The organism is Pseudarthrobacter sp. As-47, assembly GCF_058215595.1.
On the sequence record NZ_CM177088.1, the window covers coordinates 561,298 to 615,414 of the forward strand.

Annotated in this window: 58 protein-coding genes (2 of these 58 cut by a window edge); 36 read left to right on the forward strand and 22 right to left on the reverse strand. The window is 67.4% G+C overall.

The features are described from left to right. Positions 1 to 987, reverse strand: partial view of an integrase catalytic domain-containing protein gene (locus tag AC4BCK_RS02645; RefSeq protein ID WP_306971031.1) — the 5' portion only. 231 nt of this gene lie to the left of the window's left edge; the window shows 987 of its 1,218 coding nt (coding positions 1–987); its start codon is at positions 985 to 987; its stop codon lies beyond the left edge, outside the window. Positions 988 to 1,224: 237 nt separating this feature from the next. Here AC4BCK_RS02645 and AC4BCK_RS02650 point away from each other — a divergent pair, with 237 nt between their 5' ends. Next, positions 1,225 to 2,097: a class I SAM-dependent methyltransferase gene (locus AC4BCK_RS02650; RefSeq protein WP_174180547.1), complete on the forward strand. Its 873-nt coding sequence runs from the start codon at positions 1,225 to 1,227 to the stop codon at positions 2,095 to 2,097. A 54-nt stretch (positions 2,098 to 2,151) separates the two neighbouring features. On the opposite strand, the gene AC4BCK_RS02655 is transcribed toward AC4BCK_RS02650, so the two are convergent. The 6 genes from AC4BCK_RS02655 to AC4BCK_RS02680 form a co-directional block, all read right to left on the reverse strand. Further along, entirely contained in the window at positions 2,152 to 3,312 is a 1,161-nt protein-coding gene (locus tag AC4BCK_RS02655; protein WP_435875213.1) for an IS30 family transposase, read from the reverse strand. Positions 3,313 to 3,483: 171 nt separating this feature from the next. Continuing rightward, positions 3,484 to 3,762 (reverse strand): HPr family phosphocarrier protein, encoded by a 279-nt coding sequence (locus AC4BCK_RS02660; RefSeq protein ID WP_056333115.1) that lies wholly within the window; start codon positions 3,760 to 3,762, stop codon positions 3,484 to 3,486. Between the two features lie 61 nt (positions 3,763 to 3,823). Continuing rightward, the gene (locus AC4BCK_RS02665) at positions 3,824 to 5,884 is read right to left on the reverse strand and encodes a PTS fructose transporter subunit IIABC (RefSeq protein WP_490566555.1); all 2,061 of its coding nucleotides are present in this window, start codon (positions 5,882 to 5,884) and stop codon (positions 3,824 to 3,826) included. Positions 5,885 to 5,886: 2 nt separating this feature from the next. Next, positions 5,887 to 6,894 (reverse strand): 1-phosphofructokinase family hexose kinase, encoded by a 1,008-nt coding sequence (locus AC4BCK_RS02670; protein WP_366279136.1) that lies wholly within the window; start codon positions 6,892 to 6,894, stop codon positions 5,887 to 5,889. Further along, on the reverse strand, positions 6,891 to 7,697 hold the full coding sequence (locus AC4BCK_RS02675) for a DeoR/GlpR family DNA-binding transcription regulator (protein WP_174180541.1): 807 nt from the start codon (positions 7,695 to 7,697) through the stop codon (positions 6,891 to 6,893). The genes AC4BCK_RS02670 and AC4BCK_RS02675 overlap by 4 nt, the downstream gene beginning before the upstream one ends. Before the next feature lie 290 nt (positions 7,698 to 7,987). Further along, positions 7,988 to 8,245, reverse strand: a complete 258-nt coding sequence (locus tag AC4BCK_RS02680; protein ID WP_066273382.1) for a DUF6458 family protein — start codon at positions 8,243 to 8,245, stop codon at positions 7,988 to 7,990. 269 nt (positions 8,246 to 8,514) lie between these two features. On the opposite strand from AC4BCK_RS02680, the gene AC4BCK_RS02685 reads away from it, so the two are divergent. The 3 genes from AC4BCK_RS02685 (at position 8,515) to AC4BCK_RS02695 (ending at position 12,781) form a co-directional block, all read left to right on the forward strand. Beyond that, positions 8,515 to 9,159, forward strand: a complete 645-nt coding sequence (locus AC4BCK_RS02685; RefSeq protein WP_400641284.1) for an alpha/beta hydrolase — start codon at positions 8,515 to 8,517, stop codon at positions 9,157 to 9,159. 395 nt (positions 9,160 to 9,554) lie between these two features. Continuing rightward, positions 9,555 to 10,307 (forward strand): HAD family hydrolase, encoded by a 753-nt coding sequence (locus AC4BCK_RS02690; protein ID WP_251425787.1) that lies wholly within the window; start codon positions 9,555 to 9,557, stop codon positions 10,305 to 10,307. A 131-nt stretch (positions 10,308 to 10,438) separates the two neighbouring features. After that, on the forward strand, positions 10,439 to 12,781 hold the full coding sequence (locus AC4BCK_RS02695; protein WP_363939916.1) for a glycoside hydrolase family 65 protein: 2,343 nt from the start codon (positions 10,439 to 10,441) through the stop codon (positions 12,779 to 12,781). Between the two features lie 21 nt (positions 12,782 to 12,802). Here the strand turns inward: AC4BCK_RS02695 and AC4BCK_RS02700 are convergent, their stop codons facing one another. Beyond that, positions 12,803 to 14,137 carry an MFS transporter gene (locus AC4BCK_RS02700; RefSeq protein ID WP_490566556.1) on the reverse strand — a complete coding sequence of 445 codons (1,335 nt, stop codon included), beginning with the start codon at positions 14,135 to 14,137 and terminating at the stop codon, positions 12,803 to 12,805. A gap of 162 nt (positions 14,138 to 14,299) precedes the next feature. Here AC4BCK_RS02700 and AC4BCK_RS02705 point away from each other — a divergent pair, with 162 nt between their 5' ends. Beyond that, positions 14,300 to 15,112, forward strand: a complete 813-nt coding sequence (locus AC4BCK_RS02705; RefSeq protein WP_174180531.1) for a hypothetical protein — start codon at positions 14,300 to 14,302, stop codon at positions 15,110 to 15,112. After that, entirely contained in the window at positions 15,096 to 15,845 is a 750-nt protein-coding gene (locus tag AC4BCK_RS02710; RefSeq protein WP_174180529.1) for a LamB/YcsF family protein, read from the forward strand. The genes AC4BCK_RS02705 and AC4BCK_RS02710 overlap by 17 nt, the downstream gene beginning before the upstream one ends. Here AC4BCK_RS02710 and AC4BCK_RS02715 read toward each other — a convergent pair. Further along, a complete protein-coding gene (locus AC4BCK_RS02715; protein WP_490566557.1) occupies positions 15,842 to 17,200 on the reverse strand; it encodes a DUF445 domain-containing protein in 1,359 nt (452 codons plus the stop codon). The genes AC4BCK_RS02710 and AC4BCK_RS02715 overlap by 4 nt on opposite strands. Positions 17,201 to 17,249: 49 nt before the next feature. On the opposite strand from AC4BCK_RS02715, the gene AC4BCK_RS02720 reads away from it, so the two are divergent. The 7 genes from AC4BCK_RS02720 (at position 17,250) to AC4BCK_RS02750 (ending at position 21,867) form a co-directional block, all read left to right on the forward strand. Beyond that, entirely contained in the window at positions 17,250 to 18,149 is a 900-nt protein-coding gene (locus AC4BCK_RS02720) for a glycerophosphodiester phosphodiesterase family protein (protein WP_363960309.1), read from the forward strand. A 27-nt stretch (positions 18,150 to 18,176) separates the two neighbouring features. After that, complete coding sequence (locus AC4BCK_RS02725; protein WP_490566558.1) at positions 18,177 to 19,589, forward strand: CoA transferase; 1,413 nt, start codon at positions 18,177 to 18,179, stop codon at positions 19,587 to 19,589. A 40-nt stretch (positions 19,590 to 19,629) separates the two neighbouring features. Beyond that, positions 19,630 to 20,091 carry a DoxX family protein gene (locus AC4BCK_RS02730; protein ID WP_490566559.1) on the forward strand — a complete coding sequence of 154 codons (462 nt, stop codon included), beginning with the start codon at positions 19,630 to 19,632 and terminating at the stop codon, positions 20,089 to 20,091. Then, positions 20,088 to 20,846 (forward strand): AzlC family ABC transporter permease, encoded by a 759-nt coding sequence (locus AC4BCK_RS02735; protein WP_174180519.1) that lies wholly within the window; start codon positions 20,088 to 20,090, stop codon positions 20,844 to 20,846. The genes AC4BCK_RS02730 and AC4BCK_RS02735 overlap by 4 nt, the downstream gene beginning before the upstream one ends. Further along, the gene (locus AC4BCK_RS02740) at positions 20,843 to 21,154 is read left to right on the forward strand and encodes an AzlD domain-containing protein (protein ID WP_174180517.1); all 312 of its coding nucleotides are present in this window, start codon (positions 20,843 to 20,845) and stop codon (positions 21,152 to 21,154) included. The genes AC4BCK_RS02735 and AC4BCK_RS02740 overlap by 4 nt, the downstream gene beginning before the upstream one ends. A gap of 123 nt (positions 21,155 to 21,277) precedes the next feature. Beyond that, positions 21,278 to 21,535, forward strand: a complete 258-nt coding sequence (locus tag AC4BCK_RS02745) for a hypothetical protein (RefSeq protein WP_363939927.1) — start codon at positions 21,278 to 21,280, stop codon at positions 21,533 to 21,535. Between the two features lie 83 nt (positions 21,536 to 21,618). Next, positions 21,619 to 21,867 (forward strand): hypothetical protein, encoded by a 249-nt coding sequence (locus AC4BCK_RS02750; RefSeq protein ID WP_251425803.1) that lies wholly within the window; start codon positions 21,619 to 21,621, stop codon positions 21,865 to 21,867. Between the two features lie 92 nt (positions 21,868 to 21,959). On the opposite strand, the gene AC4BCK_RS02755 is transcribed toward AC4BCK_RS02750, so the two are convergent. Further along, complete coding sequence (locus tag AC4BCK_RS02755; protein WP_174180513.1) at positions 21,960 to 22,184, reverse strand: hypothetical protein; 225 nt, start codon at positions 22,182 to 22,184, stop codon at positions 21,960 to 21,962. A gap of 210 nt (positions 22,185 to 22,394) precedes the next feature. Then, on the reverse strand, positions 22,395 to 23,030 hold the full coding sequence (locus tag AC4BCK_RS02760) for a TetR/AcrR family transcriptional regulator (RefSeq protein ID WP_188729114.1): 636 nt from the start codon (positions 23,028 to 23,030) through the stop codon (positions 22,395 to 22,397). 120 nt (positions 23,031 to 23,150) lie between these two features. Here AC4BCK_RS02760 and AC4BCK_RS02765 point away from each other — a divergent pair, with 120 nt between their 5' ends. The 6 genes from AC4BCK_RS02765 (at position 23,151) to AC4BCK_RS02790 (ending at position 28,150) form a co-directional block, all read left to right on the forward strand. After that, positions 23,151 to 23,474, forward strand: a complete 324-nt coding sequence (locus AC4BCK_RS02765) for a thiamine-binding protein (protein WP_174182222.1) — start codon at positions 23,151 to 23,153, stop codon at positions 23,472 to 23,474. Between the two features lie 122 nt (positions 23,475 to 23,596). Continuing rightward, positions 23,597 to 24,274, forward strand: a complete 678-nt coding sequence (locus AC4BCK_RS02770) for an O-methyltransferase (RefSeq protein WP_310110380.1) — start codon at positions 23,597 to 23,599, stop codon at positions 24,272 to 24,274. 102 nt (positions 24,275 to 24,376) lie between these two features. Continuing rightward, the gene (locus AC4BCK_RS02775; RefSeq protein ID WP_174182219.1) at positions 24,377 to 24,856 is read left to right on the forward strand and encodes a Dps family protein; all 480 of its coding nucleotides are present in this window, start codon (positions 24,377 to 24,379) and stop codon (positions 24,854 to 24,856) included. 62 nt (positions 24,857 to 24,918) lie between these two features. After that, on the forward strand, positions 24,919 to 26,013 hold the full coding sequence (locus tag AC4BCK_RS02780) for an acyl-CoA dehydrogenase family protein (RefSeq protein ID WP_366279113.1): 1,095 nt from the start codon (positions 24,919 to 24,921) through the stop codon (positions 26,011 to 26,013). Then, positions 26,007 to 27,410, forward strand: a complete 1,404-nt coding sequence (locus AC4BCK_RS02785; RefSeq protein WP_490566560.1) for a bifunctional PIG-L family deacetylase/class I SAM-dependent methyltransferase — start codon at positions 26,007 to 26,009, stop codon at positions 27,408 to 27,410. The genes AC4BCK_RS02780 and AC4BCK_RS02785 overlap by 7 nt, the downstream gene beginning before the upstream one ends. Continuing rightward, positions 27,407 to 28,150, forward strand: coding sequence for a glycosyltransferase family 2 protein (locus AC4BCK_RS02790; protein WP_246256553.1), 744 nt, complete (start codon positions 27,407 to 27,409; stop codon positions 28,148 to 28,150). Before AC4BCK_RS02785 ends, AC4BCK_RS02790 begins: the two co-directional genes overlap by 4 nt. 102 nt (positions 28,151 to 28,252) lie before the next feature. Here the strand turns inward: AC4BCK_RS02790 and AC4BCK_RS02795 are convergent, their stop codons facing one another. From AC4BCK_RS02795 to AC4BCK_RS02820, 6 genes are all read right to left on the reverse strand, one after another. Then, positions 28,253 to 28,429 (reverse strand): CsbD family protein, encoded by a 177-nt coding sequence (locus AC4BCK_RS02795; protein WP_174182211.1) that lies wholly within the window; start codon positions 28,427 to 28,429, stop codon positions 28,253 to 28,255. A 133-nt stretch (positions 28,430 to 28,562) separates the two neighbouring features. Beyond that, complete coding sequence (locus AC4BCK_RS02800) at positions 28,563 to 28,820, reverse strand: hypothetical protein (protein ID WP_174182209.1); 258 nt, start codon at positions 28,818 to 28,820, stop codon at positions 28,563 to 28,565. A gap of 396 nt (positions 28,821 to 29,216) precedes the next feature. Continuing rightward, positions 29,217 to 30,434 (reverse strand): YihY/virulence factor BrkB family protein, encoded by a 1,218-nt coding sequence (locus AC4BCK_RS02805; RefSeq protein WP_490566561.1) that lies wholly within the window; start codon positions 30,432 to 30,434, stop codon positions 29,217 to 29,219. Between the two features lie 115 nt (positions 30,435 to 30,549). Next, positions 30,550 to 31,212 (reverse strand): DUF3618 domain-containing protein, encoded by a 663-nt coding sequence (locus AC4BCK_RS02810; RefSeq protein WP_490566562.1) that lies wholly within the window; start codon positions 31,210 to 31,212, stop codon positions 30,550 to 30,552. Continuing rightward, the gene (locus tag AC4BCK_RS02815; protein ID WP_251421267.1) at positions 31,209 to 31,640 is read right to left on the reverse strand and encodes a phage holin family protein; all 432 of its coding nucleotides are present in this window, start codon (positions 31,638 to 31,640) and stop codon (positions 31,209 to 31,211) included. The genes AC4BCK_RS02810 and AC4BCK_RS02815 overlap by 4 nt, the downstream gene beginning before the upstream one ends. Next, positions 31,640 to 32,605: a hypothetical protein gene (locus AC4BCK_RS02820; RefSeq protein WP_251424572.1), complete on the reverse strand. Its 966-nt coding sequence runs from the start codon at positions 32,603 to 32,605 to the stop codon at positions 31,640 to 31,642. Before AC4BCK_RS02820 ends, AC4BCK_RS02815 begins: the two co-directional genes overlap by 1 nt. Positions 32,606 to 32,818: 213 nt before the next feature. On the opposite strand from AC4BCK_RS02820, the gene AC4BCK_RS02825 reads away from it, so the two are divergent. Continuing rightward, positions 32,819 to 33,484, forward strand: a complete 666-nt coding sequence (locus AC4BCK_RS02825) for a hypothetical protein (protein WP_174179343.1) — start codon at positions 32,819 to 32,821, stop codon at positions 33,482 to 33,484. On the opposite strand, the gene AC4BCK_RS02830 is transcribed toward AC4BCK_RS02825, so the two are convergent. Next, complete coding sequence (locus tag AC4BCK_RS02830) at positions 33,481 to 34,536, reverse strand: NAD-dependent epimerase/dehydratase family protein (protein WP_251424574.1); 1,056 nt, start codon at positions 34,534 to 34,536, stop codon at positions 33,481 to 33,483. The genes AC4BCK_RS02825 and AC4BCK_RS02830 overlap by 4 nt on opposite strands. Positions 34,537 to 34,683: 147 nt before the next feature. On the opposite strand from AC4BCK_RS02830, the gene AC4BCK_RS02835 reads away from it, so the two are divergent. From AC4BCK_RS02835 to AC4BCK_RS02885, 11 genes are all read left to right on the forward strand, one after another. Then, positions 34,684 to 35,544, forward strand: a complete 861-nt coding sequence (locus AC4BCK_RS02835; protein ID WP_174179347.1) for a sigma-70 family RNA polymerase sigma factor — start codon at positions 34,684 to 34,686, stop codon at positions 35,542 to 35,544. A gap of 290 nt (positions 35,545 to 35,834) precedes the next feature. After that, complete coding sequence (locus AC4BCK_RS02840) at positions 35,835 to 36,371, forward strand: D-glycero-alpha-D-manno-heptose-1,7-bisphosphate 7-phosphatase (RefSeq protein WP_310110389.1); 537 nt, start codon at positions 35,835 to 35,837, stop codon at positions 36,369 to 36,371. A gap of 32 nt (positions 36,372 to 36,403) precedes the next feature. After that, positions 36,404 to 37,459 (forward strand): glycosyltransferase family 9 protein, encoded by a 1,056-nt coding sequence (locus AC4BCK_RS02845; protein WP_490566890.1) that lies wholly within the window; start codon positions 36,404 to 36,406, stop codon positions 37,457 to 37,459. Then, positions 37,456 to 38,490, forward strand: coding sequence for a glycosyltransferase (locus AC4BCK_RS02850; protein ID WP_310110390.1), 1,035 nt, complete (start codon positions 37,456 to 37,458; stop codon positions 38,488 to 38,490). The genes AC4BCK_RS02845 and AC4BCK_RS02850 overlap by 4 nt, the downstream gene beginning before the upstream one ends. Further along, positions 38,487 to 39,740, forward strand: coding sequence for a glycosyltransferase (locus tag AC4BCK_RS02855; protein ID WP_490566563.1), 1,254 nt, complete (start codon positions 38,487 to 38,489; stop codon positions 39,738 to 39,740). Before AC4BCK_RS02850 ends, AC4BCK_RS02855 begins: the two co-directional genes overlap by 4 nt. After that, the gene (locus AC4BCK_RS02860) at positions 39,737 to 40,444 is read left to right on the forward strand and encodes a D-sedoheptulose-7-phosphate isomerase (protein ID WP_174179355.1); all 708 of its coding nucleotides are present in this window, start codon (positions 39,737 to 39,739) and stop codon (positions 40,442 to 40,444) included. Before AC4BCK_RS02855 ends, AC4BCK_RS02860 begins: the two co-directional genes overlap by 4 nt. Beyond that, the gene (locus tag AC4BCK_RS02865) at positions 40,441 to 41,883 is read left to right on the forward strand and encodes a PfkB family carbohydrate kinase (protein ID WP_490566564.1); all 1,443 of its coding nucleotides are present in this window, start codon (positions 40,441 to 40,443) and stop codon (positions 41,881 to 41,883) included. The genes AC4BCK_RS02860 and AC4BCK_RS02865 overlap by 4 nt, the downstream gene beginning before the upstream one ends. Positions 41,884 to 41,931: 48 nt before the next feature. Next, a complete protein-coding gene (locus AC4BCK_RS02870) occupies positions 41,932 to 42,648 on the forward strand; it encodes an SDR family oxidoreductase (protein WP_174179359.1) in 717 nt (238 codons plus the stop codon). 41 nt (positions 42,649 to 42,689) lie between these two features. Then, the gene (locus AC4BCK_RS02875; RefSeq protein WP_251424585.1) at positions 42,690 to 44,117 is read left to right on the forward strand and encodes an aldehyde dehydrogenase family protein; all 1,428 of its coding nucleotides are present in this window, start codon (positions 42,690 to 42,692) and stop codon (positions 44,115 to 44,117) included. Beyond that, positions 44,114 to 45,652, forward strand: coding sequence for a D-glycero-beta-D-manno-heptose 1-phosphate adenylyltransferase (gene rfaE2, locus AC4BCK_RS02880; RefSeq protein ID WP_174179363.1), 1,539 nt, complete (start codon positions 44,114 to 44,116; stop codon positions 45,650 to 45,652). Before AC4BCK_RS02875 ends, rfaE2 begins: the two co-directional genes overlap by 4 nt. Positions 45,653 to 45,698: 46 nt before the next feature. Beyond that, a complete protein-coding gene (locus AC4BCK_RS02885; protein WP_174179365.1) occupies positions 45,699 to 46,616 on the forward strand; it encodes a spermidine synthase in 918 nt (305 codons plus the stop codon). 28 nt (positions 46,617 to 46,644) lie between these two features. Here AC4BCK_RS02885 and AC4BCK_RS02890 read toward each other — a convergent pair whose 3' ends face one another. Beyond that, the gene (locus tag AC4BCK_RS02890; protein WP_174179367.1) at positions 46,645 to 47,562 is read right to left on the reverse strand and encodes a LysR family transcriptional regulator; all 918 of its coding nucleotides are present in this window, start codon (positions 47,560 to 47,562) and stop codon (positions 46,645 to 46,647) included. 237 nt (positions 47,563 to 47,799) lie between these two features. Here AC4BCK_RS02890 and AC4BCK_RS02895 point away from each other — a divergent pair, with 237 nt between their 5' ends. Beyond that, on the forward strand, positions 47,800 to 48,549 hold the full coding sequence (locus tag AC4BCK_RS02895) for a 3-hydroxybutyrate dehydrogenase (protein ID WP_174179369.1): 750 nt from the start codon (positions 47,800 to 47,802) through the stop codon (positions 48,547 to 48,549). Positions 48,550 to 48,623: 74 nt separating this feature from the next. Here AC4BCK_RS02895 and AC4BCK_RS02900 read toward each other — a convergent pair whose 3' ends face one another. Continuing rightward, a complete protein-coding gene (locus tag AC4BCK_RS02900) occupies positions 48,624 to 48,887 on the reverse strand; it encodes a hypothetical protein (RefSeq protein WP_251424593.1) in 264 nt (87 codons plus the stop codon). Between the two features lie 193 nt (positions 48,888 to 49,080). Beyond that, positions 49,081 to 49,473 (reverse strand): winged helix-turn-helix transcriptional regulator, encoded by a 393-nt coding sequence (locus tag AC4BCK_RS02905; RefSeq protein ID WP_174179373.1) that lies wholly within the window; start codon positions 49,471 to 49,473, stop codon positions 49,081 to 49,083. 97 nt (positions 49,474 to 49,570) lie between these two features. Here AC4BCK_RS02905 and AC4BCK_RS02910 point away from each other — a divergent pair, with 97 nt between their 5' ends. The 3 genes from AC4BCK_RS02910 to AC4BCK_RS02920 all read left to right on the forward strand — a co-directional run bounded on the left by AC4BCK_RS02910 (position 49,571) and on the right by AC4BCK_RS02920 (position 53,402). Beyond that, on the forward strand, positions 49,571 to 50,434 hold the full coding sequence (locus AC4BCK_RS02910) for an SDR family oxidoreductase (protein ID WP_174179375.1): 864 nt from the start codon (positions 49,571 to 49,573) through the stop codon (positions 50,432 to 50,434). A gap of 235 nt (positions 50,435 to 50,669) precedes the next feature. Beyond that, positions 50,670 to 51,641 carry an NAD(P)-dependent alcohol dehydrogenase gene (locus AC4BCK_RS02915; RefSeq protein WP_490566565.1) on the forward strand — a complete coding sequence of 324 codons (972 nt, stop codon included), beginning with the start codon at positions 50,670 to 50,672 and terminating at the stop codon, positions 51,639 to 51,641. A 111-nt stretch (positions 51,642 to 51,752) separates the two neighbouring features. Further along, positions 51,753 to 53,402 carry an HNH endonuclease signature motif containing protein gene (locus tag AC4BCK_RS02920; RefSeq protein WP_490566566.1) on the forward strand — a complete coding sequence of 550 codons (1,650 nt, stop codon included), beginning with the start codon at positions 51,753 to 51,755 and terminating at the stop codon, positions 53,400 to 53,402. On the opposite strand, the gene AC4BCK_RS02925 is transcribed toward AC4BCK_RS02920, so the two are convergent. Further along, complete coding sequence (locus AC4BCK_RS02925; RefSeq protein ID WP_400593894.1) at positions 53,399 to 53,758, reverse strand: mycothiol transferase; 360 nt, start codon at positions 53,756 to 53,758, stop codon at positions 53,399 to 53,401. The genes AC4BCK_RS02920 and AC4BCK_RS02925 overlap by 4 nt on opposite strands. A 118-nt stretch (positions 53,759 to 53,876) precedes the next feature. Here AC4BCK_RS02925 and AC4BCK_RS02930 point away from each other — a divergent pair, with 118 nt between their 5' ends. Continuing rightward, positions 53,877 to 54,117: the 5' portion of an IclR family transcriptional regulator gene (locus AC4BCK_RS02930; RefSeq protein ID WP_400593855.1), read on the forward strand. 596 nt of this gene lie beyond the right edge of the window; the window shows 241 of its 837 coding nt (coding positions 1–241); it begins with the start codon at positions 53,877 to 53,879; its stop codon lies beyond the right edge, outside the window.

Consider the following 54,117-nt stretch of genomic DNA (forward strand, 5'->3'; position numbering starts at 1 on the left):
GGGCGCGTCGTAGGTCTTGGTGACCCGGGCGCCGGTCCGGACCTTTGCTACAAGTTTTTGCTGGGGTCCGAAGTGGTTGGTCAGCAGCCGCTGAAGCGCCCAGATCCGGTTCAGCAGCTCCAGCTCGCCGGGTGTGTCGTAGCGGTGGTAACCGACCGTCTGGCGGACGATGTGCCAGTTCTTCTGCTCGACATGGGCGCCGTCATTCTTGTTCCCGGAGCGGGACCTGGTGAACGTGAGTTTCTCCTGTTCGCACCAGCGAAAGAGCTCCCAGTTGATGAACTCCGAGCCGTTGTCCGAGTCGATGCCCAGAACCGGAAACGGGAACGCGGCGGTGGCGTCTTTGATGGCGGCGAACACCCACCTCTGGGCCTTGTTCCTCACTGAGCGGGTTTCCGTCCAGCCGGTCGCGATGTCAGTGATATCAAGGGTGAAACAGAATTCCCCTTGGTTGTTGCCGCCCTCGTGGCCGACCAGATCGATCTCGACGAAACCCGGCACCGCGTCGTTCCACTCGGCCCAGGTCCGGATCGGAATCGAGTCTTTCAGCAGTGTTCCGGGCTTGGTGTGGGACCGGCCGCGGGGCTCCAGTTTCGCCCGGTCGGCCTTGAGCCGGCGGTCAATGGTCGCCGGGGAGATCGTCAGCAGTTGCGCGGCCGTGCCGGCATCAATGTTCAGCTCCTTGAACCGCCGCAGGCGCGGCACCAGATCCGGCAACGCTGCCGCGAGGAGCCGCCCGCACGGCGTTCCCTGCACCGCCCAGCAGAACCGCAGCGCCTCGATCACCGGCTCCCCGTAAAGCGGCGGCCGGGGCGTCCTGGCACGCACGGGTTTCAGTACCAGCGCCTGCCGCAGGGCCTTGCGGGCGTGGTCGCGGTGCCATCCAGTCGTCGCGCACAGCTCATCCAGAATCTGCTTCTTCCCGGCCCGGTCCGCCCGGGCGTAGCGGGTGGCGATGACCTTCGTGACAGCCCTGCGTTCACTCATCGAAAGCTCCATGGCTCACAGTGCCGACGCGGCGGACACCACCCCGGCGGACACGCCGCTACGCGGGCATTCTCAAATGATTCTTCGAATACCGCCACGCGGGCATCTTTGATGAGTCAACGCGGGTCCTTTACAGCGGCGTCCGGTGCGTCCACAATGAGTCGCATCACAGCCTCCGCTGTGGCCTCACAGCGTGCTGTCACTCACTCTGACCTGCCACCTGAGAGGGGCGCGGAAATGAACGACCAGACGGACACAGCCAAGGCGAACGGCCAGACGGACGCAGCGAAGGCGGACCGGGAGCTCAAGCAGAAGCACCGGGCCATGTGGGCCTCCGGCGATTACCCGGCCCTCGCAGACGAGATGCTCCTGGAACTGGGCGCCATCCTGGTGGAAGCCTGCGGCATCACGTCCCGCCACAACGTGCTGGACGTCGCCGCGGGATCGGGCAACGCGGCCATTCCCGCGGCAATGATGGGTGCCAAGGTGGTGGCCAGCGACCTCACCCCTGAGCTTTTCGAGGCCGGCCGCCGCGAGGCTGCCAACCGCGGAGTCAGCCTGGACTGGCAGGAGGCCGACGCGGAGGCCCTGCCCTTCGCTGACGCCGAGTTCGACGTCGTCATGTCCTGCCTGGGCGTCATGTTTGCTCCCCACCACCAGCAGGCCGCTGACGAACTCCTGAGGGTGTGCAAACCGGGCGGCACCATTGGACTGCTGCACTGGACCCCGGAAGGATTCATCGGCAGGATGTTCGCCACCATGAAGCCCTTCGCCCCGCCGCCTCCGCCCGGCGCCCAGCCGGCGCCGCTGTGGGGCACCGAGGACCACGTCCGGGAACTGCTGGGGGACAGGATCACGGACACCGCGGCGCGCAAGCAGACCCTGGCCGTGCGGAGCTTCCACCAGCCCGGCGACTTTGTCCGCTACTTCAAGTCCCACTACGGCCCCACTATCTCCGTCTACAAATACATCGGGGAGGACGGGGACAAGGTCAAAGCCCTGGACCAGGCACTGACGGAGCTGGCTGATTCCTTCGGTGATGCCCACGGCGACTCTCCCTTCCAGATGGAATGGGAGTACCTGCTGTTCACGGCGAAGAAGGCCAAGTAGATCCCCCCAACTGGGTAGCAGCAAGTGTCGTTATGGACGGGCGGTTTCAGGCGGTTATCGCAACAGGAAGGTTCTGATCATCTCATTGGGGGTGCAGAAATCGAATCGCTGGCGGGGTCTGTTGTTGACTTCGTGGGCGACGTAGTCGAGGTCGGTTTGGCTGTAGACGCTCAGGTCGGTGGCCTTGGGGAAGTACTGGCGCAGCAGCCCGTTCATGTTCTCGTTCGAGCCGCGCTGCCAGGGTGAGTGCGGATCGCAGAAGTAGATATCAATATCGGCTGCGATCTTCACTTCCTTGTGGCGGCGCATTTCGGTGCCCTGGTCCCAGGTCAGCGACTGGCGCAGGTGGTCCGGGAGGGCACCCATTTTGTCGATCAGTCCGTCCCTCACGGCTTCAACCCGGTTCACACCCTGCTGGATGTGGATCAGCATCAGGAACCCTGTGGTCCGTTCAACTATGGTGGCGATGCTGCTCTTGCCGTCCTTGCCCAGGATGAGGTCCCCTTCCCAGTGGCCAGGAACGGCGCGGTCCTGGACCTCGGCGGGACGGTCGGCGATCATGACCATGTCCTGGATCCGGCCGCGGCGTTCGTTGGGCCTGCGCTGGGGCTTGCGCAGGGTCCGGCCGGTGCGCAGGTTCTTGGCCAGCTCGCGCTTGAGCGCGCCGCGGGACTCCACGTAGAGGGACTGGTAGATCGTTTCGTGCGACACCCACATCTCCGGGTTATTCGGATGATCCTTGCGGAGCCTACCTGCGATCTGCTGCGGGGATGACCGTGCCTTGAGCCCGTCCTGGACCTCGCCGCGCAGCTTCGCGTTAGTCACGAGCTTAGCTACCTTCGGTCGAGCGGCGCGTTCATGGGCCCGGGCATGGGCGGTGGTGGCCCGGTAGGAGGAGGGCCGGTCCGCGTTACGGCGCAGCTCCCGCGACACTGTCGAGGGCGCCCGGCCCAGCCGGCGGGCCATCTCCCGGACAGTCAGTCTCTGAGCGCGCATGACGGCTATCTCCTCACGCTCACGAAACGTCAGAGACCGTCCGGTCAGGGCACGGCCACGGCGTGGCCGGACCCCACCTGCGGAACGGAGCTCGTTCCGGACAGTGGTGACCGACCACCCGACCGCAGCACCGGCATCAACGTACCGACCGCCGTCGGCCACCTGCTGCCAAAACTTCTGAACAACCTCAGCCACTAATCGATTCGAAAACACCGCCATGGAAATCAACACCCCTCAATAGTCAGGTGTTGCGATCACCGCATGAAGCCAAGCGGCCATAACGACACTTGCTGCTACCTACATGGGCAAGGAGGGGCTTAAAAGCCGGCGGCCGCCGTCGGGCGTTTCCCGGGAAGGGAAGGCCCGACGGCGGCCGCTGGGGTTTGTGCGCTACTCGGCGTCGTGGTCCGTTTCCAGGATCTGGACCAGGTGGTTCAGCGCATCGTCCGCGCCGGCGCCCTCTGCGCGGAGGACTACAACGTCGCCGTGCGAGGCGCCCAGGCTCATGAGGGACAGGATGCTGGCAGCATCCATGGCCTCGTCCGCCGGCTCGCCTTCACGGGCGATGGTGATGTCCAGGTCGTATTCTCCCGCGGCCTCGGCAAAGATGGCGGCGGGGCGGGCGTGCAGGCCTACTCGGCTGGCGACGGTTGCGGTGCGTTCTGGCATTGTTGCTCCTTTGTCTTGCGGCGTGCTGTAGGTCCAGTGCCGGATAGCTTGGTGGTTAGGGTCAGACCGTTGCGGGAACGGATTCCACGGTATCAGCGGTCTTGGGGGCTGCCCAGCGCTTCAGTGCCACCACGGCCAGGGCAGTGACGATGGTACCGGCAATGATCGAGAGGACGAACATCAGCACGTTGCCAATGGCGAAGAATACGAAGATGCCGCCGTGGGGTGCCTGCGACGTTACGCCGAAGGCCATGGTCAGCGCGCCGGTGAGGGCGCCGCCCAGCATGCTGGCAGGAATAACGCGCAGCGGATCGGCGGCAGCGAACGGGATGGCACCTTCGGAGATGAAGGATGCCCCCAGCAGCCAGGCAGCCTTGCCGTTTTCGCGCTCAGCCAGGCTGAAGAGCTTCTTGTCCAGGACGGTGGCCAGGGCCATCGCCAGCGGCGGAACCATGCCCGCTGCCATGACCGTTGCCATGATCTGCCACGGAGCCTGGTTGTCGGCCGCGCCGGCGCTCAGGCCGGCGACGGCGAAAGCGTAGGCCACCTTGTTCACGGGACCGCCGAGGTCGAAGCACATCATGAGGCCCAGGATGATCCCCAGGACCACTGCGGAGGCGCCGGTCATGCCGGACAGCCAGCTGTTCAGTGCTGCGGTGAGGCCGGCGATGGGTCCGCCGAGGACCAGGAACATCAGGCCGGAGGCGAAGATGGATGCGAGCAGCGGGATGATGACAACCGGCATCAGGCCGCGCAGCCAGCGGGGGACGGACCAGGTTCCGATCAGGTGGGCCATGTAGCCGGCCAGCAGGCCGCCCACGATGCCGCCCAGGAAGCCTGCACCCATGAAGCCGGAGACAGCACCTGCAACGAAGCCTGGCGCAATACCTGGCCTGTCGGCAATGGCGTAGGCGATATAGCCGGCCAGCGCCGGGACCAGGAAGCCCATGGACAGGGCGCCGATCTTGAACAGCACGGCACCGAGGTAGATGGCGAGTCCGCCTTCGGGCAGGTTGCCGAAGTTGTTCTCCACCACCACGGTGTCCGCGACGTCCGTGATGTCGTAGCCACCGAGCAGGAAGCCCAGGGCGATCAGCAGGCCGCCGCCGGCGACGAACGGGATCATGTAGCTCACGCCGGTGAGCAGGGCCCTCTTGAGCTTCTGGCCGATGTGCTCGCCCTTTTCGGCGGCAGCCTGCTCTGCCTGTTCCTCAGCTCCGTAGTGCGGGACGCGGCGGGCGTTGGGGTCCGAGGCTGCGGCGAGCGCTTCCTGTACCATCTTGGCGGGTTCGTCGATGCCGCGCTTGACGGGCGCGTTGATGACGGGCTTGCCGGCGAAGCGTTCTTTGCCGCGCACGTCCACGTCCACCGCGAAGATCACGGCGTCGGCAGCGGCGATCACGGCGGGGTCCAGCGGCTTGGCGCCGGAGGAACCCTGGGTTTCCACCTGCAGGTCGACGCCGGCCTCCTGGGCCGCGGCGACGAGCGAGTCGGCGGCCATGTAGGTGTGGGCGATGCCCGTGGGGCAGGCCGTGACAGCCACCAGGCGCTTGGGGCCGGAGGAGGCTGCCGGAGCGCCGGCGCCTGCCACCGCGGAAGCCCCGGCAGCGCCACTGGCGGTACCGACGGCAGCAGCGTCTGCAGGAACTGCCGCTGCGTGTGCGGCCGCCTTGTCAGCCAGTGCGCCGTCCACCAGTTCCACGATCTCCTCGCGGGAGGAGGCGTTGCGCAGGGCTGCGGTGAAGTCCTTCTTGATCAGGGACCGGGCGAGCTTGGAGAGGAGCTTCAGGTGGGCCTGGTCTGCTCCGTCAGGGGCCGCGATGAAGAAAATCAGGTCCGCCGGGCCGTCCTTCGCACCGAAGTCCACCTTGGGGTTCAGGCGGGCCATGGCCAGGGTGGGTTCCGTGACGGCTGCCGAGCGGCAGTGCGGGATGGCGATGCCGCCGGGGATGCCGGTGGCGGTTTTCTGTTCGCGGGCGAAGGCGTCGGCGAAGAGGCCTTCAACTTCTGTTGCGCGTCCGGCGGCAGCGACCTTGCTTGCCAGGTGCCGGATCACCGCCTCGGGCGTGTTGCCCAGGTTCTGGTCGAGCTCGACCAGTTCCGTGGTGATGAGCTGGGTCACTGTCAATCCTTTCGAAGGGCCGTGATGGTTACGGCGTCCGGGGTGGTTTGGTGTACTGCCGGAACCGTGGAACCGGGCAGGGAGGCGGCTGCGGCACCGTGGGCCACAGCCTGGCGAAGGCAGTCGGCCGGGGCGGCGCCCCGGCCGTGGGCGAGCAGGTAGCCGGCAAGCGCGGAATCGCCCGCGCCTACCGTGCTGACCGCGGCGACCGGCGGATGCGTGGCCAGCCACGCGCCGTCGGCCGTTACCAGGACAGCTCCCTTGGAACCGAGAGTTGCCAGCACAGCACCCACACCGGAACGCACGACGGCGGCAGCGGCTGCCGCGGCAGCCACCGGATCCGCTTCCAGTTCGTCAGCGGTGGCCGAGGCGAAGCCGGCTGCAGCAGCCAGTTCCGCCAGTTCTTCGGCGTTGGGTTTGAGGAGGTCCGGTTTCCCGGAACCAGTGGCGGTACCGTCAGCGCCGGCACCGTCTCCGGACATTGCCGCGGCCAGCGGGGCGCCGGAGGAGTCCACGGCAATATACGGGGCGCTGCCGTTTCCGGCTGCGCGGATCCGGCGGGCCACCGTGGGGTAGAAGTCAGCCGGGAACCCCGGCGGGAGCGAACCGGCCAGGACCACCCAGCTGGCGCCGCGCGAGCTTTCCAGCAGCAGCTTGATGAGGGCTTCCTGCTGGTCCGCATCCAGGGCAGGCCCGGGTTCATTGATCTTGGTGGTCACGCCCCCGGGTTCGGTGAGGGCCACGTTGGTGCGCAGCGGCTCATCGATGGGAAGCGATACGAACGGCACGCCGGTTTCGCGGAGTCCGGCCAGGACAGGATCACTGTCCGCACCGGGAAGAACCGCCACGGATTCGAGGCCGGAGGCAACCAGTGCCCGGGAGACATTGACGCCCTTGCCTCCCGATTCCTGGCGGACGGAGACGGCACGCTGCACTTCGCCCCGTTCCAGGGGGCCGGGAAGCGCAACCGTGCGGTCCAGGCTTGGGTTGGCGGTGAAGGTGACAATCATGCGATCACCACGTCAACGCCGGCTTCTTCCAGGGCGGCTGCGAGTTCCGGGCCTGGTTCGCTGTCTGTAATCAAGGTATCCAGATCTTTCAGGGAGGCGAACTGGACCAGGGTTTCCGTGTCCAGCTTGGAGGAATCGGCCAGCACCACGATGCGGCGGGCCGAACGGACGAAGGCTGCCTTGACGGCGGCCTCTTCAGGATCGGGAGTGCTCAGGCCAAAGCTTGCGTGGATTCCGTTGGTGCCGATAAAGGCGATGTCCGGACGGAGCCTGCCGGCGGCTTCCACGGTTGACTGCCCCACGGCAACCTGGGTGATGCCGCGCACCCGGCCGCCCAGGACGTCCAGGGCGATCCCGGGGACGCTGGACAGTTTGCCGGCGATCGGAACGGCATGGGTGATGGCCACCAGTTCCGCCCGCGGTTCAGTTGCGTCGGAAGGTTCGACGGCGGCGCGGCGGGCGAGCATGTCCGCCAGGACTTCGGTGGTGGTTCCGCCGTCGATCAGGACGCTTCCCGCAGCGTTCCGCGGTATCAGGGCCAGGGCGGCCTCGGCGATGCGGATCTTCTGGTCCGGCCGCTGGATGGCGCGCTCGTTGACGCTTTCCTCGGTGGTGCTGAAGCGGTCTGCTGCCACGGCACCGCCGTGGACCCGGCGGACGGTGCCGGCGCTTTCGAGGGTGGCAAGGTCGCGGCGGACGGTTTCGGTGGTGATGCGGAAGCGCTCGGCCAGGAGGGTCACGCTGACCCGGCCGCTGCCGGCAACAAGCTCGGCAATCTTTTGCTGGCGCTCCTCGGCGAACACGTACCCTCCGTTGCGTAAGTTCAGTTGGTGCGGTGGATCCTGCTGTGCCCACATCCTGGGGTATGCACGTCTGCGTGACTGGCATCACATGATGTTGAGTTACTTGACTTTATCTTTGCTTATGTTGGTTTGTCAATGGAAACCCACACGAAACAAAATGCGCGCGCTGCTCCTCCCTGCAACTCCCTCGCCGGGGGACGCGAAAGCCGGGCCGGACCGCAATGGTCCGGCCCGGCTTGTCGGGTTCACTCGATGTCCAGCCAGGCAGCCAGCCGGGACTTTCCCTGGGGCTACAGCCCGCCGTCGCGGCTTTCGTTCCGGGTGATGCGTTCGCCGGTGTTGGGATCCACTACCGAGCGGGTCTCGCTGACGCGGCGGCTGCGGCCGGGCGAGGCGAGGATCAGGGAGGCAATGAGCCCAATAACGCCCACTGCGATGAGGATGTAGCCGATGAGGACCTGGTCCACGAAGGGAATAAGGCCTGGAGCGACTGCCCAGGCGAGGATGGCGCCGAGGGCGATAAGGAAAATGGAGGATCCGATTCTCATGACGTGCTCCTTAGGTGGGGGCCGGGCGTGGTCATCACCCGCTGACGGTTGCTAAGCATGCTGACCGTTAAGCGTCACGCTACAGCGCCGGGTAGTGGTGTTCAATGCTTCCGGGCGGTGTGTAACCCATTTGTTGTGCTGTGGCCCCTGTGAATGGTGGGACGGCAGCTGCCTCGGCTCCCCGCACGTGGCAAGGCCGGGGGACGGGGCCGCCGCTGGTCCGGCACGGCGTCGGGCTCCTTCGCCGCCTGCCTCGCTAGGCTGATCCGATGGAAACAGTTGTTTGGTCCAAACCGGAAGACCAGCGGGCGGATACCCCGCTGCTGGTCATGATGCATGGCTACGGTACGGACGAGTCCCGCATGGTGCGCCTGTTTGAATACCTGCCGGCGGAATTCACCTGCGCGGCGCTGCGGGCCCCCATGGATATCGGAGACCACTACGGCTGGTTCCTGCTGGACTACTTCCTGGCCAACGACTTCGCCGACGTCATCAAGGCTGCCGCCGCCGTCCAGGCCTGGATCAACAGCGTCAAGGGCCAGCACAGCAGCGTGAGCCTGCTCGGGTATTCCCAGGGCATGGCGATGGCCAGCACCCTGCTGCGCCTGCACCCCAAGGACTACGAGGCGGTGGTGGGGCTGTCCGGCTTCGTGCTGCAGAACGAGCTGCTGTCCCTCACTGAATCCTTCGATACCCGGCCGCCCTTTTTCTGGGGGCGGGACAAGGCGGACCTGGTCATCAATGAGGACGCCATCGCCTATACCGGGGAATGGCTCCAGGAGAACACGCTGCTCACCGCCAGGACGTACCCGGGGATGGGCCACGCCATGTCCAAGGCGGAAATGGTGGACGTCAGCTCCTTCCTGCGCCACTACGTGCTGCGGCCGGAGGGGTCCACCAGTAACCGGCGGTGACGCTGTGGGGACGCTGAGAAGTGCGTCACGTCGGCGGGGCAAGAAAAAACAGTTGCCAGCTAAATTTGTAAGCGCTTACACTCTTCTTTGGCCGTTATAGCGGCACTGAACTGGGCGAACAAGGAGATCAGCGCGGTGCGGACGATGTACTGCAGCCGGCCACCGCCTGATGTTCTTTACCTGGCCTGCACGGCAGGCCGATCCGCAGGCTTGTCTGGGGGCGCCGGCATGCCCATGATGGTAGAGCTGCATCGATCGGCAGGGTCAACGCCACCGCGTTACCCCGCGGGCGGGCACCTGCCGCACTTCCAGGTCATCCGGGCATCGTCGCCTCCAAACTTCACGGCACCCCTCGATAAGGCTGCCCGCCGTCCGGAAAGGACACCCCACCACCCATGAGTGACACCACGGCAACAGGCCATGCAGCCGGCGGCCTCTCCGCCTGGGCCGGCGCATCGGCAATCCTCTTCGACCTGGACGGGGTGCTGACCCCCACGGCAACCGTCCATGAGCGCGCCTGGCAGGAACTATTCGAGGGCTTCCTCGCGTCGCAGCCCCAGGTGGCCGGCTACAGCGAAAGTGACTACTTCGACCACATCGACGGCAAACCGCGGTTCGACGGCGTACGCGACTTCCTGGCCTCGCGTGGGATTGTGCTCCCCGAGGGGCCCACTGACGACGACCCCGCCAACACCACCGTGCAGGGCCTGGGTAACCGGAAGAACCGGATTTTCAACGACATCGTCAGCACCGGCGTCGAGCCCTTCGAAGGGTCCGTACGCTTCCTCGACGCCGTGCTGCAGCGCGGACTGAAGGTCGCCGTCGTCTCTTCCTCCCGCAACGCACCCGCAGTCCTGGCGGCGGCCGGGCTCGCGGACCGCTTCCCTGTGGTGGTGGACGGCGTGGTGGCTGCCAGCGAAGGCCTGCCCGGCAAGCCGAACCCCGCCACCTACGAGTACGCCGCACGCCTGCTGGATCTCCCCAGTGAGGAATGCGTGGTGGTGGAGGACGCCGTCTCCGGTGTCCAGGCCGGGGAGGCCGGATCCTTCCACTCCGTCATCGGCGTGGACCGGGGCGCCGGCCGGCAGACCCTGCTCGACGCCGGCGCCACCCTTGTGGTCAACGACCTCAAGGAACTGCTTCCCTAAGGAACCGCAGCCTTCCCCGAGGCAGCCACGCTGCCCCGGCAGCCTGTTTCAGTACCCGTCATCCCCCCAAAAATCATCCCCAGGCCGGCAGCAACCCAGCTGCCCGGCCACACTTCGAAGGACCCAACACCATGGCCCTGATCTCCGCGGACCGCGAAAGATTCCCCAACAACCCCTGGCAGCTCGTGGAAACCCGCCACGAACAGGGCAATGAGGGGACCCTGGAAACCCTCTTTGCCCTGGGAAACGGGCACCTGGGAATACGGGGCGCCCACTGGGCGGCAGCCGACTCCGACCTTCCCGGCAGCTTCATCAACGGGCTGCACGAGATTTGGGACATCAAGCACGCCGAAAACGCCTTCGGCTTCGCCCGCACCGGCCAGCGCATCCTCTACATTCCGGACGCCAACAACTTCAGCGTCGTCCTGGACGGGGAGTCCCTCAGCCTTGCCGAGTCCGAGGTGCTGGACTACCGGCGCTCCGTTGACTTTTCCACCGGCGTCTACGAATGCCGGGTCACCTGGCAGTGCCGTTCCGGCGCCGTCGTCACCACCACCGAACGGCGAGCCGTCGGATTCGCGTCCAGGGGAAGCCTTGGCATCTCGCTGGAGGTGGACACTGACCGCGAGGTTTCGGTGGACGTGACCTCCTCCCTGATCAACCGGCAGGACCAGCCTGTGGAGGACCACTCGGTCCACGATCCCCGCCGTGCGGGCCGGCACGCCGGACGGGTCCTGCTGCCCCTGCGCCTTGACGGCGGTGACGGGTCGCTCCGGCTGGCCTGGGAAGCTGCCGAATCGAAGCAGCGGGTGGGCGTGGCCGTGGACCACTGGACCTCCGCGGGCCATCAGCCGTTCGAGACCCTGGTGGACCAGGACGACAGCAGCGTCCGCTACGTCCTGGCGGTCAGCCCCGGCGAGCCGTTCCGCCTGGAAAAGAGCGTCAGCTACGCCGCTGGCCGGGCCATCCAGGACCCGTCGGTTGACCCTGCGGCCGTTGCCGAGGAGGGCCTGCGCCCGGTGGGGGACATCTTTGCCGAGAGCGAAGCGCACTACCGGGACTACTGGGCTACCTCGGACATCGTGGTGACCAGCGAGTCCGTGCTGCAGCAGGCCATCCGGTGGAACCTGTTCCAGCTCGCCCAGGCAACGGCCCGCGCCGACGTCGCCGGAATTCCTGCGAAGGGTGTGACGGGCTCGGGGTATGAGGGCCACTATTTCTGGGACCAGGAGGTCTACCTCCTGCCCTACCTCACCTACACCAACCCCGACGGCGCCCGGAAGGTCCTCGAGTTCCGCCACGGCATGCTTCCCGAAGCCAAGGTCCGGGCCAAGGAACTGAGCGTGGACGGCGCCCTGTTCCCGTGGCGCACCATCAACGGTCTTGAGGCCAGTGCCTACTACGCCGCCGGCACGGCCCAGTTCCACATTGCGGCCGCGATCGCGTTTGCCACCAACCGGTACGTGTGGGCCACGAAGGACGCCGGGTTCCGCGACGGGATGGGTGCCGAACTGCTGATTGAAACAGCGCGCATGTGGATCTCCCTGGGCTTCTTCGGCAAGGACGGGCTCTTCCACATCCACGGCGTCACCGGCCCCGACGAGTACACCGCCGTGGTCAATGACAACCTCTACACCAACGTGATGGCGCGGTTTAATCTGCGCGCCGCCGCGGCCCTGGAACATGCAGGCATCAGCGACGAGGAGCGGCAGCTGTGGGAGGCGGCTGCGAACCGCATGCAGCTGCCGTTCGATGAGCGGATGCAGGTGCATTCCCAGGACAACGACTTCATGCACCTCGAACCGTGGGACTGGACGACGCCCCGGTCCAAGTACCCCCTGCTGCTGCACTTCCACCCGCTGGTGATCTACCGCCACCAGGTCCTCAAGCAGGCGGATACCGTCCTGGCGATGTTCCTGCAGTGGCAGGATTTCACGGTGGAGGAGAAACAGCGCGCCTTCGACTTCTACGACCCCCTGACAACCGGCGACTCCACCCTGTCCGCCTGCGTCCAGGGCATCATGGCCGCAGAGGTGGGGTACTCCCGCGAGGCGCTGGAACACTTCACCAACGCCGTGTTCATCGACCTTGACGACACCCACGGCAACACCATCGACGGCGTGCACATTGCCTCCACCGGCGGGGTGTGGAGCTCGCTGGTCTGCGGGTTTGCCGGGCTTCGGGACCAGGGTCCGGTCCCGTACTTCGACCCGCGCCTGCCGGCGGAGTGGGACGGGCTGGCCTTCCACCTCAAGATCCAGGGCCGCCTGCTGCTGGTGGAACTCGAGACCGGCTCCATCACGCTGACCGTCACCGAAGGGGAGCCCCTGGTGGTGGACGTCCGCGGCCGGCAGCTCACGGTGGGCGCAGAACCCGCCACGGTGGCGTTGGAGCCCGTGCCGCAGCCGGAACCCACGGTGTTCCCCAGCGGGCATCCGACGGCGAGCATCCCGGTGGTGCGCGCCAACAGCTGAGTGCGGGGCGGCGGCGGGAGCCTAGTCTCCCGCCGCCGTCGTGCGTTCCAGCGCAGGTTCCTGGTCCAAGGGGTGGGCCAGTTCGTCGGCGGGCATCCCTGCAACAGCCATGGCGACGACCGCCATCACCGGGCAGACGCCGCCGGCCACCAGGAAGATCAGCCAGATGGGCAGCACCTCTGCGGCCGGCCCGGCCAGCGCCATGGACACCGGCATCAGGGCCAGCGAGACGAAGAAATCCGTGCTGGAAACCCGGCCCAGGAGGTGCGTGGGAACCCGCCGCTGGAGCAGGGTGCCCCAGATGACCATGCCCACGCTGCCGGTGGCACCGAAGATGAACAGCGCCGCGGCGATTGCCCAGAAGCTGTCCATGACGCCGACGGCGGCCAGCGGCAGGCTGCCCGCACCCCAGGACACCATCATCAGCGTGAGGTAGCGGCGCGGCAGCCGGAAGGATGCGGTCAACAGCGAGCCCAGCGCGGCGCCGACCCCCATCACGGCCAGCAGGAAGCCGAACATGCGGGAATCGCCCGCCAGCTGGTCGCGGACCACGAACGGCAGCAGGACCTCGATGGGGCCAATTAGGAACAGGACCGAGATGCAGGCCCACACCAGGGTCCACAACAGCCACGGGGTGCCCAACGTGTAGATGACCCCTTCGCGCAGGTCGTGGAAGAAGGACCGCCTGTCCACCTCAGCGTCCTCGGCACCGGCGCCGGCCGGCCCGCCTGCACCGTCCACGGCCCCGTTGGCGGGAGCAGCCAGTGCATGCTGGCCCAGGAAGTTAAGGACGATGAACGCCAGGAGGTGGCACACCGCCACCGCCGTGACCGCGTGCGACGGCGAGAGGGCAGCCACCACGATGCCAGCCACGGCCGGACCTGCCGCCTGCTGGAGGACGGGACGCATGGACCCTTCCATTCCGTTCGCCGCCAGCAGGTCCTGGGCGGGAAGGATGCGCGGCAGGATTGCGGAGTAGGCAGGAAAGAAGAACGCCGCGCCGACACCGAGGACAAAGGAACCCGCTGCGACGTGCCACAGCTGGAGCAGGCCCGTCATGGCGAGTCCGCTGACGGCCGCTATCACCGCCAGGTTGGCCCCCTCCACGGCAATGATCAGCCGGCGCTGCGGGACCCGGTCCGCGGCGATGCCGCCGGCCAGGACGAACGCCACCAGGCCCACGCTGCCGGCGGCGGCAACCAGGGACAGTTCGAGGGGGCCGCCGCCCAGATGGATCACCTGGTAGACCATGGCCACGGCCCACATGCCGGAACCAAAGATTGAGATGGCCAGCGCTGCGATCAGCACCCTGTACTCGCGGTGGGCAAAGGGCCGCAGGGCTTTGGGGGTGGGCATAGGCTAAGTCTAGGCTTTGGGAGCGCTCCGGAGGAGCCCCGCCGGAGTGCGCCGAACGGGACGGGGCAGGTGGGTGGCCGCTCCTGCGGTGGCCTAATGTTAAGCAACCTTAGTATGAGGAATTCCGGCACAGGCGTGCCGGCGAGACAAGCAGAGGTGACCATGGCCAAGCGCAGCAATCCCGCAGTACGGATAGCACAGGAAACCGCCCACAACGCGGTGTTCGACGCAGACGGGAAGCCCAAACCGGGCGTCCACAACATGCTCCTGAAGGCGGTGGAAATCCAGCGCCCGCTGGTGGTGGCCTACATCCGCCGGCTGCAGAGGAAGCACCCCCGGGCCACGGCAGCCCAGCTCGCCGACATCCTGGAACGCGACTACCTCCGCGCGGTCACCGGCGGCGGTGCGCTGGTGGGCGCGACCGCCGTCGTGCCCGGCGTCGGCACCGTGGCGTCCCTGGGACTGTCCGCCGCCGCAACCGTCGGGTTCCTGGAAGCAACAGCCCTCTACTCCACCTCGCTGGCCGAACTGCACGGGATCCGGCTGACCAACCCCGAGAAGGCCAGCACCATGGTCATGGCCATCATGCTGGGCGAGGAAGGGACGGCGCTCCTGGGGACACTCAGCGGGCAGGCTGCCGGCAGGGAGATGAGCGCCAACAAGGCCTGGGGCAATGCCCTGTCCAAGTCGATGGCCGTGCCGGGCTTCGGCAGCATCCGGAACAGGATCCAGAAGGCCTTCCTCAAGAACCTCCTCAAACGGCAGGGCTCCGCGTTGTTCGGCCGGGCGCTGCCGTTCGGCATCGGCGCGGTGGTGGGCGGAGCCGGTAACCTCATGATGGGCCGTGCGGTGGTGTCCAACGCCAAGGAGGCGTTTGGACCCATGCCGGACACCATCCCCGGAGAGCTCACCGCCGCCGCGGCGGCCCAGGACACCCCGACGCTGGAAGGCAAAACTCTTGGATCTCAACGCTGACCTTGGCGAATCATTCGGCTCCTGGCGGATGGGGGACGACGCCGCCATGTTCCAGCTGGTCACCAGTGCCAACGTGGCATGCGGCTTCCACGCCGGGGACCCCGTCACCATGCTGGACAGCTGCCGGGCCGCCTACGAACTCGATGTGACTGTCGGCGCCCACGTGGGGTACCGGGACCTTGCCGGTTTCGGCCGCCGCTCGCTGGACATGAGCTTCGACGAGCTTTTCGGCGACGTGCTGTACCAGCTGGGAGCACTCGACGGCGTTGCCCACGCCGTGGGTGCCTCCGTGGACTATGTGAAGCCGCACGGAGCCCTGTACAACCGGCTGGTCCACGATGCCGAACAGGCGTCGGCCGTGGTGGCCGCGGTGAACGCGTACGATCCCGGCCTGCCCATCCTGGGGCTCCCTGGCTCCGAGCTCCTGAAGCAGGCCAAGGACGCCGGGCACCCGGTGTTCATCGAGGCCTTCGTGGACCGCGCCTACCGGGCGGACGGCACGCTGGTTCCGCGCTCGGAGGAGGGTGCCGTGCTGCACGACGTCGACGCGATCGTTGAGCGGGCCGTGCGGCTGGCTGCCAAGGGCGAAGTGGTGGCCGTGGACGGAACAGTGGTCCAGGTCAGGCCCGATTCCCTGTGCATCCACGGCGATACGCCGGGCGCGGTGGGGATGGCTGCCGCCGTCCGGGCCGGACTGGAAGCGGCCGGCCTTGAACTGGAGTCCTTCGCCTAGCCGAAAACCAGGTGTGCCACCGTAAAGATGGCAAGCCCGGCCAGCGCGCCCACCACGGTGCCGTTGATCCGGATGAACTGCAGGTCCTTGCCCACCTGGAGTTCGATCTTTTGCGATGTTTCCTCGGCATCCCAGCGGGCCACGGTGTCCGTAATGACCCCCGCAATGTCCGAACGGTAGGTCCGCACCAGGTACGCGGCTGCGTCTCCGATCCACGCGTTGACCTTGCCGCCCAGCTCGGGCTCGCTGACCAGCCGGGAGCCGAAGTCCCGCACGGCCGCCTTGAACTTCACGGTCAGTTCGCTGTCGGGATCGTCCACGGCGCCCAGCAGCGCATTCTTGACGGTGCCCCACGTGCGGGAGGCCAGTTCGCGCACCTCCGGGTCGCCCAGCACCTGGGCCTTGATGTCCTCGGCGCGGGCGATCATCGCAGGATCATGCTGGAGGTCCTGGGCAAGGTCGTTCAGGTACTTGTCGATGGACTGCCGGACCTGGTGGTTCGGGTCGGCCTGCACCGCGCGGACGAACTTGAGGATCTCCACGTAGACCTTGTCGCCCACCAGCCCGTCCACGAACTGCGGCACCCAGGTGGGGGAGCGGTCGGACACCAGGTGGGTGACCGTATCGTGGTTGTCATCCACCCAGTCGGCGGCGCGGTCCACCAGCAGGTCCACCAGGTTGTGGTGGTGCCCGTCGCGGAAAATCCGTTCGGCCATCTTGCCCACCGGTGGGCCCCACGGCGGAGTCAGCAGGTGCTTACGCACCATTCCCTCGATGACCGCCTGGACGTCGTCGTCATTCAACACCTTGAAAAGGCCGCGGATGACGGCGGCGCCTTCCTTGGCCACCCGTTCGGAACCGGCGGGCGTGGCAAGCCATTCGCCCGCCCGGCGGGCGATATTCACGCTGGCGAGCTTGTCCTGGACCACCTGCTCCGAGAGGAAGTTGGTCTCCACGAACTCGCCCAGCGAGGCGCCGATCTGGTCTTTCCGGCGCGGAATGATGGCAGTGTGCGGGATCTTGATGCCCATGGGGTATTTGAACAGCGCCGTGACGGCGAACCAGTCAGCCAACGCGCCCACCATGCCGCCCTCGGCCGCCGCGCGCACGTACTGGAGCCACGGATATTCCTTCTGCAGCGCGAACGCGAAGACGAAGATCACGGCCATCACCAGCAGCAGTCCCAGGGCCACCAGCTTCATTTTCCGCAGCGCTGCCGCCTTGTCGGCGTCGCCCGCACTCAGCTGGTGGCCGACGGCGGCCCGCGCCTCCGCATGGCCCCTCGAGGCCGGTGGTGTGGAAGGGGTGGGCCCGCCGGGTGATTCCCGGGTAGTTGGCTCAGAGTTCACCTGCATGTGCCAAGCCTAGTCCCGCAGCACGGGGCCGGTCGGCTACCGTGTCTGCATGACTACTGATGAGTCAGCGCCGCAACGGCCGTTGGTCTTTGCCCACCGCGGCTCCAGCGCCGCGTTCGCCGAACACACCCGGGCCGCCTACCTGCAGGCCCTGGCCGACGGCGCCGACGGCGTGGAGTGCGACGTCCACCTCACGCGTGACCAGCACGTTGTCCTCCTGCATGACGCCAACCTGGACCGGACCTCGGACGGAACGGGACCCGTTGCCGAGCGCACCCTCCGGGAACTGCGGCACCTGGATGTCTCGTCATGGAAGGGCGCCCGCATCCCGGAGGCCTACGGCGCCCGGTCAGAGCAGCTCCTGACGCTGCCCGAACTCCTGGACATCCTGCGCGGTGCAGGCCGGCCGGTGAAACTGGCCATCGAGCTCAAGCACCCCAGCCCTTACCAGCTCAAGCTGGAGGACCGGGTCCTTGAGGTGCTCCGCAACGAGGGGTGGGACCCCAAAAGCTCTTCCGTGGACAACGTGGCGGTGACTTTCATGAGTTTCAGCCCGGACTCGGTCCGGCACCTGCTCAGCTCCGTTCCGCCCGAGTACATCTGCCAGTTGGTGGACGACGTGGACATCCGGGCGATCCGCGGCGGGCTGGGATTCGGGATGATCACCGGCGGCGCCATTGCCAACCTGATGAGGGCCACCCAGGCCGAGGGCGAGAGGATCCTGGACAACGGTGAGGTAGGCCTGGCCGGGCCCGGCATCGAGTATGTCCGCCGGCACCCGGCTGCTGTCCAGCGCTGGCTCGCCTCCGGCCGGCGCTTCCGGGTGTGGACGGTGGATTCGGAGCAGGATGTTGCGCTGTGTGCGGGACTGGGAATCCAGGAGATCACCACCAATGTGCCGGCCCGGGTCCTGAGCCAGCTGCAGGTTGCCTCGCCGCAAGGAAGGTAGAGGCTGGTGGAGGAGGACTAGGCCGGCGTGCCGCCGCTGTTCCGCTGCCTTGGGCCGGTTTTCCACCAGCAGGATGCTCCCGCAGGGCTCCTGGCTGCGCCCTGGTCCGGTCCCCGCCGCTGGTGGGCCGGGCCCCTGGACGTCGAAGGCCTCGGCCTGGGTTCGGTTGGTGCTGCTGCGGCGGCCCTCAACCTCCTGGCGGGCGTGCCGGGCCGGTTCGCCACCACCTCAGCCCTGACCGCCGGCGCCTTCGACTCTTCAGGGCACCTGCGCGTCTCCGGGCACCCCATCCAGGGGTTCGCCCCGCTGTCCGGCTTCCGGCGCACCCTGGACGGGTGGATCCGGCTCCACGCCAACTATCCGCATCACGAACAGCGGCTGATGGAAGCGCTGGGTGCCACCACCGCTGACGGTGTGGCTGCTGCACTCCGCAGCATGGAGTCGCTGGAAGCCGAAGCCGCCATCCAGTCCCGCGGCGGGGTGGCTGCGGCTGTCAGGACCCGCGCCGACTGGCTTGCTTCCGCCATGGGCCGGTCCGCCGGCACGGGACCCTGGATTGACGTGACGCTTCCCGGCGGGAAGGCAAAACGAACCGAGCGGCCCGTGCTCCGGCCCATTGAAGATCCGCGTCGGCCACTTCAGGGCGTGCGCGTGCTGGACCTGACCCGCGTCATCGCCGGTCCCGTGTCCACCCGCCTGCTGGGGGCGCTCGGTGCGGACGTGCTGCGGATCGACCCGCCGCAGCTTCCGGAACTCACCGGCCAGTTCGTTGACACCGGGTTCTGCAAGAGAAGCGCCGAGGCGGACCTGGCCATCCCCGGGAACCTGGACCGCCTGCGCCACCTCCTGCGGACCGCCGACGTTGTGGTCACGGGCTACCGCGCGGGCTCCCTCAACCGCTTCGGCCTGGATCCGCAGGCCCTCCTGGAAGCCCGGCCGGAGCTGGTGCTGGCCACCCTGGACAGCTGGGGCAGCGACGGCCCGTGGAGCGGGAGGCGCGGGTTCGACAGCATCGTCCAGGCGGCCTCCGGGATCGCGGACCTTTACGGGGCGGAGAACAACGACGGCGGCTGGCAGCCGGGGGCGCTTCCCGTCCAGGCGCTGGACCACGCCACCGGGTACGGCCTGGCTGCCGGTGCCATCGCGTTGCTCGCGCACCGTCAGCACGGCGGCCTGGGCGGGTGGGCGCGCCTGTCCCTTGCCCGCACCGCCGAGGAACTCCTGAACCTCCCCGCCTTGCCTGCCCTCCCCGAGCTTCCCGGCCTACCCGGCGAAACGGGACGCCCGGCAGGGCCGCCTCCCGCACCTGTACTCCGGACACAGGCCAGCACATACGGCGGACTTCGCTACGCCGCGCCGCCACTGCTGGCGGACGGCCAACCCCTCGACTATGACCGCCCTCCCGTCCCCTACGGAAGCTCGGAGCTGGCCTGGGCCTGAGGGTTACAGGAGCCCGCCGCGCCTGTGGTTGAGTGGAGCCATGCCTTTTCCCCGCTCCGGCCGGGCCGCCCAGACCCTCTCCGCTGCAGCCATGAGCGCGCTGCTGCTGGCCAGCGCCATGAAACACTTCCGCGACCCCGCCTTCTACCGCCAGGTGGTCCCGGGCTACCTCTGCCGTGACGATGACCCCGGCCGGGATGCCGCTCCCGCACGTCCGCTTGCCCTCCTCTCCCAGGAGGAATGGATCGCCCTGAGCGGGCTGCTGGAACTGTCAGCCGCCGTCGGAATCCTTGTCCCCGGAACGCGGAAGGTGGCCGCCACGGGCACCGCCGTGATGTTCACCGCGTTCCTGGCCGGACACGCCGATGCGCTCCAGCGGGCGTACGGACCACGGGGAACGCGGGCCCAGCGGAAGGTGCACACCGTCCGCCTTCCGCTGCAGGCGCCGCTCATCGCGTGGGCGTGGAGCCTGCGCCGGCCTGCAGCAGGAGCACGTCCGTGACCCTGCTGGCCTCCCCGGCGGTGCGGATGGGGATCTCCATCAGCATTGCCACCGGACTGTACGGCGTATCCTTCGGGGCGCTCTCCGTGACGTCCGGACTCAACGTCTGGCAGACGATGGCACTGAGCCTGCTCCTGTTCAGCGGCGGCTCTCAGTTCGCGTTCATTGGCGTGGTGGCCGGCGGCGGGTCCGGCATCGCTGCCATGAGCGCCGCCACCCTGCTGGGCATGCGCAACGGGATCTACGGCATGCAGCTCAACGCCCTGCTGCACCCCACCGGATGGCGCAAGTACGTGGCAGCACAGCTCACCATCGACGAGTCCACGGCAACCAGTTCCGGCCAGACGGACCCTGCAGAGCAGCGCCGAGGGTTCTGGGCGGCCGGCATCGGCATCTACGTGCTGTGGAACCTGTTCACCGCCATCGGCGCACTCGCCGGGAGCGGCCTGGGCGACCCCAAGCAGTGGGGGCTGGACGGCGCAGCCGTGGCCGCGTTCCTTGGGCTGCTCTGGCCGCGGCTCAAGGGACGCGAGCCGGTGGCCATTGCCGCTGTATGTGCCGTGGCCACCGTCATCGCCGTGCCGTTCGTTCCCGCCGGCGTGCCAATCCTGGTGGCGGCCGTGGTGGCAGCGGTGATCGGCTGGTTCAGCCACGGCCGGAGCGACGAAGGCCTGGAGCCTGACGTGGACCCCTTCCGGGAGCGCCACCATGGCACGCACCGCGCCGGGGACGCCGGTCCGGGGGCCACCGGATGAGTCTCTGGATCTGGCTGCTGATTGCTTGTGCACTCGCCTACGCGTGGAAGCTGGTGGGCTACTTCGTTCCGGCCCGGCTGCTTGAAGACCCGCGCATGTCGCGGGTGGCGGGCACCATGACCATCGGGCTGCTCGCCTCCCTGACTGTGGTGAACACCTTTGCCACAGGACAGTCGCTCGCTGTCGACGCCAGGCTGGGCGCGCTGGTGGCTGCCGCCGTGGCCCTGGCGCTGCGCGCGCCGTTCCTGGTGGTGGTCCTCGCCGGTGCTGGAACGGCTGCGCTGTTGAGGATGCTGGGCTGGAACTGAGCGCCCAGCAGGGACGGGAATACAGCTACCTCATGTGATGCAGATCACATTAATTGCGCTTTTCCGGTTGTACTATAAAGGCGGCTATGCAGTCGGCCGTGGAATTTCGCATGAATGGTGACCATGGAAAATCAACTGCATGCAGCCGGGGAAAGATCCGGACGTCTGCGCCGCAAGAATCCGGGACGGCGGGCGGGACTCCCAGCCAAGCGCTTCTTCACCCGGTTTGCCCGCCTTGCTGACGTTCCGGAGGAGGACCTCGAACTGCTCTCCCGGAGCCTGCGGACGTCGCTGGACCTGGATCCGGCATCCCACATTCCCGCACTGCATGCCCTGGTGCGCCAGGAACTTCGCAGCAGGGGAGAGGCCGGCGGCAGGTAGCAAAGGGCATCCCGGAACCGATCTGTGGTGGACTGGCACCAGGGCCGCAAATCCACTGCGGCGGCCACGAAGGAGGAACCGAGATGAACGATCAGTCACGTCCGGAGCAGCAGGGGAAGCCGCGGCAAGGCTATCTTGACCCCAGGGGGTCGGAATCCACCCGGGAGATGCGGGATACAGCCCGCCGCCGCCGGGATGCCGAGGAAAAACTGCAGCAGCACCTCAACGAGGCCAAAGACCACGTGCCCAATGAACGCGACGACCAGCCAGGGCAGCCCGGGCACAAGGAGTCCGACGGCGGCGGCGACGGCGGGCAGGTCCCGTCCCGCTAGGTTGGGACGACAGGGCGCCGGGCACATCCGCTGGGGCGGGTGGCAAGAGTTGGAGCCTGCTGGAACGGGTGGCGGGAGTTGGAGCCTGTTGGCTAGGCCACGCCGTGGGCTGCGCCACCGGGAGAACCGGCCCGCCGGCAGCTCTCTTCGACGGCCATCTCGTACCATGCCTCTGCCCCGAATTCGGGTTCAGGCGTGTCCAGGTTCTGGTACAGGGCGTCCAGCAGGTTTGCGAGTTCTTCCGCGGTCAGCGAGGGAAGGACTTCCTCGGGGCCGCGGGGATCGTTGAGGTAACGGTTCAGTTGTGAACTCTTCATTGTGCCGCTGCCAGAATGCGCCGGAACTGCCGGGATTGCTTCATGGGTCACTCCATCCCAAAGTCGGGAGGCTGGCTGCGTAACCCCTCCTGAAGTGTATTGCACCCGCAGGACGCCCACAATGGTGCCGTCCGCGCGCCAGGCAAAACGCGCGCGCCCGCATTCCGGAGCCCTGGCTGCGCCCCGTGCGGCGCGGTTCTACTGCATGCCTTAGCCCAGGTGGGGGCCGGTTCCGGGTGTGGACGGGACGGGCACGTGGGCCGGCAGGGGGCGGGTGGGTCGCGTGGTCCGGATGGCGTCCTCAACCAGGGCCAGCGGACGGCGCCAGGCGTCGGAACCGGGCTCCATGGTGTCCACCACGCCGATGAGCATGGCGAGCAACCGGAACATGTCCGTCATGGAAATGTCCGCCCGCAGGCTTCCCTGCCCCTGCCCGCGCACCAGCAGCACGCTGATGGATTCCATGAGTGAGCCGGTAATGCCGGTCAGGAGTTCGCGCCGCCCCGCGACGGCTCCCAGCAGGTTGGCGTCAGCGCTGGCCGCGTCCATGAGTGCTTCCAGGACCCGCAACAAGCCGGCGGCCCCGTCGATGTCCGCCAGGGCGCCGTCCACCACGGGATCCACGGTGAGGCGGAGCTGCCGGTTAAGGGCGGCCAGTACCAGCTCTTCCTTGTCCGCGAAATTGCGGAAGAGGGTGGCCGGGCCAACCCCTGCGGTAGCCGCGATGGTCTGCAGCGGTACCTCAGGCCCAAATTCGCGGAAGCATTGCCGGGCCGCCGTGATGATCTTGTCCACATTCCGCGCTGCGTCGGCACGGAGGGGCTTACGGGCGACTGCGAGGCTCATGCGAAAAGGTTAGCAACGGAGCTTTCAGCGAACACCGTTACTGCGCGGTAGGGGGTTATGTGACGCTCGCGGGCGCCATCCTGCCCTGTCACCGCTCGCAAGGCGTGGCACACTGGCCTCATGTTGCTTGCGTTTTCTGTCGCCCCGTCCGGCGCTCCCAGCGAAGGTTCCCGGCCCACTGACGCGTCAGTGCACGACGCCGTTGCCGCCGCCGTCAAAATCGTCCGGGAGTCGGGCTTGCCCAACACAACGGACTCGATGTTCACCACCATCGAAGGTGAATGGGACGAGGTCTTCGACGTCGTCAAGCGGGCAACGGAGGCAGTGGGGCGGTACGGCAGCCGCGTCTCCCTGGTGATCAAGGCTGATATCCGGCCGGGTTACACAGGGGAACTGACTGCAAAGGTGGACCGCCTGGAAGAAGCGCTCGCAGACGGTTCCTGACCCGCGGAGCCCCCGGGCCCGCCGTCGGCCTTTCGCCGGCACCAGGTTATTCTCCGGGCCCCTGCCGTCGCCGGCACCCAACTTCTCTGGATTCCAACGCCACCCCGTGCCAAACTGTGGCAATGTTTGAGCACCATCCCCGTCCGGAGTGGATTGCGGCGGAAGAGTTCCTGTCAGAAGTCGTGGTCCATCCGGATCCTGCGCTGCAGCAGGCCATCAGTTCCGCCGCCGAGGCAGGGATGCCGGCCATCGAAGTGGCGCCCAATGCAGGCAAGCTCCTCAAGCTTCTGGTCCAGCTGTCCAGGGCCAGGCGCGTGCTCGAAATCGGCACGCTCGCCGGCTTCAGCACCATCTGGATGGGCCGGGGCCTCCCTTCTGACGGAACCCTGGTCACCTGCGAATTCCTGCCCAAGCACGCGGAGGTCGCGTGGGCCAACATCGATGCCGCCGGCCTGGGGGAAAAGGTGGAGATCCGGCTGGGTCCTGCGCTGGAGACCCTGGCGGCGCTGGAGGAGGAGGGCCGGGAGCCCTTCGATTTCATCTTCATTGACGCGGACAAGGAGAACAACAGCCGCTACCTGGACTGGGCCGTCCGGCTGGGAAGGCCGGGAGCCACGGTGGTCCTGGACAACGCCGTCTGGGAGGGGGCAATCCTGGACCCCGGAATGGACCCGGTCAACGCGCCGGGAATCATTGAGGCACTCAGGCTCCTTGGCGGGCACCCGCGGCTCGACGCCACCGTCATCCAGACCGTTGGATCCAAAGGCTGGGACGGTTTCGCGCTTGCACGCATCCGGTAGCACCCGCGCCGGGACCTTCCTGCCCAAAAAACGGCTAAGTATGCTTAGAATCAAAATCCGGCTGGCGACCAGCCGGACCAACAGCAGCAGTGGAGGAAACTGATGAAAGCGTCACCCACCCTTGCCGGCAATCTTCAGACGGTGCTTACGGACCTCATTGAGCTGCACCTGCAGGGAAAGCAGGCGCACTGGAACCTCGTGGGCACAAACTTCCGCGACCTGCACCTGCAGCTCGACGAGATCATCGCAGCCGCCCGGCTCTTCGCGGACCAGGCCGCGGAGAGGATGCGCGCGCTGCATGCCCTGCCGGACGGCCGCAGCGGCACCGTCGCCGCCGGAACCCGGCTGGACGGGTTCCCCGAAGGCCTGACCTCCACCAAGCAGACCGTCAAACTCATCACCGCCCGGCTGGAGCGGACGGTCCAGACCATGCGGGATGTCCACGACGAGGTGGATGAGGAAGACCCCACCAGCGCCGACCTGCTCCACGCTGCCATCGAGCGGCTGGAACAGCTGGCCTGGATGGTCAACGCCGAAACCATGGCACCCACAGCCTCCGTCACCGAGCCGGCCGGCACCTAGGCGCCGCCGCCACGATGCAGGAACTCTCCAAAAAACACAGCGCACCATCCGCCGGGGACGCCATGCCCGGCACCAACGCAGCGGTCCGGCTCTCCGCCGGAAGGGAAGGCCCGGACGGCCTGGATCCTTTGTTCCAGGCAGTCTCCGCCGGCGCCGGCAACGTGCCTGTTTTGCTTGGCCTGGCGCAGGAAGCCGGAAAGGAGTGGCCGCGGCCCGGTGAAGGCAGCACGGGTCTTCTCTGGGAGCTGCTGGCCACAGTTGCCGCCATCGACGTTGCAGCTGCCCGGGTCTTCGAGCCGCACCTGGATGCCCTGGCAATCCTGGCCCAGGCAGGGCATGATCCTGCCCGTGCCGGCGGCGCGTGGGGTGTTTTTGCGGCGGAAGGTCCAGGCATGCGGCTCACCGCGGAGAGCAACGGTTCCGGGGTGCTTTTGAGCGGCGCCAAGCCGTGGTGTTCCCTCGCCCAGGTGCTTGACCACGCGGTTGTCACTGCCCACACGGACGACGGCGGCCGTGCGGCTTTCGCCGTGGACCTGCGCCACGCCGGCGTGACCTGCGAGGAACCGGAGTGGGTGGCCAGGGGGCTGCAGGAAATTCCCAGCGGGACCGTTTGGTTCGACCGGGTCCCCGCTGAGCCGTTGCAGGGAACCAACTGGTACTACAGCCGTCCTGGTTTTGCGTGGGGCGGCATGGGGGTGGCCGCGTGCTGGCTCGGGGGAGCCGTGGGCATCGCCCGCGACTACCGTGACTCGCTCCGTGCCGGACGCCTTTCCGGCCGGGAGCCGGACCAGGTTGCGCTGGCCTCGCTGGGCGAGCTGGACCGCACCCTGGCCTCCGCGCTGCAGTACCTGGCAGGTACAGCGGAAGGCATCGACCGGCGGGGACAGATGCCCGCCGACCAGGGGTCTTCCCATCAGCGGGACGCCGCGCGGGTTTCGCCTTGGAGCGATGCGCTGCGCGTGCGCGGAACCTGTGCCGCCGCCGTCGAACGCGTCCTGACTGTAGTGGGCAGCAACCGCGGGCCGGGACCGCTGGCCTTCGACCGAACGTATGCCAAGCGGATGGCTGACCTGGCGCTGTACGTCCGCCAGCACCACGGCATGCGTGACGACGCCCAACTGGGCTCCCTGACCCTGAAAGGTGACGCTTCGTGGTGACCTTCCTGCACACGGATGAGGGGACTGACGAGTCGGCCTGGTCCGCTCGGGGCCTTCCGGTCATTCCTGAGCTTCCACTCGGTCCGGAGGAGCTTGCTGCCATGCGGTTCCTGGTCCTTGCCGCCCACCCGGACGATGAGACGCTCGGAGCGGGCGGCCTGCTGGCGCGGCTGCACGCCCTCGGCGCAGAGGTGGAGGTGCTGTTATGCACGGCAGGGGAGGCCTCGCATCCCGGGTCGGCAACAGTCTCCCGGGAAGAACTGACTGCCAGGCGCCTGGCGGAGTTCGCCGCGGCCCTGGCCCACCTGGGGCTGAACGGCCGCTGGCGGTACCTCGGCCTGCCGGACAGCGGCCTGGCGGAGCGCACTGCCGGCATCACCCGTTCGGTCAGCGAAGCCGCCGCAGCATTGGCCGGTCCCGCCGGCCGGCTCGCCATTGTTGCGCCGTACCGTGCCGACGGGCATGCCGACCACGATGCCCTCGGCGCTGCGGCCGCTGCTGTTGCCGCCGACAATGGATACGCACTCCTGGAATACCCCATCTGGTACTGGCACTGGGCCACCCCCGGGCACCCCGAATGGCAATCCTGGGTGAGGATGCCGTTGGAGCCCGGAGAGCAGTCCGTCAAGGAGCGGGCCATGCAGGAGCATGCCAGCCAGACCCGGCCGCTGTCTCCGCACCCCGGTGACGAGGTCCTCCTGAGCGGGTCCTTCCTGCGGCACTTCTCCCGCCCGTTTGAAACCTTCGCCTGGACTGCCCCGCAGGAGTTCATGCCCGGAAAACCAGGAAGCCCCGGTACCGTGCCGCGCACCAGCAAGGAAGCACAGGGCATCTTCGACGGCATCCACAGCCGGGAGCCGGACCCCTGGAAGTACACCACCAGCTGGTACGAGCGGCGGAAGCGCGCCCTGACGCTCGCAGCGCTGCCCTCTGAACACTATTCCGCGGCCCTGGAGATCGGTTGCTCCATCGGCACGCTGACGGAAGATCTTGCCCCGCGGTGCACCAGCCTGCTGGCCGTGGACGCCAGCGGTGCAGCGTTGGCGCACGCAGCGCAACGCCTGGCCCCATTCCCGGGCGTCACCGCCAGGCAGCTGACCCTGCCTGCCGAGTGGCCTGCCGGGAACTACGACCTGGTGGTGGTGTCCGAGGTGGGGTACTACCTCGCCGCCGGTGAACTCGATGCCCTCACCGAAAAAATTAGGGACTCGATCCTCCCGGGCGGCACCCTGCTGCTGTGCCACTGGCGCCACCCCATTTCCGGCTGGGAGCTGGACGGTGAAGCAGTCCACACCCGGGTGCGCGACCAGTTGGCATGGCCCACCGCCGGACTCTACCGGGAGCGGGACTTCCTGCTGGAGACCCTGATTGCGCCCCCGGCGGCGGTGCCTGCTTGACGCCCATTGACAGGGTGGCCGTGGTGATTCCGGTCCACAACGAGGAGGAACACCTGGGCCGAGCCTTGGCCGGCGTGGAGGCCGCCGCATCAACACTCCGGCAGGTCCAGCCGGGAACCGATGTCAGGGTTCTCGCGGTCCTTGACTCGTGCACGGACGGTTCTGCTGCCATAGCGTCCTCATACGCCGCCCGGAACAGTTGCTTCTCTGTCCTTCCGGTCGCCTTTCGAAGCGTGGGAAGGAGCAGGCGCGCGGGAATCTGGCAGGCCCTGGGTGCCGGGGCAGATGCAAGCCCTGGCGACGAGGCCGGGTTGTGGCTGGCGAACACCGACGCCGACTCGGTGGTTCCGGACAACTGGCTCGTGGGGCAGCTCGAGTTGGCTGCGGCGGGAGCCGATGCGGTGCTCGGGTCCGTGGAAGTGGACCCCGCCGGGATGGCACCTGAACTGCTCAGCCGCTGGCAGTCGATGCACTCCTTCGGGGAGGACCACCCGCACGTCTTCGGGGCAAACCTCGGCGTCCGCGGTTCGGCGTACCTTGTGGCGGGCGGGTTCCCGCGGCACCTCTCGCATGAGGACAGGGTGCTCGCAGGGCGGCTGCGGGAACACGGGTTTGATGTCAGGGCCACGGACACTATCCGCGTGCGGACATCCGGCCGCACACAGGCCCGCGCCCCGAAGGGCTTCGGGGCCTATCTGCGGACGCTCGGCATGGAGATCGCCTTGGCGCCGGAAGCATAAAGGCAGCCCCGGGGCGGCAGGATGTGCGGGAACGTGGTTTAGCGGGAACGTAATCAACGGGACGGGGCTGCTGCGGTTGCGCAGCAGCCCCTTTGAGAAGGACTAGTCCTTCCGGAAAGCGTCCTTTACCTTCTCGCCGGCCTGCTTTAAGTCAGCCTTGGCCTGGTCCATCTGGCCTTCGGCCCGGAGGCTTTCGTCGTCAGTCGCCTTGCCGGCCGCTTCCTTGGCCCTGCCGGCCATCTTCTCGGCGGCGTTGTCGATCTTGTCGTCCAAACCCATGGCATTTCTCCCTTCGGCTGGTGACCTGCGGCGATACGCAGGTCATGCTCCCATGCTAGCTAGCCAGGGGTTGCTTCAACAGATGGCTGGCTGCACCGGGGAGCCGCTGCCTGAGGCGAACGGCGGGAACGTGTCAGACCAGGTCGGGGGCGCTGGCGACGATGTAATCCGCGGCTGCAGGACCGGTCATGGAAAGGTTGTTGCTATCCGGGTTGATTCCGTGGGTTCCCAACGCCACCCACAGTGCTTCCGGCGGCTGAAGCTGGGCTTTGTGGAGGAGGCACCAGCTGGTGTAGAGGCCATATAGCTCATCGCGTCCGAGGCCCAGCCCCGGCTCCCTGTCCGCGACAACTGCTTCGGCAAGAAAATCTTCAAAATGTGTAGCAGGCATGTTCGCTCATTCGGGCTCGACCTTGATGCCGCCGTATCTGCTTCAGCGGCCCTGCCGGCCCCGGAGGGGCTCAACAGAGTAATCATGAAGGTATGGCAGGGCGGCTCGCTTTGTCCAGTTAGGCAGCCCAGTCTGGACAGGCTCGGCAGGCAGGCGGAAAAGCCCGGCTGGTGGAGGCATCACGGCATGTGGAGTGGACCGGTGGGGTTGGCTGGACCGCGTGGATCGAGGGGGCCGACGGCGACTGGGGGGACTGGCCTCGGTCTCAGAAGAGGCCATCTCACCGCCGGCCCCGCCTGCTCCCGGATCCCTTGTTAAAACCCGGGAAACCCAAACAGGACCTCCAAGACAATTTTCTCCCATCTTGAAGGTCCTGCCTAGTCCCCGCGGAATGCCCTACCGGGCGTCGTTTCCGCCCCGGTCTTGGTTTCCGCCCAGGGCGCGGTCGCGTACCTTGTCCCGGACCCGGTCCCGGTGCGGTTCCCGGGGCTCCCCGGAGCCGCGGCCCCCGTCCTGGTCCCGGCCCTCGTCCGAGGACTCGTCCCCGCCGTTCCCGGCGCTGTACTTCTCACGGATTTCCCGTCCGTGCCGGATGTCCTCTTCCTCCTGCTTCTGCAGCTTCTCGCTCTTCTTGGTGTCCCTTGGCGGCAACTGGATGGTTTCCTCTGCCTTGATGCCCGCCTGGAGCTGGCGGCCGCGCTCCATTTCGGCGTCGAATTCCGCACCGAAGAGCAGCGACATGTTGAGGATCCAGAGCCACAGCAGCATCACGATCACGCCGCCCAGGGCGCCGTAGGTCTTGTTGTAGTTGCCGAAGTTGCCGACGTAGAAACCGAACCCCAGCGACGCCAGCAGGAAGATGAAGAGGGCGATGCCGGACCCCAGGCTCATCCACTTGAATTTGGGCTGCTTGACGTTGGGCGTGGCGTAGTAGAGGACGGCGATGATCACGATGATCAGTCCCACCATGACAGGCCATTTGGCGATGTCCCAGACAGCGAGGAAGACGCCGCTGAGGCCGATCAGGCCGCCCACCGCTTCTGCTACCGGGCCGCTCAGGACCAGCATGCCGGCCAGGATGGCCACGATGACGACGGCGAGGAGGGTGACCACCAGCATGGTTCCGCGCAGCTTGACGAAGGGCCTGCCCTCGTCCACCTCGTAGACCCGGTTCATGGCACGGCCGAACGCGCCGACATACCCTGAGGCGGACCACAGGGCGGTGGCCAGGCCAAGGACAAGGGTCAGCCCTGCGGCTGGTGCGCTGGCCAATTCTTCGACAGTTCCGCTGACGGTGTTGACCGTCTCGGCAGGGGCAAAACCACTCACGATCTGCAGCAGGGCACTGGTGGTTTGCTGGGGATCGCCGAAGAGCCCGATCACTGAGATGAGGGCCAGGATGGCCGGGAACAGTGACAGGACCGCGAAGTAGGTCAGGGCTGCGGCCTGGTCGGGGCACTGGTCTTTGCTGAATTCCCGAAGGGTCTTCTTGGCAATGTATTTCCAGTTCGGCTTGACGAGGTCTTTCGGACTCTCCGGCTTCCGGGAATCATCGGGTGCCGGGGCCTGGCCTGCTTTGGCGGTGCTGCTCTCGGATGCGTCATGAGTGGCCATGGGGTGTCCTCTCGATAAGGGGCGAAAAACGGACAGGCCAGCTCCGCGGTTGGCGGGGCCGGCCTGTCAGGTAGTGCTGGGTGCCTTGCGTGTGCCGCGGTGTACTGGATGCCGCTTAGGTGTTTTTGACGTTTGAGGTGGCGTCGGTGGCGCGGTCTTTGACGTCGGTGGCGGCGTGTTGGCCTTCTGCTTTGACGTTTTGGGCGGCGTCGGTGGCGGTGGCCTTGACGTTTTCCATGGCTTCCTGGGCGGGTTCCTTGAGGTCCTGGACCATGTCCTTGGCGGCGTCGGTGACCTGGGTGGCCAGGGGCTGGGCGGCGGTTTTGAGCTGGTCCGCGGCTTCGCGTTCTTTTTGGCTGGCCGGGATCAGGGAGGAGATCAGCATGCCGGCGCCGAAGGCGATCAGGCCTGCGGCCAGGGGGTTGCCCTGGGTTTTGGCTTTGACCTGGTCCGGTGCGTTGGAGATCGCTGTTCCTGCGTCGCCGAGTTTGGCCGCGGCGGTGTCCTTGGCTCCGTGCAGGGTGTCCCCGGTGGAGTGCAGTGCGTTGCCGGTGTGTCCGGCGCCGGTGTGGACGGTGTTGTGGACGGTGTTGCTGGCTGAGTCTGCTGCGCCCATGATTTTCTCCTTGACCCCGCTGACAGTGTCTTTGAGCTTGTCGGTCTGGCGGTGGACGATGTTGGATGGGGTGACTTTGTCTGCCACGGCGTCGACGTTGGTGCCCAGGCGTGCGCGGGTGGCTTCTATGTCTGAACGGATTGCGTCCGGGTTATCGCTCATCGGTTTACCTCACCTGGTTTTAGGGTTGGGGGTATTTCGGACAGGGTTTCCCCGGTCTGGGGCAGGCCTTTGACCTGTTTGAGTTCCTTGCGGCCGATCGAGGCCAGGACCGCGGCGATGATGCCCCAGACCACGGCGACGATCAGGGCGGCCCAGCCCAGCGGCATCAGGGCGCCCAGGGCGAACATCAGGCCCAGGGACAGGAAGAGAAGGACGAAGTGTCCTGCCACGCCTGCCCCGGCGAGCATGCCCGAGCCCTTGCCGGCCTTCGTGGCCGACTGCTTCAGCTCGGCCTTGGCCAGCTCGACTTCCTGGCGCATCAGCGTGGACAGGTCACGGGTCACGTCCCCGAGCAGCTCACCCAGCGAGGCGTTGTCCGCCTTCTGGTGCGCCGCACTCGGAGCGGGTTCCGGAATGGAGCTACTCATCACAGCCCGCCAGACTGGCCATCCCTGGAACGGTCCCGGGTGAGGGGATCGCCTGCCATGGGATCGTCGGCAAGGTCGCGGTCGCCCAGCGGATCATTGGCAATCCGGTTTCCGGACCACGGTTCTTCGACCAGCTGCGGACTATCCAGGGGGCTGGCGGGACGCGTGGGGTCGGAGTAGCTGCTGCCTGGTGCGCCGCCGTCGTATCCTGCCGTTGTGGTGGCCGGGCCGGGGAGCTGGACCGGAGGGGGCGGTACGGTGCCGCCCGCCGGCACGTAGGACTCGGTGTACCGGTCGCCGTAGGGCGTGCCGGAGTAGAGCCCTGCCGTGCCAGTGGCGCCGCTGGTGGATGAAGACTCCGGTGCCCCGGCTGTCAGCCCGCGGGTGAGGCGGCCGGCCAGGACGCCCGCTCCGGCTGCAAGCAGGAGGAAAGTTCCGGGGTTGTTGCGGGCAAACCGCTGGACCTCGCCGAGAATGTCCCCCGGCTGCTTGTTCTCCAGCCAGGACGCCATGGAAGAGGTGCGCTCCGCAGCCTGCCGGACCAGGTCGCTGGCCATTCCCTGCTGGTCTGGAGCGGTGGCCATGCTGTGCAGTTGGCTGGAGATGTTGCGCATGCCTTCGGCGGCCTTCTGCTGCTGGGTGCCGGCCTGGCTTGTCAGCCCGGACTTCGCCTGGTGCAACAGGTCCTGCGCGCTGTGCTTCGCCTCGGACGCCACGTGTGCGGCTTCTTCTTTGGCGGTCTGGGCAACGTTCTGGGCTGAGCCCTTCGCCGTGCGGGCGACATCAGCCGCTTCCTCCTTGGCCGCATCCTTGCGGGAGGTCCCCGTGCTGTCGTCGGCCTGGCCTGCACCGTACTGGGGAGTTGCGGCTGACGGGAAAGTGGCGGCGGACCGCTCACCCGGAATTCCTGTGGAGGCCGGGGGAGCCGTGGTTGCGGGATCCTCGGGCCATTGGTTCTCTGTCATCTTCGCTCTCTCTTTCCAAGAAGGCCGGTTGTTGATCAAGAACCAGCAGTACTGGCCGTAAAATAATAAGCATGATTACTAATAAAAGGTAAGTACCCTTGCTAAAGCAGTTCAAAACAGTTCCAGTGCAAAACGAGTTCAAAACAGCTCCAGCAGAGTCAGCCGGAAGGGCGCAGTCCGTCCGGTCACGTCAAGTGGAAAGTGGTGGGTAAGTTGGAAACAGCTCCATGGGTTTGGGTGGTAGTTGCCGTTGTTGTGGTGGTGCTGATTGTGCTGCTGTTGCTGGCAAGCGGACGGCGCCGGAAGGCGATCCAGCAGAAGCGGGACGACGAACACCGGGAGAAGGCGGCGGAAATCCGCCGCGAGGCCGAGGCGAAAGAACTGGACGCCCGGGAGCGTGAAGCGAAAGCCGCGCGGGCCAGGGCGGATGCAGAACAGGCTGCGGTGGACGCAGCCAGGTTGCGCCAGCAGGCCGATCAGGAGGCAACGGAAGCCAAGGCGCTCCGCGACGATGTGAATGAACGCGCGCGGAAGGCGGACGAGCTCGACCCTGACGTTCACAGCGACCGCCGAGGCGATGTGAATCCGGACCGCCGGGACCGCAGCAACCGCGAGCGCGTCAGCCACGAGGGCGTGCGGGATGGCGCCGCTGACGCAGGCCGCGGCACTGATGGCCGGGGTGTCCCCGGGGCCCAGCCGAGCCATGATGACCGCGGCGTTGCCGGCCATGATGGCGTCCGGCGCGGGGAGGCTGCCCGTGAAGGCGTTGCCCATGACGGCGTCCGGGACGACGGGGTGCAGGATGACCGCCCCGACCGGGGTTCCACCCATGACCGCAGCAGCAGCCGTGACCGGGAGGAACCGGGTTCGGGAATCTAGTCCGCGGGCAGTGCCGGTTTCCTTGGCTTAAGCACGGGGGAGGGAGTTACTCCTTCCCCCGTTCCCATGCCCCGGAGTACTGCCCGGACGGCATCCGTGGCAGGTATCGTCGGCTCCCAGCCGAGGATGCGGCGGGCCCTGTCGGTGTCCATGATGGGAGCGCCGGCAGCCATCTCCACCCATCCGGAGTCGGTGGGTTGGAGCCTCAGCCGCCAGGTCAGTCCGACGACCCTATGAAGCAGTCCCATGGGGATGGGGAGGATCCTGCGGGCGCCCAGGATGCGGGCAAGTTCCTGGGGCGTCAGTACCGGCTCTGCCGCAATGTTGAAGGCTCCGGAAGCGCGCTGGTCGATCACGCGCCAGTATGCATCCGCCACGTCATCAGCGTGCACGGCCTGGAAAACCAGGTCGTCCGGGGCGGGCAGGAGCGGAATCCTCAGTTTCCCCGGCAAGAGACGTGGTAGGAGCCGGCCGAGGAAATACCTGCCGATTTCACTTCCGGCATCGGACTGGAAAATCAGCCCTGGCCGGAGCCTTGCCACCGAGATGCCCGGTTCTGCTGCCATGACCGCGTCCAGGGCTGCTTCCTGCTCCGCCTTGTGCCGGCTGTAGTGCGAGCCCGCCATGCCGTTGACCGGCCAGGATTCGTCGCGTCGCTGATCTTTGGGCGCCTTGCTGTAGGCACCGACGGAAGAAGCGCACACCACCTGTTTCACCCCGGCCCTGGACGCTGCCGCGAGCACGTTCCTGGTGCCCGCCACATTGGTGCGGTACAGCTCTTCCAAATCCCGGTTGGGCTGGATCTGCCAGGCCAGGTGGACAACGGAATCCACACCTTCCAGGGCGGCATCAAGCTGGGCGCGGTCACTATCCAGGCCGATATCCAGGGTGTGCCATTCAACGCCGGAGTAGGGTTCCCGGCCGGTGTCCGGGCGGCGCCTGCTGATGCCCGTCAGTTTCAGGCTTCCCGGCTTTTCAGACAGCTGGGCCTGCAGCTTGCGGAGGAGTGCTGTTCCGGCATTTCCGCTGGCACCCGTGATGGCGATGTGCATGGCAAGGACTCCTTGGCGTGGCCTCTCGGTACGGCTGACACACAGAGCCTATATCCGGGAACCATTGTTTTATAAGCAACCTTATGATTTCCTACTTCTGAGTCTTGCCGCAGGCTTTCGGACCCCTACCAGAGGGAACCAACGACAATGCCCGAGTACTTTCCCGCACTTGCCGTGGATACGATGCCCGTCCACCAGCACCAGCCAAAACCCCTGCAAACAAGCCCTTCCGGCCCCAGATCGGGACGGTTGCGCCAGACCTTCGAAAACGATCTGGTCCTGGGCTACCTGGACCTGGCTGAGGCCTTGGCTGGCCGGTTTGAGGCGCGCGGACGAGAACGCGCGGACCTGAACCAGGTGGCCTACCTTGGGCTCGTGAAGGCTGCCCGCGGTTTTGACCAGTCCAAGGGCGACAGCTTTCCCGCCTATGCAGCCCCCACCATCACGGGTGAGCTGAAGCGGTACCTGCGTGACCGCACGTGGGTGGTCCGCCCGCCACGGCACATCCAGGACCTGCGCACCCGGATGTTCCGGGCTGAGCCGGAGCTCACCCAGTCGCTGGGAAGGAATCCCAGCGTGGCCGAACTGGCAGGGGCGCTGGACGAAGATCCCGCCGCCGTGCAGGAAGCCATCTCGGCCTCGAGCAGCATGCACCCGGACTCGCTGGACGCCGTTAACCCGCACTCCGACGCACCGTCCATCGGTGAGGTGCTGGCCTGCCCCGAGACGCCGCTGGAGCGCCTCGAGGAGCTCGCCTGCCTGCGTGATGCCATCCAGGACCTGGATCCCGCGGACAGGGAACTCCTGTACCGCCGCTACTTCTGCGAGGAGACCCAGGTGCAGCTTGGCAGGCGGCTGGGCATGTCCCAGATGCAGGTATCGCGCCGGCTTGCCCGGGTACTGGTGGCTCTCCAGCGCAGGCTGGAGGGCAGCGCGCTCCCGGTACAGGGGGACGCAGCGCACGGAAACACTTCGCACGGAAGGACTTCCCGGACGCGGACGGGCTAGCCGCCCGGCTCCCCTGGCCGAACGAATCGGCGGGGCCCGGTATCCGCAGCGCCCGGATCCGCAGCACGGGAACCCGGAGCCCAACGCTCCGGAGCGCGAATTTCGGAGCACCCGCTCCGGCACCCAGCACCCCGCGGCCCAAGCCGCAGGAACACCCCGAATGACGCGCAACAGGCAGGCAATAACAGCCTTATCTTGCCTGTTCAGCGCCCGGGGACGAATAACAAACGACAGTTGAGAAAACTGTCCGGCCCTGTTTAGGGGTATCGGCAGAGGGGAACAGGGAGGACATGGTAAGCACCGAAACATCCAGGCTCAGGGCTGTCCTGTTCGACCGGGACGGAACCCTGGTGGTCGATGTGCCGTACAACGGGAATCCGGACCTTGTCCGGCCAATGCCCGGCGCCAAAGCGGTACTTGACGCCCTGCGATCCGAAGGCATAGCCACCGGGGTGGTCAGCAACCAGTCCGGCATCGCCCGGGGCATGATCACTGCCGACGACGTCGCCCGGGTGAATGCCAGGGTGGAGGAACTGCTTGGCCCCTTTGACGTTTGGGAAGTGTGTCCGCACGCCGAACAGGACGGGTGCCTGTGCCGCAAACCGGCCCCGGGCATGGTCCACAGCGCCTGCCGGAAGCTCGGCATAACGGAGTCCGGCGCGGCACTGATCGGCGACATCGGCGCCGATGTCAAGGCCGCGGAGGCGGCCGGTGCCGCGGGCGTCCTGGTCCCTACCCCCGTGACCCTCGCCGCGGAAGTGGCTGAAGCGCCGCTAGTGGCGCAGGACCTGGCCGGCGCCGTGCGCCTGCTGCAGGAGGGGCGGTGACGGGCCGCGTCCTGGTGGCGCGTTTGGACAGTATGGGCGATGTCCTCCTGTCCGGTCCTGCCGTCAGGGCCGTGGCCAATGGGCGGATCCCGGACGGCAGCAGGCCCAACCACGTGGTGATGCTCTGCGGCAGGCAGGGAGAAGCTGCCGCAGCCATGCTGCCGGGGGCCGCAGAGGTGTACAGCTGGGACAGCCCCTGGATCATGAACCCGGCACCGGCGATGACCGGCCGGCACGCGGACAGACTTATCGACTATGTCCGGAACTCCAGGATCACCGAAGCCGTCATCCTCACGTCCTTCCACCAGTCACCCCTCCCGCTGGCGCTGCTGCTGCGGCTGGCGGGCGTCGAGCGCATTACCGGGGCGTCCACCGATTACGCCGGGTCCCTCCTTGACGTCCGGCTGAAACCGGGGGAGGACTTTCCGGAGGACCAGCCTGAGGCCGAACGCGCCCTGGGCATCGCGGAAGCGGCAGGGTTCAGGCTCCCGGCGGGCGACGACGGCAAGCTCCGCCTCGCCTCCGTTCCCGATGTCGCGGACCTGGTAGGGCACGATCCATACATTGTGGTCCATCCCGGCGCGGCCGTTCCCGCCAGGGCCTGGCCGCCGCTGCACCACGCGGCCGCCGTCGAACTCCTCCAGGGTGCAGGGCACCGCGTGGTGGTCACCGGAGGCCCAGGCGAAACGTCCCTGACCGCCACAGTGGCAGGTCCCTCGGCGCTGGACCTTGGCGGCAGGACTGACCTCACCTCGCTGGCCGGCGTCATGGCGGGAGCCGGGGCAGTCATCACCGGCAACACCGGTCCCGCACACCTCGCGGCCGCCGTCGGCACTCCCGTTGCCTGCCTGTTCTCCCCGGTGGTGCCGGCCATCCGCTGGGCACCCTACGGGGTTCCGCTGGAACTCCTGGGGGACCAGAACGCTGCCTGCCGGCTGACCCGCGCCCGCATTTGCCCGGTTCCGGGACACCCCTGCCTCGACTCCGTCTCGCCCGAGGAAGTCGTGGCGGCAGTCGAACGGCTGATGGGCGGAGTGAGCTCTTTCAGTACCCACGTCAGTACCCGTAGAAAGGCCCGCAACAGATGAGAATCCTGCTCTGGCATGTCCACGGTTCCTGGACGGACGCCTTTGTGCGCGGCCGTCACGAGTACCTGCTCCCTGTCCTGCCCGGCGGTGGGCCGTGGGGGCTTGGCCGTGCCGGCCGGGACTGGCCCGCATCAGTGCGTGAAGTGGAACTGGCGTCGCTGGACGCTGACGCCGTGGACGCCGTCGTCCTGCAACGCCCGGAGGAGGTCGACGAAGTTGCGCGGGTCCTGGGCCGCCGGCCCGGCGCGGACCTGCCGGCCGTGTACGTGGAGCACAACACCCCCAAGGGCGACTTCCCCTTCACAAGGCATCCGCTCGCGGACCAGGCCGGAATCCCGCTGGTCCATGTAACGCACTTCAACCGGCTCGCCTGGGACAACGGAGCTGCGGTTTCAACGGTGATCGAGCACGGAATACCAGACCCCGGGCAGCTCTACACGGGCGAACTGGCGGAGCTCGGCGTGGTGGTCAATGAACCCGTCCGGCGCGGCCGCGTGACGGGGACGGACCTGCTGCCGGCCTTCGCCTCGGTGGCACCCCTGCAGGTCTTCGGTATGAAAACGGACGGCCTCGCCGCTGCCACCGGCGTTGACGCGCTCCGGCTGACCTCCCGCGGCGACCTGAAGACGCAGGAATTGCACCGCGAGCTGGCACGCTGCCGGGTCTACGTCCACCCGATGCGCTGGACCTCGCTGGGTTTGTCCCTCCTGGAGGCCATGCACCTGGGAATGCCGGTGGTTGCCCTGGCAACCACCGAAGCACCTCGGGCGGTGCCGCCGGAAGCGGGCGCCGTGTCCGCCGACATCGACGAGCTGCTCCGCTGTGCGCGGCGGCTGGTGGCCAACCCGGAGGAAGCACGACGGCGGGGAGCTGCCGCGCGTGAGGCGGCACTGGAGCGCTATGGGCTGGGCAGGTTCCAGGAACGCTGGGACGAGCTCCTGGGGGACCTGGCGGCTGAACCAAGTCAGCGCGGCAACAACGGCCTGGACGAGCGGATCCTTGTTCCGGCGCGGGAGAGGAAGACCCCATGAGAATCTCGATGATTTCAGAACATGCCAGCCCCTTGGCGGCCCTGGGCGGAGTGGACGCCGGCGGGCAGAACGTGCACGTCGCCGCACTGTCCGAAGCGCTGGCCAGGCGCGGCCACCACGTCACCGTCTACACCCGCAGGGACGCAACGGAGCTCCCCGCCCGGGTCCGGGTGGGGCCCCGCCTGGAAGTGGTCCACGTGGATGCCGGACCGGCACGCCACGTTCCGAAGGACGGGCTGCTGCCCTTCATGGGTGAACTCGCCGACGGTGTGGCCAGGGACTGGAGCCTGCGGCCCCCGGACGTGGTGCACGGCCACTTCTGGATGTCTGGCCTGGCTGCCCTGGATGCCGCCAGGCGCCCCGCCTCCGGATACCGGATCCCCGTCATCCAGACCTTCCACGCGCTGGGAACGGTCAAGCGCCGGCACCAGGGCGCAGAGGACACCAGTCCGCAGGAACGCCGCTGGCTCGAACCCGGCGTGGGCCGGTCCGCGGACCGGATCATCGCCACCTGCTCGGACGAGGTGTTCGAGCTCAAGGCCATGGGCATCGACACCGGCAAGATCTCCATCGCCCCCTGCGGCGTGGACCTGGACTTCTTTTCCGCCGACGGTCCCACGGCTGCACGGACAGCAGGCCACCGGATCCTCTCCGTGGGCCGCCTGGTGCCGCGCAAGGGCGTTGACCTGGTGATCCGGTCGCTTCCCTACCTGCGCGAGTCGGGGTTCGACGACGTCGAGCTCCTGATCGTGGGCGGCGGCGGGGATTCGGGGGTGCTTGACGCGGATCCGGAGGTGCGCCGATTGCTGGGCCTTGTCGCTGAACTCGGTGTGGCGGACCAGGTGCGGCTGCAGGGCCAAGTGGCCCGCGGTGAGATGCCCGGGATCTTCCGCAGCGCAGACGCCGTGGTGTGCGCCCCTTGGTACGAGCCCTTCGGCATCGTTCCGCTGGAGGCCATGGCCTGCGGCGTCCCCGTGGTGGCTGCCGCCGTCGGCGGTCTCCGTGACACCGTGGTGGACCATGGAACCGGGCTGCACGTGCCGCCCCGCGATCCGGAAGCCATCGCTTCTGCCCTGGCCATGCTGCTCCGCAACCGGTCCCTGCGGGCCGAGCTGGGCAACGCGGGAAAGGTCCGCGCCCGCACCCGGTACTCCTGGGACCGGGTGGCCGCCGAAACCGAAAAGGCCTACCAGTTGGCGATGGCGGGAGCTCCTGCCGGTGTTGCCCCGATGGAAGGAGCGGCACTGTGACTCCGGACTGGTCCCTGCGTGACGCCGGCCTGAGGACCCTGGCCGCCCCTCCGGCGCTGCCGGCCGTCCTGCCCGGCTCCGGCTTTGTGGACCCGGCCACCGCGGACATCGTGCAGGCCCACCTGGACAACGTCCTGCCGGCGCTGGATTCGCTGCGCCGCCAGTCCGGCCGGCTTGCGGCGTGGGGAATGGACCTGGCGCACCGCCTGCTGCGCGGGCAGCGCCTCCTGGCCGCAGGCAACGGCGGTTCCGCCGCGGAGGCCCAGCACCTCACTGCCGAGCTGGTGGGCAGGTTCGACGGCGAGCGCGTACCGTTCTCCGCGATTTCCCTGCATGCCGAGTCCTCGGCCGTCACGGCGATCGCCAACGACTATGGGTACGACGACGTCTTTGCGCGCCAGGTGCGTGCCCATGGCCGGTCCGGCGACGTGCTGATACTGCTGTCCACCAGCGGCAAGAGTCCCAACCTGCTGCGGGCCGCGGAGGTCGCGTCCCGGCTCAACATCACCACCTGGGCGCTCACCGGGGCCGGCCCCAACCCCCTATCCGACGCGTGTGACGAGGCAGTGATGATTGACGCCCTTAACGCCAATGCGCAGGAAGGACACCTGATCGCCCTGCATGCCATGTGCCGTGCCTTCGACCTGGAAGTGGGGCGGCGAAGCACTCCCGACGCCGGGCTCCAGGGACGGGGCCGGTCATGAGGATCGTGGTGGTGGGTGACGTGATGCTGGACGTGGACCTGTCAGGGGAGGCCACCCGGCTCAGCCCCGACGCGCCCGTTCCGGTGGTGGACGTCTCCGGGGTGAAGCGGCGGGCCGGCGGCGCCGGCCTGGTGGCACGGATGCTCGCGGAGGACGGCTGGCCCGTCACCCTGGTGACTGTCATGGGCGACGACGACGCCGGGCGCCAGCTTGAAGCGCACCTCGCCGGGGTGCGGCTTGTGTCCGGCCCCAGCGGCCACCCCTCGCCGGTCAAGACCCGGGTCAGGGCGGGATCGCACCCGGTGGTGCGCTTTGACGAGGGCTGCGGCAAGGCTCCCGTTCCGGATGCCAGCCCCGCCATGCTCCGCGCGGTTGAGCAGGCAGGCGTGATCATCGTGGCCGACTACGGCAGGGGACTGGCGGCGAATCCGCAGCTCAGGGACCTCCTGGCCGGGCTTGCGGGCAGGGTGCCTATCATCTGGGACCCGCATCCTTCCGGGCCGGACCCCGTTCCGGGGGTGGCCGTGGTGACACCAAACGCCGCCGAGGCGGGCAAGGCTGCGCAGGCTTATGCCGGCTTCCAGGACGCAGGTTCACAGGACCCAGCAGTACAGGACCCCGCAGTCCAGGCCGGCCGGATCCTGCTGGAGCAGTGGCAGAGCCGCGCCGTCCTGGTGACCAAGGGCGAACAGGGAGCGGTTTTGCTGCGGAAGGGCAGCGGCTCTCCCCAAACGGTCCCGGCACCGCGGGTGGAAGCAGGTGATCCCTGCGGGGCCGGAGACCGGCTTGCAGCCAGCCTGGCGGTCCACCTCCTGGCCGGCCGCGACCTTAGTGAGGCTGCGGGACTGGCAGTCCATGATGCGGCAGATTTCCTCGCCAGCGGGGGAGTGTCCGCACTGCCGGACCACGCGTCCTCCACGTCGGCTGCCCAGGATGCGCGGAGCCAGGCAGCGCCCCACACCCAGGGAGGCAGCAGGCGCCGCACCCGCGAACCGCTGCTGCTGGCCCGCACGGTGCGGGAGGCCGGCGGGACAGTGGTGGCCACCGGCGGCTGCTTCGACCTGCTGCACGCCGGCCACGTCCGGTCCCTTGCAGCAGCCCGCGAACTGGGCGACTGCCTGATCGTCTGCCTCAACTCGGACGAATCCGTCCGCCGACTCAAGGGGCCGGACCGCCCCATCATCGGCCAGCAGGACAGGGCCGAACTGCTGCTGGCCATGGAATGCGTGGACGCGGTGATGATCTTCGACGACGACACACCAGTGGCCGCCCTGGATCGCCTTCGCCCGGATATCTGGGTCAAAGGCGGGGACTACAAAGGCGCCCGCCTTCCGGAGGCCGAACTCGTGGAGCAGTGGGGCGGCCGCTGCCTGACCGTGCCGTACCACCCTGCCCGTTCCACCACGGGCCTCGCCGACGCCCTCGCCAAGGTGGGCTGACCGCCCCGCCGCCCAAGGTTTTTCGTTTTGCCCATCGAAAGGAACACCATGACTGCAGAAGTAAATGCGCCCGCAACCACTACCCCCGGCCGCGTGCTCGTTACCGGAGGTGCCTCCGGACTGGGGGCCGCCGTCGTCGACGCCGTCCTCAAGGCAGGCGGCACCCCGGTGGTGCTGGACCGCGATATCAGCAGCGTGTCTGCGGTGAAGGCGTTCGAAGTGGACGTCTCGGACCGCGCGGCCGTGGAAGCGGCAGTGAAGGAAGCCGCGGAGTCCCTGGGCGGACTGGAGGCCGTGGTCACCGCCGCCGGCATCGACCGCTGCGGCAAACTGGCCGACGTCGAAGCGGCCGAGTGGGAAAAAGTCATCGGAGTTAACCTCATGGGCACGGTCTCGGTGGTCCGGGCTGCCCTGCCCTACCTCAAGGCCAGCCACGGCCGGGTGGTGACGGTCGCCTCCACCCTGGGGAAGCGGGCAGTCGCTGACGCCACCGCCTACTGCGCCTCCAAGTTCGGCGTGGTGGGATTCAGCCACGCGCTGGCAGCAGAAACGGGCGGGGAGATCGGCGTGACCACCATGATCCCCGGGGGCATGAAGACCCGCTTCTTCGATGACCGCACGGAGCAGTACAAGCCGCAGGACGATTCGCGCCTCAATGACCCCGCCAACACGGCGCAGGCAATCCTCTTCGCCCTGTCACAGCCCACGGGATGCGAGGTCCGCGAAATGCTGATCTGCCATGAGGAAGAGGGCTCCTGGCCCTAAGCCAACAGACCACCAGACCGGAAACCGACGGGAGGAACACCATGCCTACCACTGCAGTCGAAACAATCACAGGCGCCGAATCAGCAGAACGAGCCGGGATCACCATCCGCAACCCGCGCACCGGCGACGTCCTGTGGACCGTGCCGGAGGCCGGACCTGAGGCCGTAGCCCGCGCCGTGGACGTTGCCCGGAGCGCAGCTTCGGACTGGGCCGCCACCGCTCCGTCGGACCGGGGCGCCGCGCTCCGGGGCGCCGCCCGGGCGCTCGATGCCGCGGCCCGGGAACTGGCCGGGCTCAACGCCAGCGAAACTGGACGGCCGGTGGAGGAGTCGCTGGCGGGGATTGCGGCCGGTGTGTCCACGCTGGAACAGTATGCCGAGCTTGGCCCTGTCCACCGCGGCCTCAGCCTGCGCGGAAGCCAGCTCGCGTCGGACTACACCGTGGCGGAGCCCCGGGGAGTGGCAGCCCTCCTGACCCCATGGAACGATCCCGTCGCCGTGGCCTGCGGACTGATCGGTGCCGCGCTGGTCACCGGCAACACGGTGGTCCACAAGCCCAGCGAACGCTGCCCGCGCCTCGGCGAGGCGCTGGGGGAGGTCCTTGCCCCGGCGTTCCCGCCCGGGGTGTTCCAGACAGTCACCGGCGGAGCGGGCGTCGGTGCGCTGTTGGCACAGTCGGACGTGGACGTCATCGCCCACGTCGGATCCAGTGCTGCCGGTGCCCATCTTGCCCGGGCCGGGGCACAGTCCGGTGCACACGTCATCCGGGAAAACGGCGGGAACGATCCACTGCTGGTGGACCGCGACGTCGATCCCGTATGGGCGGCTGAACAGGCCGCCATGGGCGCCTTCAGCAACAGCGGCCAGATCTGTGTGGCGGTTGAACGGATCTATGTCCATGAAGCCATCGCGGCGGAGTTTTGCGCTGCGCTGGAGGCGGAAGCAGCGCTCCGGAACGGCAACGGCACGGTGGCCCCGCTGGTGGACGGACGGATGCGGGATGCGGTCCACGCCCACGTGGCCGACGCGCTGCAGCAGGGGGCGCACGCCGTGGAAGGCGGGACCCTCCCGGACGGGCCGGGCTCCTTCTACCCGGCAACGGTGCTGACCGGATGCACGGAGCGGATGGAGGTCATGACGGAGGAGACGTTCGGCCCCGTTGCCCCGGTCCAGGTGGTGACCTCGTTCGACGACGGCCTGCGGCTGGCGTGCAGCGGCAAGTACGGCCTCGCCGCCACGGTGCTGTCCGCCAACATCGGCCACATCCAGCAGGCGGTGGCCGCCCTCCCTGTAGGCACCGTGAAAATCAACGAAGTCTTCGGCGGGGCCCCGGGCGGGGCCGCCCAGCCGCGGGGCATCAGCGGCGCCGGCTTCGGGTACGGCCCCGAACTCCTGGACGAGTTCAGCCGGGTCAAAGTGGTGCACATTGCGGCGCCCCCGGCGGCTGCCCTGGCAGGGGACCAGCCGTGACCACGGCGCCGGAAACGGCGGATCTTTCGCAGCAGCGCGCCCTCGCGGAGTGGCTGCCTGGACGGATCGCTGCGGAACGGCCGGCCGTCCTGGTGCTTGGCGACGTCATGCTGGACGGCTGGTGGAGCGGAAGCATCGAGCGGCTGTGCCGGGAAGCCCCCGCGCCGGTGGTGGACGTGCAGAACCGCGAGTCGGTACCCGGCGGAGCGGCCAATACCGCCATGAACCTGGCCGCCCTGGGAGCCCGCGTCTCGGTGGCGGGCATCATCGGCACCGACGACGCCGGCGTGGACCTCCGCAACCAGCTGGTGGCAGCCGGGATCGATGTCACGCACCTGCTCGACCACCCGGACATGGTCACCACCACCAAGATCCGGATCAGCAGCGGCGGCCAGGTGATGCTCCGCATCGATGACTCAGCCGGCTCCGTGCCCGCCGAAGCGCTGGCCGAACTTGCGGCGTCGGTGCGGGCCGCCGTCGAACACCGGCAGGCGGTGATGGTCTGTGACTACGGCACCGGCGTCCTGGCGGATCCCGTCCGGCGGGCCCTGGCGGACGCCCTCGCCGGCAGGGACCGCGGGGAGCCTGGCGCGCGGCCCCTGCTGGTGGTTGACTCCCACGACCCCCGCCCGTGGGCGCCGCTCCACCCGGACCTGGTAACCCCCAACGCGCAGGAAACGGCGCGGATGCTGGACCTCCGGCTCCCGGACGGACCGGAAAGGGTGGCGGAAGTGGGCAGGCACGCCGGGACACTGCTGGAGGCCACGGGTGCGGCTGCCGTGGTGGTCACCCTGGACCGTGACGGAACCGTGCTGCTGAGGCCCGACGGCGTGACGCACCGGACGTGGGCACGCCCGGCTGCCGAGAAACAGGCATCGGGAGCCGGTGACACCTTCGTGGCCGCGCTCACACTGGCGAGGTCGGCCGGACTGCCCCTCACGGCCAGCCTGGACCTGGCGCAGTCGGCAGCCGACGTCGTGGTCCACCAGCCGGGCACGTCGGTCTGCAGCACGGCGCAGCTCAGCCGCTACCTGAAGGCGTTCGCGGACACCGCGCTGGACGCCGGCGAACTTGAACGGCAGCTGGAGCTGCACCGCGCCCAGGACCAGCGGATCGTGCTGACCAACGGCTGCTTCGACGTCCTGCACAGCGGCCACACCCGCTACCTCAACCAGGCCAAGCAGCTGGGGGACATCCTGGTAGTGGCGCTCAACAGCGACGACTCCGTGCGGCGGCTCAAGGGTGACGGCCGTCCCATCAACGCGGTGGCGGACCGGGCGGCCGTGGTGGCGGCGCTGAGCTGCGTGGACTACGTGACTGTCTTCGACACCCCCACCGCAGCTCCGTTGATCCGGCAGCTGCGTCCCGAGGTTTACGCCAAGGGCGGGGACTACACCCCGGAGATGCTGGCCGAGACCCCTGCCGTGGAGGAGTACGGCGGCCGCGTTGCCATCCTGGACTACGTGGCCGACCGTTCCACGACGGCCGTGGTGAACAAGATCCGGGACGGCGAAGGGGCCGTGCAAACCAACTAGGGTTAAGAGCTGGACAGGTTGGGCTGGATGAAGCGGGGCACGGGCAATGGCGAAACGCGGGAAGCCGGGGGGCCGAGGAAGCCGAGCCACGGCGGGTGTGGTGGAGGTTCCCAAAGGAACCCGGCCGGACGGCCCGGTTGAGGGCGTCTACTACATCGATACCGGAGACTGCGAGCTGATCGCGGACCAGGACAACTCCACCGGCTGGCTCCTGAAGATCAACGGCGTCATGAGCTCCCACATCGACCTCGCCGACCCCCTGTTCTTGGACTTTGAGTACATGCGGTGGATGGCGGCGCTCATCGAGTCCCGCTGGCCGCCGTCGGAAGCGTCCTCGGGGCCGAAGCTCCGCGGGCTGCACCTGGGCGGCGGAGCCTGCTCGCTGGCGCGGTACTTCCATGCCGCGTACCCGGATGCGCGGCAGGTGGTGGTGGAGCTGGACGGCAAGCTGGCCGAATACGTGCGCGGCTGGTTCGACCTTCCCAAGGCGCCCCTGCTGCGGCTCCGCGTGGGGGAGGCCCGCGCGGTTACCGAGACCCTGACGGCGGAGACCCGCGACTTCATCATCAGGGACGTGTTCGCCGGAGCCTTGACCCCGCGGCCCCTGACCACTGCGGAATTCACCCGGCACGCCAAGCGCGTGCTTGCACCAGGGGGGATCTACGTGGTGAACTCCGGTGACGCGCCGGACCTTAAGAACGCCCGGGAGGATGCCGCCACCATCGCGGCCTCCTTCAAGCACACCGTGATCATCGCGGACCCCGCCATGCTGAAGGGCCGGCGCTACGGAAACATGGTGATGGCGGGCAGCGACACCCCGTTCGGCGACGATCCGAAGCTCCACCGGCGGCTCCTGGGCGGCGCGGTCCCTGCACACCTGTGGGACGACGCCCAGGTCCGGGCTTTCGCGGCAGGGTCACCGGTGCGGCACGACCCGCCTGCAACCCCATCGATTGCTCCGTAACTGTCGTTCTCACCCCCGAAAACGACAGTTACGGAGCAGCCGAAGAGGTTTGTCCACGGCCCAGCAGCCATTCCCGGTGCTCGGCCATCTGTTCCCGCAGCGCCTGGACCACCGCTGCCACCGCCGGGCGCCGCAGCGAATCCGGCCGGAGCACCATCCAGTAGGGCAGCAGTTCGGCGATGTCGGCCGGCAGCAGGCGGACCAGGTCAGGGTGGAGGTCGCCCATGAAACAGGGCAGGAAGCCGATCCCTGCTCCTGCGCGTGTTGCTTCCACGTGGACAAAGACGTTGGTTGAGGTAAGGCCGTCACGCATGGCGGGCACCAGCCGGCGCGGCGCGTCCAGGTCATCCACCTGCAGCATCGAATCCACGAAATAGACCAGCGGGTGGTCATTGAGCTCGGCCACCGTGGCCGGCGTGCCGTGCTCGGCCAGGTAGGCGCGCGAGGCGTACATTCCCAGCATGTATTCGCCCAGCCGCATGGCCTCGGCCCGGTGCACCTGCGGTTCGCCCACCACCACTTCGATGTCCAGGCCCGAGCGCTGCTGCAGTGCCCGCCGGGTCATGGTCACCACTTCAACGCTCAGCCCGGGGTGGTCACGCCGCAGCCGCGCCACCGCCGGGGCGGCGATGTAGGCACTGAAGCCATCCGTTGCCGTCATGCGTACGACGCCGGTAATTGGGTCGGGTGCCCGTCCGGCGGGCCCCAGGGCGCCCACCACCGCTTCGACCTGTTCAGCAGCCTGGACGGCTTGCGCTCCGAGGTCGGTCAGCTCCCACCCTCCGGGGGCACGGGCCAGGACCCTTCCGCCGAGTGCCTTCTCCAGGGAGGCGATCCGGCGTGAGACGGTGGTGTGGTTCAGGCCCAGTGCCTGCGCGGCGGCCGTAAATTTGGCGGTGCGGGACACCGCCAGGAGCACCAGCAGGTCATCCGGATTGACGTTCATATCTGCAATTCTGCACACAGTGCGTGCTGCTTTGGCTATTGAAGGCGCATGTCCGTGCAGTAAGACTCAGTGGAGCCATTAGTGCTGGAGATCACAGCACGTGTCGCCGTGGACACGGAGGAGAAACCCCATGAGCGCTGAAGAGCGCCCTGCAGGCAGTCCTGCCGGACCTGCCCCGGTAGACGCTGCGCTGCATGAGCGACCGGAAAATCTGTTAGAAAGCCCGAGGGGACTGCCATGGAAAACACGTTGAACGGCCGCAAGGCACTGATCACCGGGGGAGCCGGCGGGATTGGCGCCGCGAGCGCCCGGGCCCTCGCCGCCCGGGGCGCCAAGGTGGTGATTGCGGACGTGGACGCAGCCGCGGCCGAAGCGCTCGCGGATGAAGTGGGAGGCACCACCTGGGCCGTCGACCTGCTGGACGTGGAATCGCTCGCCACCCTGAGCCTTGACTGCGACATCCTGGTGAACAACGCCGGGATCCAGCGCATCAGTCCCATCGAGGATTTCGAGCCGGCCGATTTCCGCAGGCTGATCACCCTCATGCTGGAGGCGCCGTTCCTGTTGATCCGTGCGGCGCTGCCGCACATGTACGCGAACAATTTCGGCCGGATCATCAACCTCTCTTCCGTGCACGGCATCCGGGCCTCCCCGTTCAAAAGCGCGTATGTATCCGCCAAGCACGGACTTGAAGGGCTGAGCAAGGTGACGGCGCTTGAGGGCGGGGAGCACGGTGTGACCTCCAATTGCATCAACCCCGGTTACGTGCGCACGCCGCTGGTGGAGTCGCAGATCGCTGACCAGGCCAAGGTCCACGGAATTCCGGAATCGGAGGTCCTGGCCAAAATCATGCTGACGGAGTCCGCCGTAAAACGCCTGGTGGAGCCGGAGGAAGTGGCCTCACTCGTTGCCTGGCTCGCATCTGACCATGCGGGCATGGTGACCGGCGCCAGCTACACGATGGATGGCGGCTGGTCGGCCCGCTAACCGCCCGGCGCAGGAGTTTTTGTCCGGATAGGCAGGCTTTCGAGGCCTTCAGCCCTGCATATCCGGACAAAAACTCAATCCAGCTGTTTGATTTGCCGGTGGTCGTAGAAGAACACGCCGTGGACGGTATCCACACCCACTGATGTTCCCTGCTGGAAAACCACCAATCCCTCGCGGCGGCCCTTGAACGGATCATCCGCCACCACGGCGTCACCTATTTTGTAGGGTGATCGCGGGGCGAAGGGCTTCAGCATGCGGTTCCATGTTTGGGCTGCAACCTTCGTCAGGCTGATGGGCCTGCCCATGCTCGACGGGTCCCGGACAACGGCTTTGGCCATATGTACCAACTCCTCGGAAGCGGCGCAGGCCGCTCACTCGCGGTGCAGGTTAACCGGAACGTTCCCAGCAGAGGGCGGCCCTCCACATTCCGGCTGGCACCTTAGGTCAAAGCTATGCGCTATTCACACCAGTCACACCAGTAACAAGTACTCGCTTTTGGCGGGCCCGGTACTTGCCTGCTGCGGCAACGGCTCAGCGCTGGCCGTTGACGATGTCCTCAGCGTTTTCGAAGGCCCAGGCCACCAGCGGAACCAGCAGCGCGCTCAGCTCATAGCCGCGGTCGGTAAGGCTGTAATCCACGCGGGGCGGAATAACCGGCTGCGCGTCCCGGCGGACCAGGCCGTCCCGCTCCAACGTCTTGAGGGTCTGTGCCAGCATCTTCTCGCTGATGCCTTCTGCCCGGCGCCGCAGGTCGCTCCACCGCTGCTCGCCCTCGGAAAGCGCAAGCAGGATAAGGACGCCCCACTTGCTGGTGACGTGGTCCAGCACAGTCCGGCTGGGGCAACCGGCCGGGAACACGCCGTCGGCGAGGTCAACCGGAAGCGGCGCTGCCTGGGCCGTATCGGAACGGGCACTAACTTTCATGTGAGTACCTTACCTGAAAGTGCGTACTCTCTTTTAGGAAGCAATCAGGAATGTAGGTGGTTGTGCCTCATGACAGACACCCTACGGAAGGAATTTCATGAGCATCGTCATCACCGGAGCAACCGGCCAGCTGGGCCGCCACGTCGTCGAGGCCCTGCTGGAGCTCAACGTCCCTGCCGGGGAGATTGTGGCCGCGGGGCGCTCCGTGGAAAAACTGGCAGGCTTTGCCGGGCGCGGAGTGCAGGTCAGGGCAATGGACTACGCGGACGCGTCCTCCGTTACCGCGGCACTGAAGGGTGCCCGGAAAGTGCTCCTCATTTCCGGCAGCGAGGTGGGCCAGCGGGTGGAGCAGCACCGTACCGTGATCGAGGCCGCCAAGGCCGAAGGCGTGGAACTGTTGGCCTACACCAGCATCGCCAACGCCGACAGCACGGGAATGAAGCTGGCGGCCGAGCACCAGGCCACGGAGGCCATCCTGCGGGAATCAGGGGTGCCCTTCGTCCTCCTGCGCAATGGCTGGTACCTCGAGAACTACACGGACCAGCTGCCCGGGACCCTGGCCCAGGGCGCCCTTGCGGGGAGCGCCCGGAACGGACAGGTCAGCGGCGCCGCGCGTGCTGACTACGCCCACGCCGCTGCTGCCGTGCTCGTGGCGGAGGGGCAGGCAGGCAACGTGTACGAACTCGGCGGTGACGAGGCCTTCAGCATGGCGGACCTCGCAGCCGAAATCAGCGCGGCCACCGGCAAGACCATCACTTACAACGACTTGCCCCCACAGGAATACGCCGGCCTGCTGACCGGGGCCGGAGTGCCGGAGGCGTTCGCGGAGATCCTGGCGGACTCCGATCTTGGCATCGCCCGCGGGGACCTCCTGGTAAGCAGCGGGGACCTGCGCAGGCTGATCGGACGGCCTGCCACCTCACTGGCTGAGGCTGTGCGGACCGCCGCTGCCGCCATCTAGCGGCCGCACCGACAGCGTTTGCGCTGATGGTGTGCCTCCGGCCGGCAGCTGGGAATGCTGCCGGCCGTCGGCGTGGTGAAGGAGGCGAAGCCTCCGCTGCGGACTGTGGTGGCCACGGACAGCGGCGGCGTCCGTCCATAAGGTGGTCCCGCCGTCGTCCGCCACCCTTGACTCGGTACCGGCTTTTCCTTACGTTGGGGGCCTGCTGCCAGCCGCGGCCCAAAGGAGATCGAGCATGAAAGCTATCGTGCAGGACGTCTATGGGACTTCGGACGTGCTTGCGCTGCGGGATATTGCCCGGCCTGTAGCGCGCGACGGCGAGGTCCTGGTCAGCGTGCGGGCAGCCGGAGTCGAGCAGGGCGTGTGGCACCTGATGACCGGGCTGCCCTACCTGGTCCGGCTCTTTGGTTATGGGCTGAAGAAACCCAAAGTCTCCGTGCGCGGCCGGGAAGTGGCCGGTGTGGTGGAGGCCGTGGGAGCCGGCGTGACTCGGTTCAAGGCGGGTGACGAGGTCTTCGGAACGTCAGAGGGGTCCTTTGCGGAGTTCGTCTGCGCCAAGGAGGGCAGGCTGGCCAGGAAACCCCGGAACCTTCCCTTCGAGGGAGCAGCAGCGGCAGCCATCTCCGGCGTGACGGCCTTGCAGGCTGTCAGGGACTCCGGCCAGGTGACCGTGGGCCAGAAGGTGCTGGTCATTGGGGCGGGTGGAGGAGTGGGGTCCTTCGCGGTGCAAATAGCCAAGGCTTTTGGTGCGGACGTGTCGGGAGTCTGCAGCACCGGCAAAGTGGAATTTGTCCGGTCCCTCGGCGCTGACACAGTCATTGACTACACACGTGAAGACTTTGCCGCTGCCGGGGCGCAGTATGACGTCATCCTGGACACCGCGGGCAACCGTCCGTTCTCCGTCCTCAAGCGCGCACTCGCCCCGCGGGCCACACTTGTGCTTGTCGGCGGCGAGAATGGCGGAAAGCTCACCGGCGGGTTCGAAAGGTCACTGGCGGCACCTTTGTTGTCGCTGTTCTCCCGGCAAAAATACAAAAGCCTGGTGTCGAGGGAGACGTACCTTGACCTTGAGGCCCTGGCATCCCTGATTGAAGCCGGGAGCGTCAAACCCGCCGTAGACAAGGTCTTCCCGCTTGCGGAAGCACCGGCCGCCGTCAGGTATCTCCGGGAGGGCCGGAGCCTCGGGAAAGTGGTGGTCAGGATCTGATCCGGCCGTTTTGCCGTCGCATAAAAAGTCCGGAAGTAATTCTGAGTTCGGCTCGCTGCCTGCCCATCTCCGGACCCCTTGAATGTCAGACCCCACTGCCAGGATGGATTTATGGAAGGCAATCCGGTGGTGGTGGAGGCAGAGGCGTTTGTTGATGCCTCCGTGGCTGCTTTCACGGCCGTGCTCAGCGGCGCTGCTGTTTCCGGTACGACTGGTTCCGGTACGGATGTTTCTGGTCTTGGTGGCGTTGAGCCTGGCGCTGACGCTGGCGGGGTTGGTGATGATCCGTTGCAGCGGGTTGCTGATAATGCGTTGGATGTCCTTGCGGGGGTGGCGCGGTCGGAGGCGAAGCTGGCAGCGGTGAAGGCGCGGGCGGTTCAGGTGCTCGCTGCCGCCACGAGTGTGCTGAACGGTCCGCCGTCCTCACCGCAGGAGGCCACGGCCCAGGACCGGAGCCTGGTGGCCGAGGTCGGGTGTGCACTGGTGATCGGTGACCGCGCCGCCGGCGCCTTGTTGGCCGAGTCCCACGCCCTGGCCACCGCCCTGCCCCGGACCCTCGCCGCGTTGGGGTCCGGGACGATTTCCTGGGCCCATGCCCGGGAAATGGTGAACCAGACCGTGGGGCTTGACCGGGCCGGTGCCGCCGCCCTGGAGGCCCACTTCCTGGACCCGGACACGCCACGGCCGGCCGGTGCGGCGACGATCGGTGAGATGCCGGCCTACCGGTTCAAGGCCAAGGCCCGGACGTGGCGGGAACGCCACCATCCCGAGTCGCTGGAGAAGCGCCATGCCAAGGGGGTGGCGGACCGGCGGGTCGAATACCGGCCTGACCAGGACGGGATGGCCTGGCTCTCGGCCTGCCTCCCCGCCGACCAGGCCATGGCAGGCTGGAACCGGCTCAACGCCCTCTCCCGCGCCGCACAAGGACCCACCGAACCCCGCACCCTCACCCAACTCAGTGCCGACCACTTCGCCCAAGCCATCCTCACCAGCGGCGCCAATGCCAGCAGCGGCGACGGTGCAGGGGCCGGAACGGATCTCACCCCGTCTTCGTCAACCCGGGCGCAGGTCCTCGTCACCGTTCCGGTCCTCTCCCTCATGGGAGTAACCGATGAGCCAGCCATGCTGGACGGCTTTGGCCCCATCCCAGCCTCGATGGCACGGGACCTGGTCGCTGACGGTGCTGATTCGTTCTACCGGGTCCTGGTCGATCCGCGGGACGGGGCGCCGTTGGAGATCGGGCGGAGCAGCTACCGGGTCACCAAAGCCATGCGGAACTGGCTCCGGCTTCGCGACGGCCAGTGTCCGTTCCCCGGCTGCAGCAACCCGTCTTTGGATAACGAGGCAGACCACCTCCTCGCCTGGCACCACGGCGGGACCACCGGGATCAGCAACCTGGGACAGCCCTGCCCGAAACACCACAAACTCCGGCACACCAGCAGGTGGAAACCAACACCAGCCACCAAGAATCAACCACCCGGCTGGACCTCACCCACCGGACGCCACTACAAAAGCGAACACCAGGACTGGGAACCACCCCACTGGCCTGCCAGCACTCGTGTCCCTGCCATTGCCGATGCTCCGGCCCGCCCAACTGGAGACGTCCCGTACTTGGAGCCTCCCCCGGAGGAACCCGCAGGCGGAAACCTCCTGGACCCTGGCGACATACCGGCGGATGACCCCTTATGGGACGACTTCTACGCCCTGCCGCCCATTTCGGCTCAGGAGCCGTTGACGCACTGGGAACCGGCTCTGCCCTAGCGGCAACCGCCGGCTTCCCCGGAGCACTCCGTGCAGTAAGAGCGGGTCCAAAGGACGACGTCGTGGTGGCAATACAGGATTCCGGCGCCAACCCGGGCCCCTTCCGCCATCGAGGCCCGATACGTGCCCACTCTTCCGGGTGCCGGGCTGCGGGCTGTGAGGATGGGATCCCCGGCGCGATGTCCTGCCGTCCCATCGACAAGTTCGCGGAGAATGTCAGCACGGCCAAGGAAGTGAGCCCGCTCAGTAACCATATGGACCAGAACCTGATGCAGGGTGGCATGGCGCCACTGACAAATGTCGAAGCTTGCGGCAACGCCATGAATTCCCACGGGCTCTACGGCGAGGTCGTGCATGTCTGTGATCCCAGACACCGTGCATACTTTAACGACGTCGAAACCCAAGCGCGGGGCGCACAGTTAAGTACGGGATACCGGACAGGGCTGCGATGCCCGGAACAGCAATGGAGGGACCATGGCGGTCGAAACGGAGGCCAGGCCTGAAGCAGGCAGCGCACCTCAGATGGCATCAAAGGTGACATCCAAAGTCCCCGCTGCCGAAAACACGCTGCGCATCCTCAAACTGCTGGCATCCCGTCGAGGCCCCATGGCGGCGTCGCAAATCGCTTCCACCCTGGGCCTGCCACGCTCCAGCGTCTACCACCTGCTGGGGGTGATGGAAGCCAACGGGTTTGTCCTCCACCTCCACGAGGAGC

What these genes read in the sequence shown, in the direction of transcription:
- AC4BCK_RS02690 (WP_251425787.1), top strand. Translation starts at nt 9,555, where the DNA reads ATGAGTGACACCACGGCAACAGGCCATGCAGCCGGCGGCCTCTCCGCC.
- AC4BCK_RS02750 (WP_251425803.1), top strand. Translation starts at nt 21,619, where the DNA reads ATGAACGATCAGTCACGTCCGGAGCAGCAGGGGAAGCCGCGGCAAGGC.
- AC4BCK_RS02885 (WP_174179365.1), top strand. Translation starts at nt 45,699, where the DNA reads ATGGCGAAACGCGGGAAGCCGGGGGGCCGAGGAAGCCGAGCCACGGCG.
- AC4BCK_RS02770 (WP_310110380.1), top strand. Translation starts at nt 23,597, where the DNA reads ATGTTTGAGCACCATCCCCGTCCGGAGTGGATTGCGGCGGAAGAGTTC.
- AC4BCK_RS02835 (WP_174179347.1), top strand. Translation starts at nt 34,684, where the DNA reads ATGCCCGAGTACTTTCCCGCACTTGCCGTGGATACGATGCCCGTCCAC.
- AC4BCK_RS02830 (WP_251424574.1), bottom strand. Translation starts at nt 34,536, where the DNA reads ATGCACATCGCCATCACGGGTGCCAGCGGAAATGCCGGAACAGCACTC.
- AC4BCK_RS02810 (WP_490566562.1), bottom strand. Translation starts at nt 31,212, where the DNA reads ATGAGCGATAACCCGGACGCAATCCGTTCAGACATAGAAGCCACCCGC.
- AC4BCK_RS02895 (WP_174179369.1), top strand. Translation starts at nt 47,800, where the DNA reads ATGGAAAACACGTTGAACGGCCGCAAGGCACTGATCACCGGGGGAGCC.
- AC4BCK_RS02720 (WP_363960309.1), top strand. Translation starts at nt 17,250, where the DNA reads ATGACTACTGATGAGTCAGCGCCGCAACGGCCGTTGGTCTTTGCCCAC.
- AC4BCK_RS02660 (WP_056333115.1), bottom strand. Translation starts at nt 3,762, where the DNA reads ATGCCAGAACGCACCGCAACCGTCGCCAGCCGAGTAGGCCTGCACGCC.
- AC4BCK_RS02845 (WP_490566890.1), top strand. Translation starts at nt 36,404, where the DNA reads ATGGGCGATGTCCTCCTGTCCGGTCCTGCCGTCAGGGCCGTGGCCAAT.
- AC4BCK_RS02870 (WP_174179359.1), top strand. Translation starts at nt 41,932, where the DNA reads ATGACTGCAGAAGTAAATGCGCCCGCAACCACTACCCCCGGCCGCGTG.
- AC4BCK_RS02875 (WP_251424585.1), top strand. Translation starts at nt 42,690, where the DNA reads ATGCCTACCACTGCAGTCGAAACAATCACAGGCGCCGAATCAGCAGAA.
- AC4BCK_RS02915 (WP_490566565.1), top strand. Translation starts at nt 50,670, where the DNA reads ATGAAAGCTATCGTGCAGGACGTCTATGGGACTTCGGACGTGCTTGCG.
- AC4BCK_RS02850 (WP_310110390.1), top strand. Translation starts at nt 37,456, where the DNA reads ATGAGAATCCTGCTCTGGCATGTCCACGGTTCCTGGACGGACGCCTTT.
- AC4BCK_RS02685 (WP_400641284.1), top strand. Translation starts at nt 8,515, where the DNA reads ATGGAAACAGTTGTTTGGTCCAAACCGGAAGACCAGCGGGCGGATACC.
- AC4BCK_RS02855 (WP_490566563.1), top strand. Translation starts at nt 38,487, where the DNA reads ATGAGAATCTCGATGATTTCAGAACATGCCAGCCCCTTGGCGGCCCTG.
- AC4BCK_RS02905 (WP_174179373.1), bottom strand. Translation starts at nt 49,473, where the DNA reads ATGAAAGTTAGTGCCCGTTCCGATACGGCCCAGGCAGCGCCGCTTCCG.
- AC4BCK_RS02705 (WP_174180531.1), top strand. Translation starts at nt 14,300, where the DNA reads ATGGCCAAGCGCAGCAATCCCGCAGTACGGATAGCACAGGAAACCGCC.
- AC4BCK_RS02670 (WP_366279136.1), bottom strand. Translation starts at nt 6,894, where the DNA reads ATGATTGTCACCTTCACCGCCAACCCAAGCCTGGACCGCACGGTTGCG.
- AC4BCK_RS02805 (WP_490566561.1), bottom strand. Translation starts at nt 30,434, where the DNA reads ATGGCCACTCATGACGCATCCGAGAGCAGCACCGCCAAAGCAGGCCAG.
- AC4BCK_RS02890 (WP_174179367.1), bottom strand. Translation starts at nt 47,562, where the DNA reads ATGAACGTCAATCCGGATGACCTGCTGGTGCTCCTGGCGGTGTCCCGC.
- AC4BCK_RS02655 (WP_435875213.1), bottom strand. Translation starts at nt 3,312, where the DNA reads ATGGCGGTGTTTTCGAATCGATTAGTGGCTGAGGTTGTTCAGAAGTTT.
- AC4BCK_RS02920 (WP_490566566.1), top strand. Translation starts at nt 51,753, where the DNA reads ATGGAAGGCAATCCGGTGGTGGTGGAGGCAGAGGCGTTTGTTGATGCC.
- AC4BCK_RS02840 (WP_310110389.1), top strand. Translation starts at nt 35,835, where the DNA reads ATGGTAAGCACCGAAACATCCAGGCTCAGGGCTGTCCTGTTCGACCGG.
- AC4BCK_RS02730 (WP_490566559.1), top strand. Translation starts at nt 19,630, where the DNA reads ATGCCTTTTCCCCGCTCCGGCCGGGCCGCCCAGACCCTCTCCGCTGCA.
- AC4BCK_RS02650 (WP_174180547.1), top strand. Translation starts at nt 1,225, where the DNA reads ATGAACGACCAGACGGACACAGCCAAGGCGAACGGCCAGACGGACGCA.
- AC4BCK_RS02740 (WP_174180517.1), top strand. Translation starts at nt 20,843, where the DNA reads ATGAGTCTCTGGATCTGGCTGCTGATTGCTTGTGCACTCGCCTACGCG.
- AC4BCK_RS02925 (WP_400593894.1), bottom strand. Translation starts at nt 53,758, where the DNA reads ATGCACGACCTCGCCGTAGAGCCCGTGGGAATTCATGGCGTTGCCGCA.
- AC4BCK_RS02800 (WP_174182209.1), bottom strand. Translation starts at nt 28,820, where the DNA reads ATGCCTGCTACACATTTTGAAGATTTTCTTGCCGAAGCAGTTGTCGCG.
- AC4BCK_RS02755 (WP_174180513.1), bottom strand. Translation starts at nt 22,184, where the DNA reads ATGAAGAGTTCACAACTGAACCGTTACCTCAACGATCCCCGCGGCCCC.
- AC4BCK_RS02680 (WP_066273382.1), bottom strand. Translation starts at nt 8,245, where the DNA reads ATGAGAATCGGATCCTCCATTTTCCTTATCGCCCTCGGCGCCATCCTC.
- AC4BCK_RS02865 (WP_490566564.1), top strand. Translation starts at nt 40,441, where the DNA reads ATGAGGATCGTGGTGGTGGGTGACGTGATGCTGGACGTGGACCTGTCA.
- AC4BCK_RS02695 (WP_363939916.1), top strand. Translation starts at nt 10,439, where the DNA reads ATGGCCCTGATCTCCGCGGACCGCGAAAGATTCCCCAACAACCCCTGG.
- AC4BCK_RS02700 (WP_490566556.1), bottom strand. Translation starts at nt 14,137, where the DNA reads ATGCCCACCCCCAAAGCCCTGCGGCCCTTTGCCCACCGCGAGTACAGG.
- AC4BCK_RS02900 (WP_251424593.1), bottom strand. Translation starts at nt 48,887, where the DNA reads ATGGCCAAAGCCGTTGTCCGGGACCCGTCGAGCATGGGCAGGCCCATC.
- AC4BCK_RS02815 (WP_251421267.1), bottom strand. Translation starts at nt 31,640, where the DNA reads ATGAGTAGCTCCATTCCGGAACCCGCTCCGAGTGCGGCGCACCAGAAG.
- AC4BCK_RS02745 (WP_363939927.1), top strand. Translation starts at nt 21,278, where the DNA reads ATGGAAAATCAACTGCATGCAGCCGGGGAAAGATCCGGACGTCTGCGC.
- AC4BCK_RS02910 (WP_174179375.1), top strand. Translation starts at nt 49,571, where the DNA reads ATGAGCATCGTCATCACCGGAGCAACCGGCCAGCTGGGCCGCCACGTC.
- AC4BCK_RS02780 (WP_366279113.1), top strand. Translation starts at nt 24,919, where the DNA reads ATGCCCGGCACCAACGCAGCGGTCCGGCTCTCCGCCGGAAGGGAAGGC.
- AC4BCK_RS02775 (WP_174182219.1), top strand. Translation starts at nt 24,377, where the DNA reads ATGAAAGCGTCACCCACCCTTGCCGGCAATCTTCAGACGGTGCTTACG.
- AC4BCK_RS02765 (WP_174182222.1), top strand. Translation starts at nt 23,151, where the DNA reads ATGTTGCTTGCGTTTTCTGTCGCCCCGTCCGGCGCTCCCAGCGAAGGT.
- AC4BCK_RS02795 (WP_174182211.1), bottom strand. Translation starts at nt 28,429, where the DNA reads ATGGGTTTGGACGACAAGATCGACAACGCCGCCGAGAAGATGGCCGGC.
- AC4BCK_RS02715 (WP_490566557.1), bottom strand. Translation starts at nt 17,200, where the DNA reads ATGCAGGTGAACTCTGAGCCAACTACCCGGGAATCACCCGGCGGGCCC.
- AC4BCK_RS02820 (WP_251424572.1), bottom strand. Translation starts at nt 32,605, where the DNA reads ATGACAGAGAACCAATGGCCCGAGGATCCCGCAACCACGGCTCCCCCG.
- AC4BCK_RS02760 (WP_188729114.1), bottom strand. Translation starts at nt 23,030, where the DNA reads ATGAGCCTCGCAGTCGCCCGTAAGCCCCTCCGTGCCGACGCAGCGCGG.